We start from the raw sequence: 57671 nt of genomic DNA, 5'->3' as shown, positions 1-57671 counted from the left end.
AGTCGATGTCGAGGTCTTTAACGAAGGGGTGCTAGTAGGAAAGGCTATGATGATGTGCCAGCTTATTGATAGAAATTAACACGGGTCAGACCCCTCCAATGCAGTATATAGAGGGAGTCAGACCTTTATGATTCAGCCCTTTTAATTTTATTTGTTTGAAAGCTTCTCAGCTTCTTTGACAGCGTGCGGAAGATAAAATTTATATGCTTTTATGCCGCCCCAGACACTTAATCCTCCGACAATGATAAATAGAGCGGCAACAATATAGGTGACTGTTGTATGATAAAGGAACAGTTGATTTAAGCCGAACAACCCAACAAATAAACCGAGGGCGGTCCTCGATTTGGCTGAGATCCATTGCTTTTCAGCATGGCGGGTGGACCTAAAGTATTTAATTTTATAAAATACATAGAAAGAAAGAGACATAATGATTAAAATGACTAATACAGGCATGATTTCAATTCCTCCATTTTCGACAATCTTCTATTATTTTAACGATTTTGGAAGGGAAATGCTACACAGGAAGCTGCCCTTTTTACGCGTGAAACATTTTAGTGTATTAACGCGTTAAATCGTTGAGGGCCAGACCCGCGTCACGTTAATGCGTTAAAGTGTTGGAATAATTGATTATTAAATTATTAAGGAGCAAAATTATGAAAGAGAAAATTTTAGAAGCTATTGAGCAATATGAAACGATTATTGTCCATCGCCATGTGCGTCCTGATCCGGATGCCTACGGTTCTCAGGGAGGATTGGTAGAAATTCTGAAAGCATCTTATCCTGAGAAAAAAGTCTACGCAGTTGGAAAGGAAGAGCCCACCCTTCACTATTTAAACAGACTTGATACGATATCAGATGAAACTTACAAAGGTGCGCTCGTTATTATTTGCGACACTGCAAATACAGAGAGGATTTGTGATAGCCGCTATCATCTTGGTGAAAAATTGATAAAAATTGACCATCATCCGAATGAAGACCCGTACGGGGATTTAATTTGGGTTGATACGGATGCAAGTTCTGTAAGTGAAATGATTTATGAGTTTTATTTATTTGGCAAAGAGAAAGGTCTTAAAATGACAGATGAAGCAGCAAGGCTTTTGTATGCGGGAATTGTCGGCGACACCGGAAGGTTTCTTTATCCGAGTACGACCGAAAAAACGTTCGGCTATGCTGGCGAACTGATCCGCTACGGTTTTTCCCGTACGGAATTGTATGATAAGATGTATGAACTTAAGCCGAATGTCGTGAAATTGCACGGGCATATTTTACAAAACTTTGATATTCGGCCGAGCGGAGTCGCATCAATGGTTTTATCAAAAGAACTGCTTGATGAATATAAGGTGAGACCAGCTGAAGCTTCTCTCTTGGTCGGTTCGCTTAGAAATATTGAAGGAGTTCTGGCATGGGCCTTTTTTATTGAAGAAGAGGATCAAATACGCGTTAGGCTGCGCTCAAAAGGCCCGGTTATTAACAGTGTTGCCAGAAAATATAAAGGAGGCGGCCATCCGCTTGCTGCCGGAGCTTCCATTTACTCATGGGATGAAAAAGAAGCAGTGTTAAAAGATATGGATCAGGCGTGCATGCACTATTAAGAAAGACCTCCACTTATCCGTTTCACATCTTGAAGTATAGACTCCTGGGGGCTTTGTTAAAGGAACTGGCCCCCACCGAAAAAGAAAATATTGAATGGTTTATTAGTATTATTATATGTTGTATGGAGGGGCTGCCCCATTGCTTATGAGTCAGTCCCGGAATTATATCAGCCGTCCAGAATTAACTGAAGCTGAATTTGCAACGTCGTATAGATGATCATTTCTTTCACTTGCAGTTTGTATCTTTTTTCGTTTAATATAAACACTTTATTTTCAATGACTTTTTGGATTAAGTCCCTGTTATTATAAACGGATTCGAGGTCTTTAGCCATGACCAAATCGATATCCTCTTTTATTCCTTCTTCAATTTCAGAAACACTTAACATATCCAATTTATATTTTTCGAAATTTGTAATTTTAACTTTAATACTTTGAACAGTTAACTGCTCTTGGTTTTTTTCATTCAGCTTATTAAAATCTTCTTGCCAGATTTTCACTGCTTTCTTTAGATCCGCAATTTCATCTTTCTGCCGCTCTATCTCCTTGCTTTGAATCTCCTGCCATGAACCGAAAATATATAAAAAAATAGTCCAGCTGATAAATCCACCGATTGCCATACCTGCGAGAAATCTTTGCCAGCCCGTTTGCCGATAGTATGGAGGAATTCTCATGAAGAGGTATACTCCTGCGTCAGCCAGTTTATTAGTAAAGCACCGGTTTGCGCTCCGCCAAGTGCGGAAAGAATCAACAAGAACTGTTTAAAAATATCTTTTGTTTCTCCATCAAACAAACCCCGCTCAAAGCTGTACACGGTATCAAACGTCCCGCCAATCGCTGCAATAATGGCCCATATCCGTATAGAAGCGGCAATACGGTAGATTTCTGTCAACAGGGGCTTCCCCGTTAAAAATGCAGCCATCCCGCCGATTAAAGCACCGCCGAGCAAAACTCCGAGAGCAATAAAATAAGTTTCAATTAGACCAATAAAAAAAGGTTCTTGTTTCATAGATTAATCCATCCCTATCTCCTTTTTGGAATGACCCTTGTAATTCATTATATGGACAAACCATTATGAATATGTTTCTTACATTTCAACTCCCAGGAATCAGGAATCTCTTTATTGATCGCTTTAAGAATTTATAGCCCGGTTTCCGTGGCTTAATGGCGCTTTTTGAATATATCGTAATTCCCTTTATTTACTAACATCTTGCAAAAATGAGAACATATTTTCTTTTTTAGAAATGAAGTTCTATAATTAGATATAGAAGAAGCAGTAAGGGTGTGAAAATCGTGTCATTTATTCACCTTCATGTATATAGTTCATACAGTCTTCTCACCAGCACAATTACGATCGAACAATTAGTCAGCGAAGCAAAAAACAAACGGTTTCCGGCAGTTGCGTTAACTGACCGCAATGTCATGTATGCTGCTGTTGCTTTTTATAAAGAGTGCATAAAGAATTCGATTAAGCCTATTTTAGGGCTGACAGTGGATGTTTTAAGCGAATTAACTGAATCAAGCTCTTTTCCGCTTGTGCTATTGGCAAAAAATCAAACCGGATTTAAAAATCTACTAAAAATTACAAGTGTCGTCCAAACGAAATCTCCCCAAGGAATTCCGATTAAGTGGCTCAGGCATTATTCTCAAGGGTTATTTGCCTTAACACCGGGGATGGAAGGTGAAATTGAGCATTATTTACTAAATAATGAGACGGAAAAAGCAAAGCGAGCCGTGCAATTTCTTGCAAGTATATTTGAAAAAAATTCCTTTTTTATCAGTCTGCAAAACCATGGAATAAAAGAGGAACAGCATTTAATTTCTGAATTGGCAAAGCTTGCGGAAGAAACCGGGATTGGGACTGCAGCCACAAACCGGGTTCACTATTTAGAGCAAAAAGATTCATTTGCCCACGAATGTCTGCTGGCAATCAAAAATGGTGAAAAACTGCAGGATGAGGGCCGTGAACGTCTTGGGAGCGATCAATTTTATTTCAAAACAGCAGAGGAAATGACAGAGTTATTCTATGAATATCCCGATGCACTGGAAAATACGATTTATATTGCTGAACAATGCAATGTTTTTATGGAAATGGATAAACAATTTCTGCCGAAGTATCCGGTGCCGGAAGGCGAAACGGCAGACAGTTATCTTGAAAAGCTTTGTTTGCAAGGTTTGAACGAGAGATATAAGAACAAAGCACAAGAGCATATAGAACGCTTAATGTATGAGCTCGGCGTAATAAAGAGAATGAAATTCAGTGATTATTTTCTGATCGTTTGGGATTTTATGAAGTTTGCCCGCAACCGGGGAATTTTAACAGGGCCTGGCCGGGGATCTGCAGCTGGCTCCATCGTGGCTTATGTTCTCTGCATAACAGATGTTGATCCGATTAAGCATCAGCTGCTTTTTGAACGGTTTTTGAATCCCGAACGGATTTCCATGCCTGATATCGATATTGATTTTCCTGACAACCGCCGCGATGAAGTAATCGAATATGTCGTGGATAAATACGGAGAGCTTCATGTTGCGCAAATTATTACATTTGGAACAATGGCGGCAAAGGCGGCGATCAGAGATGTAGGCAGGGTATTTGGCCTTAATACAAAAGAACTTGACAAGCTTTCAAAAATGATCCCATCAAGGCTTGGAGTCAGTTTGAAAGATGCATACAAGGAATCTGAACAGCTTCGTATGTTTGTGAGTGAATCGAACTATAATCGAAAACTGTTTGAAACTGCCTTAGAGCTTGAAGGCTTGCCAAGACATACATCAACCCATGCGGCCGGAGTTGTGATAAGCGAAGAGCCGCTCATAAATGTCATCCCGATCCAGAGCGGCCATGAAAAAGTTTATTTAACTCAGTATTCAATGGAACATCTTGAAGATATCGGGTTATTAAAAATGGATTTCCTTGGTTTAAGAAATTTATCGTTGATCGAAGCAATTATTGGTTCCATTCAAAGAAAATCAGGAACAAAGGTGAATATTCACGACCTTCCTTTAGATGACCCTAAAACCTTTGCGTTATTAAGCAAGGGAGATACGACAGGAATTTTTCAGCTTGAATCAGAGGGAATGCGCAAAGTTTTGACACGCTTAATGCCGACGAACTTTGAGGATATTGTTGCGGTTAATGCCCTTTACCGCCCGGGCCCAATGGAAAATATCCCGATTTATATCGATCGGAAGCACGGACGTCAAAAGATAGATTATCCGCATCCGGATCTTGAGCCAATTTTAAAAAATACGTACGGTGTTATTGTTTATCAGGAGCAGATTATGCAAATTGCTTCAAAAATGGCAGGGTTTTCTCTCGGGGAAGCGGATCTCCTTCGGCGCGCTGTCGGAAAAAAACAGCGCGACGTCCTGGATAAAGAACGGAATCATTTTGTGAAAGGTGCAATAAGTAAAGGCTACAGCGAACAAACGGCTCATCAAATTTATGATTTGATTGTTAAATTTGCCAATTACGGATTTAACCGGAGCCATGCAGTGGCATACAGCATTATCGCTTATCAACTTGCCTATTTAAAGGCACATTATCCGCTTTATTTTATGGCGGCCCTTCTTACATCTGTTTCCGGAAACGAAACAAAAATCGTGCAATATGTTCGCGAACTGAAGCAAATGGGTTTGAAGATTCTCCCTCCTTCAATAAACAAAAGCGGTTATTCCTTTCAAGTTGAAAACGGGGCAATCCGCTACAGCCTTTCAAGCATTAAAGGAGTGGGAATAGCGGCATTAAAGGAAATCTTTCGGGCCCGAAGGACAAAACGGTTTGATGATTTATTTGATTTTTGTTTGCGGGTATCTTCAAAGGCAGTCAATCGAAAGACTCTTGAAGCCCTAATTCATTCGGGAAGTTTTGATGAGTTTGGGCAAGACCGGGCCGTTTTGCTTGCCACAATTGATATTGCACTGGAACATGCACATCTCGTAAAACCTGATGACACAAACCAATATGATTTATTTTCTGAGGAAGAGTTTTTTCTTAAGCCAAAATATATGCAGGTGGATCCGATCAACAACGAAGACAAACTTGCATTTGAAAAAGAAGTACTAGGTTTTTACTTATCAAAACACCCGGTTTCTGTATACGAAGATCTGCTGAAAAGGGCAGGAATAAATCAGCTGGAAGAATTGGCTCCCGGCAGCAGGTCCATGCATATTGCCGCATATATTACAGAACTAAAAAAGATTAGAACAAAAAAAGGAGAAGTGATGGCGTTTTTGACGATAAGTGATCCGAGCGGGGAAATTGAAGGTGTTGTTTTTCCGGCTTCTTTTAAAAAAATCGGCGGGCTTTTAAAACAAGGGAGCATTTTACTGTTTGAAGGAAAGCTTGAAGAGCGCGGGGGAAACAAGCAGTTCATTATTCAAAATGCAAAGGATATCCGCCAAATTGAAGACCGGTTGAAAAAAGAAGGTCCTACTTTATATTTAAGAATCGAAACAGAAAAGCAGTCACCTGAACAGCTGCAAGTTTTAAAATCTATCATACAGAAATATAAAGGTAAAACAAGGATTGTTCTTTATTACGAGCGGGTTGAAAAAACCGTATTGCTGTCTGGCGAAGACAGAATCGATCCGTCGGAAGAGTGTCTGATTGAACTGAAGGATTTTTTGGGCAAGAGCAATGTTATCTTTAGGAAATAATCTTTACAGCTTATAAAGTTGTGATATAAGATAAAGAGGCTAATGTGGTCTGACCACTTCGAACTGAAGTAAGATCATAAACATGGGGCACAAATTATTTTTTCCATAACAATCGAAGGTGTGATAATATTTGACATTACGTGAAGAAGCTTTGCACATGCATCGCGCTAATAAAGGAAAATTAGAATCGAAATCAAAAGTTCAAGTAAGGAATACAAAAGAGCTTAGCCTTGCATACTCTCCTGGAGTGGCTGAGCCTTGTAAAATGATTTATGATAAGCCGGAAACTGTCTACGACTACACAATGAAAGGAAACATGGTTGCAGTTGTTTCCGATGGAACTGCTGTTCTAGGTTTGGGAAATATTGGACCTGAAGCAGCCTTGCCCGTAATGGAAGGAAAAGCGGTACTTTTTAAAAGTTTTGCTGGTGTCGATGCGTTTCCAATATGTTTAAATACAACAGATGTTGAAAAAATTGTTGAGACAGTAAAGCTTCTTGAACCGACTTTTGGCGGGGTTAATCTTGAAGACATTGCCGCACCGAACTGCTTTCTGATTGAAGAACGGTTGAAAAAAGAAACAAATATCCCGATTTTTCATGATGACCAGCACGGTACTGCCATTGTTACAGTTGCAGGTCTTGTAAATGCATTAAAATTGGTCGGAAAGGAAATGAATGAGATTAAAATAGTTGCGAATGGAGCCGGGGCAGCCGGAATTGCGATTATTAAACTTTTATACAGCTATGGTATTCGCGATATCATCATGTGCGATACAAAAGGTGCCATATACGAAGGCCGCCAGCAAGGAATGAACGCGATTAAGGATGAAGTTGCGAAATTCACAAACAGGGAATGTTTGAAGGGAAGCCTTGCAGAAGTAATTAAAGGTGCTGATGTTTTTATCGGTGTTTCTGCTGCGGGAGCCCTCACTGCGGAAATGATCCAATCAATGAATTCTGATCCAATTATTTTTGCAATGGCAAACCCTGATCCGGAAATTATGCCGGAAGAAGCAAAAGCCGCAGGAGCGAAAGTCGTGGGAACGGGCAGATCCGACTATCCAAATCAAGTCAACAATGTTCTTGCATTTCCTGGTATATTCCGCGGAGCTCTTGATGTTAGGGCAACTCAAATAAATGAAGTAATGAAAGTTGCGGCGGTTGAGGCGATTGCAGGGTTAATTCGAGAAGATGAATTGCATCCTGATTACGTCATTCCAGGACCGTTCGATCCAAGAGTAGCCCCTGAAGTAGCAGCTGCCGTTGCGAAAGCAGCCATGGAAACCGGCGTTGCCAGGATCAAGGTTGATCCTGAGGAGGTTAAAGAAAAAACACGTTTGCTTACTACTATTGGAAAAAGTGAGTGATCGGGTAACGTGATTCAAACTCGGGGGAAATCTAAAGTTTATATAGAGATTGTAAAGCAGATCAGAGCCATGATTGAATCCAACGGTTTAAAGCCAGGAGATAAAATCCTTTCCGAACGTGAGCTTTCTGAGCGCCTGAATGTTGGGCGCTCCTCCGTAAGGGAGGCTCTGCGCGCTTTAGAACTATTAGGGCTAATCGAGACTAGACGCGGAGAAGGCACATTCATCCGCGATTTCAGGGGACATCAATTAGTTGAACTGTTAAGCACGTTTATTTTACAAGACGAGAGAGCAAAACGCGATGTGTCAGAAACGAAATATTTGATTGAAATAGATTGTTTGCGCCTCATTTTATTAAAGTTTGATCAAGAAAAGCTAAGCAATTTTTCTAATTGGGCAAAGTCCTCTAAATTCAACGATGACGATTTTTTTTTGAAAATTGTTCAGCTCGCACAAAACTACTTATTTATTAGAATTTGGATGATCCTTAAAGATTATTATAACTCTCTTGGTTTGAACAAATACGATGCAAAAAAAAATGATTACCTGTCATTAATTGATGCGATATTCTCAAGAAATCAAGATGAAATTTTGCAAGCATACCGAAAGCTTAGAAAGTTGTCGAATCCATAACGACAAGATATTACAGTAATTGTATGGTTATTCCTCTATATTGTAAGACAGGCTGTTATATGAGATAAAGGATGGAGCGCGTTATTTTCACACTAGTGGTCTGACCACCAAGTAGACTTCCATAGATGTGTTGAAATACTGGATTCCGGCTTGTCTATTTGCTACCTATGAGGGAGGTTTCACCTTGCTTAAAGACATTTTTACAAAATCAAAAAAGAAAAAATATGCCACCATTCCATCTGAAGCTGCAAAACAAGATGTTCCAGAAGGAATTATGACAAAATGCCCTAAATGTAAAAAAATCATGTATACAAAAGAAGTCTCTAAAAATCTTAAAGTTTGTATTAACTGCGGTTACCATTATCAGATGAATGCAGCAGAACGTTTGCAAAGCTTTTTAGATGAAGGCAGTTTCGAAGAGTGGAATGGTGGAATGGTTTCAAAAAACCCGCTTAATTTTCCTGATTATTTTGAGAAGCTGGAAAAAGACCGGGAAAAAACAAAAATGAATGAAGCGGTTGTTACTGGTACTGGAACAGTAAATGGCTTCCAAGTGGCTATTGCAGTAATGGATGCTAATTTCCGTATGGGAAGCATGGGTTCCGTTGTTGGCGAGAAAATTACCCGGGCGATTGAAAAAGCGGACGAACTTTCCATCCCGTTTATAATCTTTACTGCATCCGGCGGAGCGCGCATGCAGGAAGGTGTTTTAAGTTTAATGCAAATGGCAAAAACGAGCGCCGCCTTAAAACGCTTCAGTGATAACGGAGGATTAACGATTTCTATTATGACGCACCCGACAACAGGCGGGGTATCCGCAAGTTTTGCTTCCTTGGGAGACTATAATTTTGCCGAACCCGGAGCTCTTATTGGTTTTGCCGGAAGAAGAATTATCGAGCAAACGATTCGCGAAGAATTGCCAGAAGACTTCCAAACAGCAGAATTTCTATTAAAACATGGCCAGCTTGATGCTGTGATCTCGCGGCTTGATTTAAAAGAAAAAATCACCACGATACTTGACGTTCATGCAGGAGGTGAAGTGAAATGGTTGGAGAATTAGAATTTGAACGACCTGTCATTGAGTTGAAGAAAAAAATATCTGAACTGAAAGAGTTTACGAAAAGCACGGACGTGGACCTCTCTTCAGAAATTGAAAAGTTGGAAGAGCGGCTGGAAAAATTAGAAAAAGAAATTTATGAAAATATAAAACCGTGGAACCGGGTCCAAATTGCCCGCCATCCGGACCGTCCTACTACTTTGGAATATATTTCGCATCTTTTCACAGATTTTTTTGAATGCCACGGCGACCGCAACTTTGGAGATGATGAGGCGATCGTAGGAGGTATTGCAAAATTTCATGGTCTGCCGGTGACGGTAATAGGACATCAACGAGGCAAAGATACGAAAGAAAATATCCGCCGTAATTTTGGTATGCCCCATCCTGAAGGATATCGAAAAGCATTGCGGTTAATGAGGCAAGCTGAAAAATTTAAAAGACCAATAATATGCTTTATAGATACGAAAGGTGCATATCCCGGAAAGGCAGCAGAAGAGCGGGGACAAAGTGAAGCAATTGCCCGGAATCTTTTTGAAATGGCCGGTTTAAGAGTGCCTGTCATTTGCATTGTTATTGGAGAAGGCGGAAGCGGCGGGGCTTTGGCGCTTGGAGTTGGCAATCATATTCATATGCTCGAAAACTCCACGTATTCGGTTATTTCTCCTGAAGGTGCAGCCGCGCTTTTATGGAAAGATGCTTCACAAGCGAAGAGGGCTGCAGAAACAATGAAAATCACTGCTCCTGATCTTAAAGAACTCGGTATTATTGATGAAATTATCCCTGAAGTAAAAGGCGGGGCACATAAAGATGTTAAAAAACAATCTGAATATATTGACCAAATTTTAATGAAATCTTTAAAAGAACTGGTTAAAATTTCGGATGAAGAACTTGTTGTCCACCGTTATTGGAAATATAAAGCGATCGGGGAATATTCATTTGCTGCTGAATATGTAAAGGTAAATTAGAAATGTACACTTTTATCAGCACGCTTTTTATTAGAAATCGTTTGCATTATCCCGATAATTCTGTCTATATGAATAATTTAAGGAATTTGTTGTGAGACAAAGTTCTTCGTGTTATTTTAGAAATATTACAGGGTATTTTACTGATAATTAAGAAAGCAATTCTTTCAGTCCAAACACTTTAAAGCTTTTTATTCTATTAAACATACTTTATGAAATAACTAGAGGTGATGCATTATGAAAAGAATAGGTGTTCTAACGAGCGGCGGAGATTCACCAGGAATGAATGCTGCAATCCGCGCTGTTGTACGCAAAGCAATTTATCACAACCTGGAAGTTTATGGAGTGTATGGCGGTTATCTTGGTTTAATTAACGGAAATATCAAAAAACTTGAGCTCGGTTCTGTTGGTGATATTATTCACCGCGGAGGAACAATGCTTTATTCTGCCCGTTGTGAAGAATTTAAAACTAAAGAAGGGCAGCAAAAAGGTGTTGAACAATTAAAGAAACACGGAATCGACGGACTCGTTGTTATCGGAGGGGACGGTTCTTACAGAGGAGCAAAGGCTCTGACAGAACTTGGTTTTCCGTGTGTAGGCGTTCCGGGTACAATTGATAATGATATTCCGGGGACAGAGCAAACGATCGGATTTGATACAGCTTTAAATACTGTTATCGATGCGATTGACAAAATTCGTGATACAGCTTCTTCCCATGAAAGGACGTTTGTAGTTGAAGTAATGGGCCGAAATGCCGGGGACATTGCATTATGGGCAGGCCTTGCCGGCGGTGCTGAAGCGATTGTTATTCCGGAAGAAAATTACGACATGAATGAAATTGCTGACCGTTTAAAGAGAAGTCATGAACGCGGCAAAAGGCACAGTATAATAATTGTAGCCGAAGGGGTTTGCAGCGGCGAAGAGCTTAGCAAACAAATTACAGAAGCAACCGGTTTTGATACTTGGGTTACTGTTCTTGGACATGTTCAGCGCGGGGGATCGCCGAGTGCATTTGACCGCGTGCTTGCAAGCCGTCTTGGAGCACATGCGGTTGAGCTTCTCATTGAAGGAAAAGGCGGACGTGCAGTAGGAATCAGAAAAAACGAGGTCGTAGATTATGATTTTAATGAAGTATTTTCCCAGGAACATATGCTCGACCTAGAATTGTGCAAGCTATCCAAGGAGCTCTCTATATAATAAGTCCTTCATTATTTACAGGAGGTATAAATAAAAAATGCGCAGAACGAAAATCGTTTGTACGATTGGCCCCGCAAGTGAAAGCTTGGAGAAGCTTACACAATTAATAGAAGCGGGAATGAATGTTGCACGTCTCAATTTTTCGCATGGGAACCACGAAGAACATGCCCAGAGGATAAAAAACATTCGGGAAGCAGCAGAAAGAACCGGCAAAAATATTGCGATCCTCCTTGACACAAAAGGCCCGGAAATACGCACGCATGATATGGAAAACGGTGCAATCGAATTAATAGCCGGACAGGAAATAATCATTTCTATGAATGAAGTCTTGGGAACGCCTGAAAAATTTTCTGTTACATATCAAGGTTTAATTAACGACGTTCATAAAGGCTCAAAAATTTTGCTTGATGACGGGTTAATCGGGCTTGAAGTAACAAAAATTGATCATGAAAATAATGAAATTCAGGCAAAAATTTTAAACAGCGGCATTTTAAAAAACAAAAAGGGCGTTAATGTTCCTGGAGTATCTGTCAAACTTCCGGGAATTACAGAAAAAGATGCAAGCGACATTATTTTTGGCATTGAACAAGGTATAGACTTTATCGCGGCCTCATTTGTCAGAAGAGCAAAAGATGTGCTTGAAATCCGCCAATTGCTTGAAGAACGAAATGCGACTAATATTCATATTATCCCGAAGATTGAAAATCAAGAAGGGGTAGACAATATTGATGAAATTTTGGAAGTATCAGACGGTTTAATGGTAGCAAGGGGTGATCTCGGAGTTGAACTTCCGGCTGAAGAAGTTCCTTTAGTCCAAAAAAAGCTGATCAAAAAATGCAATGCCCTTGGAAAACCGGTTATTACTGCAACGCAAATGCTTGATTCCATGCAGAGAAATCCAAGGCCGACACGAGCGGAAGCAAGTGATGTAGCAAATGCCATCTTTGACGGAACAGATGCCATTATGCTTTCAGGTGAAACTGCTGCTGGACAATATCCTGTAGAGGCTGTCCAGACAATGCATAATATTGCATCACGAGCTGAATCTGCATTAAATCACAAGGAAATATTATCGAAACGCAGCAAAGACAATGAGCACAATATTACAGATGCCATCGGCCAATCTGTTGCGCATACTGCATTAAATCTTGATGTAAATGCGATTATAACACCGACTGAAAGCGGCCATACAGCCAGGATGATTTCGAAATATCGGCCAAAGGTGCCGATTGTAGCGGTTACATCAAACGACTTTGTCCGCCGCCGTCTAGCTTTAGTTTGGGGAGTTTATCCGTTGCTTGGAAAAGAAGCTACAACAACAGATGAAATGCTTGAAATTGCTGTTCAGGAAAGTCTGAATAGTGGTATTGTTGCCAATGGCGATTTAGTTGTTATCACTGCAGGCGTTCCAGTTGGAGAGAGCGGAACGACCAACCTTATGAAAATTCATGTAGTAGGCGATTCTTTGATAAAGGGGCAGGGGATCGGCAGAAAATCAGCGTATGGAAAAGTCGTGATCGCCCGCGATGCAAAAGAAGCATTAAGTAAAGTGAAGGAAGGTTCTATTCTGGTTACGCTCGGTACCGACCGGGAAATGTTACCTGCAATTGAAAAATGCAGCGCCCTTATTACCGAAGAAGGCGGATTGACAAGCCATGGCGCAGTTGTAGGCTTAAATATCGGCATTCCTGTAATTGTCGGTGCTGAAAATGCAACAAAAATTTTAAAAGATGGGCAAGAAATTACTGTTGACGCAGCACGAGGAATCATTTACAACGGTCATGCAAGTGTTTTATAATATTTGATTTCAGGAGAGATGGGGTTAAGCTTCATCTCTTTTTGTTTTCTTTTATTTGATGTTATTGTTTAAAGAGGCATATAATAATTTGGACAAAATATTATGTCCGTGGAGGTGCCGCATGCGTTATTTCCTATTATTTCTTATTATCGTACCTGCTTTAGAAATAGCGATTCTTTTATTATCCGGCAAAACGATTGGGGTGCTGCCGACAATATTTCTACTCATTTTTACAGGAGTGCTCGGGGCATACTTAGCAAAACGGCAAGGGCTTGAGACGATTCGAAAAGTACAGGAACAGCTCCGATACGGGCAAATACCCGGAGATGCCTTATTGGATGGTATTTGTATTCTAATAGGAGGCACACTGCTTTTGACACCCGGATTTATCACTGATACGGCAGGGTTTCTATTACTTGCTCCTCCAATGAGAAAGTTTTTTAAGAAGCTGTTAATAAAAGCATTTAAAAGATGGATCGATAAAGGAAATTTAATGATTATCCGGTAAGTAATTAAAGGGGCTGTCTCAAAGCCTAAGGGTCAGACCCCATAACACAATATATAGGACATAATGTTGGATAAATGTGCTATATATTGATTAATCCACATGGGGTCAGACCCTTATGAGACAGCCTCTTTTAGATGTTTATTTTAGGATGCTTTTTCTTCGCCTTTAATAAACGACCATATATCTCTGAACACATTTGCACGATGCAAAGTGCTGATAATGACGAGGGTTACCGGGCCAGCAATCAATCCCAGGAATCCGAGCAGTTTAAACCCGACAAACAAGGCAATTAAAGTGGCAAGCGGGTCTAGTCCAATACTTGAAGAAAGAATTTTAGGTTCCATAATTTGCCTTTGGACAATAACTACAATATATAAGACTCCAAGGCCAATTGCCAGGCTCATTTCTCCGGCAATAATCTCATAAATAATCCATGGAACGAAAATGGCGCCTGTTCCAAGGTAGGGGATAATATCAACAATTCCGGCAATTAAGGAAATAGTTATCGCATAATCGACACGCAGGATCAGCAAGCCGATTAATATAATAACAGTGGTAATGGAGACCAGAGTTGCTTGTGCTTTTATAAATCCAAACAAAGCTTTGTTTAAATCTGCAAATACTGTTTTTCCGCTCGATTTTGCCCGCTTTGGAAGGAGCCTGCCGATGAGTGATGAAAGTTTGTGCCAATCTTTGCTGATAAAAAAAGTTGCTAACAGAGAAAATATGAACACTGTAGCTGCGTTTGGAAACCATGATAAGATATTTGGAATTTTTTCAAAAAAGTTCTGGATAAACGCACCGACAGTTGTCCCGAATTTTTTTCCGACACTTTGAATATTCGTGAGAAGGGTATCTTGCTGGCCGGCATCCAGATTTTTAAACATACTTGACAACTGGTTATAAAGAGGAATAATTTGAGCAGCAAAAAATTGTTCAATATAATTAATCACTGTATCTAAATGTGTTGGAACTACTCTTGCTAAATATTCAGTACCAGATACAATTTCGGCGACAAGCAGCGTTATTAAACCGGCAAAAACGGCAAAAATAAGAATTAGAACTATAAAAACAGCCAGAGCTCTCGGCATTCGGGCCTTTTTTTCAAAAAAACCAACAAGCGGGTTAATAAGAAAGGCAATTGCCAGCGCAATAAGAAAAGGATATACGACAGTTGATATGTAATAAACCGCTGCCGAACTTAAGATTATTATTCCAATTACAAATAAAAACCGGATCGTTCGATGTATGTAAACCTGATTCAATTAAGTACCCCCTTATTTCCGTATGTATTTAACAATATTTTATCATCTGAATCGGAAAACCGCATCTTCTCTAATTTCTACGACTAAAACCATTGAAAGGATTCACCAAATAAAAAAATGTTGCTGATTTTTATATCATATGTTTAATTAAAGGAACTGCCGGGTCTTATTGTAAGATAAACATGTCGGAAGGATGAATAAATTTGACACTCGAACCATATCTATTTTTACTTTTATTGTTTGGAATAGGTTTAATAGCAAAAAATAATTCACTATTAATCGCTTTGGCAGTTTTGCTTTTATTAAGATTGCTTCCTTTTGGTATGAAAGCTTTTTCAATTCTTCAATCAAAAGGGATAAACTGGGGTGTAACCATCATAACGCTCGCTGTTCTTTCTCCTATAGCAAGCGGAGAAATCGGCTTCAAGGATTTGTCCGGGGCTTTCAAATCACCTTATGCATGGATTGCGCTAATATCGGGAATTGCAGTGGCACTGCTTGCAAAAGGCGGGGTTTTTTTATTGGCAGAAGATCCTCATATCACGACTGCTCTTGTTTTAGGAACGATCATTGCCGTATCTCTATTTAAAGGAGTGGCGGTAGGACCGCTGATCGGTGCCGGTATCGCATACATGGCAATGAAAGTTTTTGATCTTCTGAAATAATTGGCCATAGGATGGGTCTGACTCCCTCCGGAAATGATAATATATAGAATTGTTTTTTCAGAGTTTGTCTATATTTTTTATTGGAGGTCTGACCCTTCAGCCTCAGCCTCATTTTAGTTCCATATTTTTTAAGTGTTATTTTTTGAAATAGTAATATTTTCAACCTCAAGTATACAAATGATTTACATATCAGCTTTCCTAAAAAAATAATAATTTTTTCACATTTTATATTCTTTTCGTTCACAAAAGTCTGATAATTGTTTATAATAGGAATAGTAAGCGCCTCTTTAACAAATGTGAAATATGTAAAAATGTAAATTAGAATAATAATACGTCGCCAGTTGCTATTTAGAAGAAAAATGTAAGCACTTTCTTTTTTGATATTTTTCTGAGCAAGCGCTCGGAGTCATGGAAAGAAATAAGAACCGCTTAAAGACTTGATTTGCAGACACACATGTTTATCCTCTAAATGGTCTTTTGATCCAGCAACTTTTAGGCACCTTTTTTTACCCCATAGGTAGACGAAAACTATTTCTGTAAAACTGAAAATGGATTATTTCGTTGAATATAGTATGCAGACAATGGGTTAATGGGGAGACTATTTAAGTAAAGGAGAGATTCGGTATGACAGTAACTCGTGGACTTGAAGGGGTTGTAGCAACAACTTCTTCTATAAGTTCAATAATCGATGATACGCTGACATATGTTGGCTATAATATTGATGATTTAGCGGATAATGCTAGTTTTGAAGAAGTAATTTTTCTTTTATGGCACCGTAAACTTCCTGCTAAATCTGAATTGGAAGAACTAAAAATCCATCTGACTGAAAACGCAGAACTTCCAAAAGAGGTTTTGGATCATTTCAAAATGTATCCGATTGATAAGGTTCATCCAATGGCTGCTCTTCGTTCAGCTGTATCACTGTTGGGTTTATACGATGAAGAAGCTGATCTTATGGATGATGAGGCTAACTATAGAAAAGCAATCCGCCTTCAGGCGAAGATACCTGCGATTGTCGCTGCATTTGCCCGTGTACGCAAAGGGCTTGAACCCGTCGCACCAAGGAAGGATTTAAGCTTTGCAGCTAACTTTTTGTATATGCTAAATGGAAAAGAACCCGAAGATATTGCTGTTGAAGCATTCAATAAGGTTCTTGTTCTTCATGCCGATCATGAGTTAAATGCATCCACCTTTACTGCAAGGGTATGTGTTGCAACTTTATCTGATGTTTATTCCGGTGTTACTGCAGCAATAGGAGCGCTGAAAGGCCCATTGCACGGAGGCGCAAACGAAGCGGTAATGAAAATGCTGACAGAAATCGGTTCATTGGAAAATGTTGAACCATATATTCGTGAAAAGCTTGCAAAGAAAGAAAAAATTATGGGCTTTGGGCATCGTGTCTATCGAAAAGGAGATCCGCGTGCAAAGCACTTAAGAGAAATGTCTAAAAAGTTAACAGAGCTTACTGGTGAATCTCATTTGTATGAAATGTCCACTAAGATTGAAGCAATTGTGACAGGGGAGAAAGGTCTTCCTCCAAATGTCGATTTTTATTCAGCGTCTATATATCACAGCTTAGGAATTGACCATGATTTATTTACACCTATTTTTGCTGTAAGCCGTATATCCGGCTGGCTCGCCCATATTTTAGAACAATATGAAAACAACCGCTTAATTCGCCCGCGTGCTGACTATACAGGTCCTGGAATGCAAAAATTTATCCCAATCGAGCAAAGAGGATAAAAAGATTTTTTTATTGCAAATTTTACTTTTTCGAGAAAAATTGATGTAATAAAATAGAATGGAAAAAAGGGGCTGTCTCATAAGGGTCTGACCCCATGTGCATTATCAATATATAGCATATTTATCCAACATTATGTCCTTTATATTATGATGTGGGGTCTGACCCTTAGGCTTTGAGACAGCCCCTTTTTCTGATTTTTTAACCGCATTGCTCCGGGCTTCCCTAAAGTAGACTGCATTGGGGCCAGACCCTTTCGGCATACATATAAAAAGAAATATATAATAACGGGATTGTCTTGGGGCACTATGCTCTTATAGAAGGGAGAATAAATCATGCAAGGTGAAAAAATCAAGGTAACAAATGGTGTATTAAACGTACCAAACAATCCGATCATTCCGTTTATTGAGGGAGATGGAACAGGTCCGGATATTTGGGCTGCTGCACAAAGAGTATTAGACGCAGCAGTTGAGAAAGCTTATAATGGCGAACGGAAAATTGTATGGAAAGAAGTGCTTGCCGGAGAAAAAGCTTTTAATCAAACAGGAGAATGGCTTCCTGCTGAAACGCTGAAAACAATCAATGAATACTTTATTGCCATCAAAGGACCCTTAACAACGCCTGTCGGGGGCGGAATCCGTTCTCTGAACGTCGCTCTTCGCCAGGAATTAGATTTGTTTGTGTGCTTGCGTCCTGTACGCTGGTTTGAAGGAGTGCCTTCACCAGTAAAACGACCGCAAGATACAGACATGGTTATTTTCCGAGAAAATACTGAAGATATTTATGCCGGAATTGAATATGCAAAAGGTACTGACGAAGTTAAGAAACTAATTAATTTTCTTCAAAATGAATTGGGCGTCAATAAAGTCCGCTTCCCTGAAACTTCAGGCATAGGCATTAAGCCTGTTTCACAGGAAGGGACAACCCGCCTTGTGCGAGCAGCCATCAATTATGCGATTAAAGAAGGCCGCAAGTCTGTAACTCTTGTACATAAAGGGAACATTATGAAGTTCACTGAAGGCGCGTTTAAAAACTGGGGTTACGAGCTTGCTGAAAAAGAATTTGGCGATAAAGTATTTACATGGGCACAGTACGACCGCATTAAAGAAGAGCAGGGGATAGAAGCTGCAAACAAAGCACAAGCAGACACAGAAGCTGCAGGAAAGATCATTGTAAAAGATGCAATAGCTGATATTTTTCTTCAACAAATTCTTACTCGTCCGCGCGAGTTTGATGTTGTTGCAACGATGAACTTAAATGGAGACTACATATCCGACGCGCTTGCTGCTCAAGTCGGAGGCATTGGAATTGCTCCCGGAGCAAACATCAATTATGAATCCGGCCATGCTATTTTTGAAGCAACACATGGCACAGCACCTAAATATGCAGGATTAGATAAAGTGAATCCATCATCTGTCATCCTTTCCGGAGTATTAATGTTTGAGCATTTAGGATGGAATGAAGCAGCAAATCTAATCATTAAATCAATGGAGAAAACAATTGCTTCCAAAGTTGTAACGTATGATTTTGCGCGGTTAATGGAAGGTGCAATTGAAGTAAAAACTTCAGAATTTGGAAATGAGTTAATTAAAAATATGGGATAATCATTTTTTGGGCTGTTCATTTGGAAGAGCAGCCTTTACATATAGTGCTCTTTCCTGTTCAAGGATAAAATGTATAAGTATGGAATCAATCTATTTTTTTAATGCGGTAAGGGGGAACACATCATGTCAATGAAACGCAAAAAAATTTCTGTGATCGGCGGAGGATTTACCGGTGCTACTACAGCTTTCCTTTTAGCTCAAAAAGAACTTGGGGATATTGTTTTAGTTGATATCCCGCAAATGGAAAACCCTACTAAAGGGAAAGCGTTAGATATGCTTGAGGCCAGCCCGGTTCAAGGATTCGACGCTAATATTATCGGAACTTCCAATTATGAAGATACAAAAGATTCCGATATCGTTGTAATTACTGCGGGAATTGCACGGAAACCGGGAATGGGCCGTGATGATTTAGTCCAAACAAACCAGAAAGTGATGAAAAGTGTAACTAAGGAAATTGTCAAATATTCTCCAAACTGCTACATCGTTGTTTTGACAAATCCGGTTGATGCTATGACTTATACAGTGTTTAAAGAATCAGGCTTTCCTAAAAACCGAGTTATCGGTCAATCAGGTGTACTTGATACTGCCCGTTTCCGAACTTTCGTTGCTCAGGAATTGAACATTTCAGTTAAAGATATTACAGGTTTTGTACTGGGCGGTCACGGAGACGATATGGTCCCCCTTGTTCGCTATTCTTACGCAGGCGGAATTCCTCTTGAAACTCTGATTCCAAAGGATCGTATTGAGAAAATCGTTGAACGCACACGCAAAGGCGGCGGTGAAATCGTAAACCTTCTTGGGAACGGAAGCGCTTATTATGCTCCTGCAGCTTCTCTTGTTGAAATGTGTGAAGCAATTCTAAAAGACCAGCGCAGAATTCTTCCGGCTATTGCATACCTTGAGGGAGAATACGGCTATGAAGGAATTTACCTGGGAGTTCCGACAATTTTGGGTGCTAACGGTATTGAAAAAGTGATCGAACTTGAATTGACAGAGGAAGAAAAGGCTGCTTTGGATAAATCAGCACAATCTGTCCGCAATGTAATGGCTGTATTAGTTTAATTTGAAACATTAAAAATTCGGGGGATTTCCTCCGAATTTTTTTACATTTATGTAATGTGTTTTCTCATTTTGGCTACTTTTGCAGGAAGAAAAATATATTATAATAAAATCAGGAACTTGGATAATAGATAGGGGTTAATACGAAAACCGGAGGCTTGTATGAAGAAAACAGTGCTAGTCGTCGACGATGAACAATCAATTGTAACATTGCTGCAGTATAATTTGGAGCAGGCAGGCTTTGATGTTATAACCGCCATGGATGGTGAAGATGGAAAAGATTTGGCTCTTAATGAAAATCCAGATTTGATTATATTGGACTTGATGCTTCCTAAACTTGATGGAATTGAAGTTTGCAAACAATTAAGACAGCAAAAAATGATGACACCCATCTTGATGTTAACGGCAAAAGATGATGAGTTTGACAAAGTTCTCGGTCTTGAACTCGGTGCTGATGATTATATGACAAAGCCATTTAGTCCACGTGAAGTGATAGCAAGAGTAAAGGCAATTTTGCGGAGATCTCAATATCAGCCCGAGGTAAAAGAAAATGAATTTATAGAGAATGGTTATATTAAGATTGCTGACCTGAAAATTTATCCTGATCAATATGAAGCATTTTTTGCGGAAGAACTTCTTGAATTGACACCTAAAGAGTTTGAACTGCTTTTATATTTGGCTAAACATAAGGGAAGAGTTTTAACAAGGGACCAATTGCTAAGTGCAGTATGGAACTATGATTTTGCGGGGGATACCCGGATTGTTGATGTACATATCAGCCATTTACGCGAGAAAATTGAGCAAAACACAAAAAAACCCGTCTACATTAAAACAATCCGCGGTTTAGGGTATAAATTAGAGGAGCCGAAAGGGGAATGACAAAATTCCGTACAAGACTCCTCATTTCTATTATCACCCTTATTGTTGCCGTTTTAATTGGCCTTGGCTTGTTGCTGGGGCAGCTTTTTAAAAGCTATTATTTAAAATCGTTTAATGAAAGACTGAAAATTGAAAGCGGTCTGTTAACTTCGTATATTGAGGACAACGGGGGAATTGACAGTTTTGACGGACAAAAAGTTGATTCTATTAGCAGTATGCTTGAATCAAGAATAACTATTGTTGACCTCGAAGGAACCATTCTTTATGACAGCGGTGAACGATCAAATGCAAAAATTAAGCATGCGGAAATTATCCGTGAAATTATAAAGAAACATTCTGGGACTAAAGACGGTTATGAAGTAGATGGAGGATATGATTTACGGTATTACTGGAGTCCGATTTATAAAGATGGAAAAAAAGAAGGATATGTATTTCTTAGCACGCAAATAGAAGAACTAAAAAAAATATACCGGCAAATTTGGATGCTCTTAACCGCCAGTCTCGGAATGGCTCTCATTGTAATCATTTTGTTAGTGTCACGGATCACGACCCGTTATACGAAACCTATTGAATCTGCTACAAATGTTGCGATGGAACTGGCGAAAGGAAACTATCTTGCCAGAACTTACGAGGATCATATGGACGAAACGGGAATGTTAAGCGCGTCGATAAACGTTCTAGCCCGCAACCTTCAGGAACTGATGAAGACTCAAGAAATGCAGCAGGACCGATTGACTACTCTTATCGAGAATATGGGCAGCGGCCTTATTTTAATTGACAGCACAGGGTATATTAATTTAATTAACAGGGCATATAAAGAGATTTTCAATGTAAATCCGAGCGATTATTTATACAGACTCTATTATGAAGTTATAGAGCATCAAGAAATTTCGAAATTAATTGAAGAAATATTTATGACTGAACAAAAAATTAAGAGGCAAATGCTCATTCCGCTTGCAATTGAAAGGCGGCATTTTGAAGTCTACGGAGCACCTATTATCGGCACAAATGATGTGTGGAAGGGAATATTGCTTGTCTTTCACGATATTACGGAATTAAAAAGGCTTGAGCAGATGAGAAAAGACTTTGTTGCCAATGTCTCCCACGAACTTAAAACGCCGATTACCTCTATTAAAGGATTCACAGAAACTCTTTTAGATGGAGCGATGAATGATAAAAATACTCTTGAAGCTTTTCTCAATATCATTTTACAAGAAAGCGGCCGCCTACAGACGCTTATTCAAGATCTACTGGATTTATCAAAAATTGAACAGCAAGGGTTTAAATTGAATATCCAGTCTGTTGATCTTGTTATGTTGTTAAATGAAGTTATTACGATTCTCGAAAGCAAGGCGAATGAAAAAGGCATTTCTTTAATGCTGGAAACTTCCGGAGAACATATTACAGTTGAGGGAGATCTTTATCGCCTAAAGCAAATTTTTATTAATCTTATTAATAATGCCATTACTTATACTCCTAATGGCGGAATGGTTACAGTGAAAATAATCGAAAATAAAGAGACAGTAACTGTTAAAGTAAAGGATACCGGGATTGGAATTAATAAAGATGAAATCCCGAGAATATTTGAGCGGTTTTACCGGGTGGATAAAGCAAGAAGCCGGAATTCCGGAGGAACCGGTTTAGGGCTTGCGATTGTCAAACATCTGGTGGAAGCGCATCGAGGCAATATTTCTGTTCAAAGCCAATTTGGCAAAGGGACGGAATTTACAATTAAATTTCATAAAACCTTACAATTATAAAAGGCTCTTTGAATTTTTTAAAAATTTTACAGTTCTTTAACATCTGGTTTATTTTTGCTTAACATAGACTTGTTAAACTTTTTTCTGAAAACCCCTTCATCCAAGGAGCCAACGAAAAGACGAAAGCAGACCCCGCTTTCGTCTTTTCGTTTTTATCGGAAAATTTGAATATTGTAAAAATGTTGAAACTCTTTTTACATGTTTTCGTATAAAAAGAAACAATATCTTTTGAAAAGAAAGGGAGAGGCATGATTAGCTTAAAGAGGATTAATACAATTGTCGGCCTTGTTTTTCTTGTTGTCATTTTATGTATCATTGCTTTTTCAACCTGGTATACAGTAGATGAGTCTGAGCAGGCTGTCATTTTAACATTTGGTAAAGTTGAAGAAGGGCTGACTGAGCCCGGGCTTCATTTTAAATTGCCATGGCCGATTCAAAGTGTAGAAAAACTTTCAAAAGAAACGTTCAGTCTCCAATTTGGCTATGAAGAAAAGGACGGGAAAATAAAAGAGTTTCCGGAAGAGACAAAAATGATTACCGGAGATGAAAACATCGTTCTTGCCGATTTGGTCGTCCAATGGAAAATTACTAATCCTGAAAAATATTTATATAACTCTGACGATCCGAAAGAAATATTATATGATGCCACATCTGCTTCGTTAAGAAGCATTATCGGCAGTTCTAAAATTGATGACGCATTAACTTCAGGAAAAGCAGAAATTGAAGCCGAAGTCCGCGATTTGCTTTCCACTCTCGTTAATAAGTATGATATTGGCATTTCCGTCCTTGCCGTAAAGCTTCAGGATGTGGAGCTCCCAAATGATGAAGTCCGGAAAGCTTTTACAAATGTAACTGACGCACGGGAGACGATGAATACAAAGATTAACGAAGCAAAGAAATATGAGAACAAACGGAAAAACGAAGCGCAAGGGGAAAAGGATGCACTTATTTCAACTGCAGAAGGCGACAAGGCTGCCAGGATTGAACGGGCCCGAGGGGATGTAGCTATATTTAACAAGCTTTATGAACAGTATAGGAAAAACCCTGATATAACAAGGCAGCGCCTCGTACTTGAAACGATCGAACAAGTGCTGCCAAATACTGAAATCTATATCATGAATGATGACGGCAATACATTAAAGTATTTCCCTATTCGTCCTCTGGAAAAAGAAAAGCCGAAAGCAAATGAGGAAGGAAGTGAAAACAATGAGTGATAAAAAAATAGTGAATATGAATGAACGGACCGGAAATGGATTCGAGTGGAGAAATTATTTTAGAATTGGAATCTTTTTGGCCGTTCTTTTAACTGTTCTCATTCTTGTTTTCACGAATCTGTTTATTGTAAAAGAAGGGGAATATAAAGTTATTCGTCAATTTGGCGAAGTTGTAAGAATAGAAAAAGAACCCGGATTAAGCTATAAAATTCCGTTCGTCCAAAGCGTCACGACTCTTCCAAAGTACCAGATGACGTATGATGTATCGGAAGCAGAAATCAATACAAAAGACAAAAAACGGATGTTGATTGATAACTATGCGATTTGGAGAATTGCAGATCCAAAAAAAATGATTACAAATGCCAGAACGGTTGAGAATGCAGAAACGCGTATGGAAGAGTTTATTTATTCAGTCGTCCGTGCTGAGCTGGGACAATTAAATTATGATGAGATTATCAATGATGAAAAGTCGTCAAGAGGATCATTAAATGATCGAGTTACAGAAAAAGTAAATGATTTGTTATCAAAAGATAACTATGGAATTGTTGTGACAGATGTAAGAATGAAGCGGACGGATCTCCCTGAAGAAAATGAACAATCTGTATATACGAGAATGATTTCGGAACGTGAATCGAAAGCGCAGGAATACCTTTCCATGGGGGACGCAGAAAAAAACCGGATTATAGCGGAAACAGACCGTGAAGTAAAGGAAATTCTGGCGAAAGCCCAGGCTGACGCAGAGTTGATCCGTGCTGAAGGTGAAGCAGAAGCAGCCAAAATATACAACAAAGCTTTTTCGAAAGATCCTGACTTTTATTCTATGTTCCGTACGCTTGAATCATATAAAAAAACAATCAACGGAGAGACGGTCATTGTTCTTCCTTCCGATTCCCCATATGCACGCTTGCTAATGGGATATACAAAATAACAACAATCATGAAGCCGGCCGTTATTTTCCTTTCTAATTCTTCTCGTGATAGAATAAAGAAGGGAAAATAACGGTTTTTTTGTTCAGTCATAGATTTATCTTTGAAGGAGGATTTTGGGTGGAGAAGAAACTCGTATTAATAGACGGCAACAGTATTGCATACCGGGCATTCTTTGCGCTTCCATTATTAAATAATGAAAAAGGCGTCCATACGAATGCAGTTTACGGTTTTACAATGATGCTGATGAAAATAATTGAAGATGAGAAGCCGACCCATATACTTGTTGCTTTTGATGCCGGAAAAACAACTTTTCGCCATGAAACGTACAGCGAATACAAAGGAGGAAGACAGAAAACACCTCCGGAGTTATCGGAGCAATTTCCTTTTATTCGTGAATTGCTGGATGCTTTCGGGATTCGCCAGTATGAACTGGAAAATTATGAGGCGGACGACATTATCGGTACACTTTCAAAACGTGCAGAAAAAGAAGGGTATCAAGTAAAAGTCATTTCCGGAGATAAAGATTTAACCCAGCTTTGTTCCGAGAAAACGACGGTCGGTATTACTCGCAAAGGAATAACCGATATTGAAGAATACACACCTGACCATATAAAAGAAAAATATGGGCTGACACCTGAACAAATTATTGATATGAAAGGATTAATGGGAGATGCTTCAGATAATATCCCCGGTGTTCCGGGCGTAGGAGAAAAAACAGCGGTCAGGCTGCTTGCTGAATTTAAAACGGTTGAAAACTTGTTGAACTCGATCGATCAAGTAACCGGCAAAAAATTGAAAGAAAAGCTGGAGGAATTCAAAGACCAGGCGCTTTTGAGCAAAAAGTTGGCCACGATTACGACAGAAGCCCCGGTAGACCTTGAACTGAAAGAGATTAAATACGAGGGTATCCAAAAGGACAAGGTCATTAAGCTTTTTAAGGACCTGTCATTTAATTCTTTATTAGACAAGTTTGGCGGAGAATCTGAGACTGAAGAAACAGAGCAGATGGAAGAAATTGAATTTGAAATTGTGTCCAGTGTTCAATCAGACATGTTTACTGATAATAATATCTTTTATGTTGAAGTGCTCGAAGATAATTACCATTATGCAGATATTATCGGATTTTCAGTCGTTAATGAAAAAGGAAGATTTTTTATTTCTGCTGAAATCGCCTTAAAATCAGAGGCTTTCAAAGAGTGGGCAGAAGATGAAACGAAAAAGAAAACCGTTTATGATGCAAAACGTTCTGAAGTTGCTCTAAGGCACCATCAAATTCATTTAAAAGGCGTGGAATTTGACTTTTTGCTTGCATCCTACATAATTAACCCGTCGGAATCCATTGATGATATTGCTTCAATTGCTAAAAGGAATAAATTTGCAAGTGTTCAATCAGATGAAGCTTTTTACGGGAAAGGGGCAAAACGGAAAATTCCTGAAGAAGAAAAACTGGCAGAACACCTCGTCCGCAAAGCGGCTGCAATGGATGCATTAAAGGAAAAACTTGAATTAGAGTTAAAGGAAAACAAGCAATATGAATTATTTAATGAACTTGAAATGCCTTTGTCGCTCATTCTTGCAGATATGGAATATCAGGGGGTTAAGATCGATATAAACCGCCTTCGTGATATGGGCCATGAAATCAATGAGCAGCTAAAGGAAATTGAAAATAAAATATATGATTTAGCCGGTGAAAAGTTCAATATCAACTCTCCGAAACAGCTTGGAGTTATTTTATTTGAGAAGCTTGGACTTCCGGTGATGAAAAAAACAAAAACCGGTTATTCGACTTCAGCCGATGTATTGGAAAAGCTTGAACAGGAGCATGAGATTGTAAGGGAAATCCTTCATTACCGCCAGCTCGGGAAACTGCAGTCTACGTATATTGAAGGTCTTCTGAAGGTAGTTGATCCGAAAACAGATAAAGTCCACACAAGGTTTAACCAAGCGTTGACACAGACAGGACGGTTAAGCTCTACAGACCCGAATTTACAGAACATCCCGATTCGGCTAGAAGAAGGACGGAAAATACGTCAAGCATTTATCCCTTCTGAAAAAGACTGGGTCATTTTTGCCGCAGATTATTCGCAAATTGAATTAAGGGTGCTCGCTCATATTGCCAATGATGAAAAATTGATCCAGGCTTTTAAAGAGGATTTGGATATCCATACAAAAACAGCGATGGAAGTCTTTCATGTCGAAAAAGATGAAGTGACTTCCAATATGCGCCGCCATGCGAAAGCCGTCAATTTTGGCATTGTATACGGTATCAGTGATTACGGCTTATCCCAAAGCCTCGGCATTACGAGAAAGGAAGCGGCGAAGTTTATTGAGAGGTATCTTGAAAGCTATCCCGGTGTAAAAGAATATATGGAAGAGATCGTGAAAGAAGCTAAGCAAATAGGATATGTCTCAACGATTCTTCATCGGCGCCGCTATTTGCCGGAAATTACGAGCCGCAATTATAACGTTCGAAGCTTTGCAGAAAGAACAGCAATGAATACGCCTATTCAAGGAAGTGCTGCGGATATTATTAAAAAAGCAATGATTGATATGGCAGAACGGCTGAAAGCTGAAGGTTTGAAAACTCGTCTTCTCCTGCAGGTGCATGACGAATTAATATTTGAAGCTCCAAAAGATGAGATTGAAAAACTAACAGAAATTGTACCGGATGTCATGGAGAATGCTGTTGAATTAAAAGTGCCGTTAAAAGTGGATTATTCTTTCGGCCCTACCTGGTTCGACGCGAAATAAATAAAAGGAGGGACAAGTGTGCCGGAACTTCCGGAAGTAGAAACAATAAGAAGGACATTAATAAAGCTTGTTCTTCATAAACAGATTGATCATGTATCTGTTTTTTGGCCGAAAATGATTAAACACCCTGAAGAAGTTGAGCAGTTTAAGGATGCTCTAATTGGCCAAACGATTGTACAGATCGAGAGAAGAGGGAAATTATTAATTTTTTATACGAATGATTATGCTCTTGTATCCCATTTACGGATGGAAGGGCGGTACACTTTGTTTTCAAAGAATGACCCAATCGAAAAACATACACATATCATTTTTCATTTTTCAGACGGGACAGAGCTGCGATATAAAGACGTTCGTAAATTTGGAACGATGCATTTATACAAGAAGGGAACTGAATTTCATTTTTCTCCGTTGAATCAGCTTGGACCGGAACCTTTTTCTGATTCTTTCACGATCAGTGCGCTTGCCGAAAAACTCGGCAAAACAAACAGGAAAGTGAAAACAGCGCTATTAGATCAAAAAATCGTTGTCGGGCTTGGAAATATATATGTTGATGAAGCTTTGTTTCGGGCAAAAATCCATCCGGAACGCGCAGCCAATTCATTGACACGGGAGGAAATCGAGCGTCTTCACAGGGAAATTATCGCAACTTTATCTGAAGCGGTTTCCAAAGGAGGAAGTACAATTCGGTCGTATGTCAATTCCCAGGGACAGATAGGCATGTTTCAATTAGAACATTTTGTGTACGGCCGGGAAGGAGAGGATTGCAAGATTTGCGGCTCACCGCTTGAGAAGTCAGTTGTAGGCGGCAGGGGCACACATTACTGCGCAAACTGCCAAAAATGAAATAAGGAACGAAAGGCGGTGCTTCTATTTTTTGGAAAAGATCCTATTACAATGTTTGGGTTGGGAGTAAAAATTCTTGAATATTTTTGAATCAATTGCACATTAAATGGGCTTCTTTCATATACTGTGCTTAGCGATTGACAGGAAGGAGCTCATAAGATGGCGCAGTTGATTTCACTTCTGTTACTAGCTTTTGCTGTCAGTCTTGACAGTTTTAGTGTTGGCTTTACTTACGGATTAAAGAAAATGAAAATCCCATTAAAATCGATTGCCGTTTTAGCATGCTGTTCAGCTGTGACACTGTTGGCTGCTATGGGAATCGGCCATTTTTTTGAAAACCTTATTAAACCGGACGTTTCAGAAAGTATAGGGGGCATCATTTTGATTTTTCTTGGCGGCTGGGTCTTGTTTCAATTTTTTCGGCCGGAAAAATTGAAGGATGTTCTTCCCGGTGAAAAAACAATAGCTAATTTTGAAATTAAATCATTAGGTATTGTGATAAACATTCTTCGTAAACCTATGTCTGCTGACTTTGACCGGTCTGGAACAATTACCGGCATCGAAGCATTTATGCTGGGGCTCGCTTTATCATTAGATGCTTTTGGAGCCGGGGTCGGTGCTGCGATGCTTGGGTATTCTCCGGTTTTTTTAGCAGTGACAGTTGCAGTTATGAGTTCCTTATTTGTGTACGTTGGGATGAAAACCGGTGCGTTGTTTTCAAACAGCACATGGCTGCAAAAGTTCACTTTTATACCTGGTGTCTTACTAATTTTCATAGGAATTAGTAAAATGTAGTATAAGAGAGGAATAGGATATGGCTTTAGTCGTAGGATTAACAGGTGGCATTGCTAGTGGAAAAAGCACAGTTTCAAATATGATAAAAGATCTTGGAATTACGGTTATTGATGCTGATGTTGAAGCCCGCCTCGCTGTTGAAAAAGGTAAAAAGGCATATCATGAAATCGTTTCGCATTTTGGCCCGGAAATCTTACAAAGCGATGGCACGATTGACCGGGCTAAACTTGGATCGATTGTTTTTCATAACAGTGAAAAGCGGATGCTTTTAAACACGATTGTCCATCCAGCTGTCCGTGAGCAAATGCTTTCCAAAAAAATAGACGCAGAAGCTCGTGGAGAAAAAATGATTGTTATGGATATTCCCCTTTTGTTTGAAAGCAAGCTGACATATATGGTCGATAAAACCTTGCTCGTATATGTAGATGAAGAGACACAGCTAAAAAGGCTCATGAAGCGCAACCATTTTACGGAGCAGGAAGCGGAAGCGAGAATTAATTCACAGATGCCTTTAAAGGAAAAAATAATATTAGCGGATGCAGTGATCGATAACAACGGATCGATTGAAGAAACACGAAAACAGCTTATGCGGATTTTGCTTGAATGGGGATATACAGAATGACAGAAAGGGAGGGATTGTATTCCTCTCTTTTTATTTTTAAAAGGTTTTTTCGATCTGCCTTTGTATGTCCTTAATTAAAAATGACATACTAAAAACAGATAAACAACATCATAATACAAATATTTCGGATAGTAAAATATTTATAAATTCCGTATTTTATATAACACATACAAGGATTAATATGTTATACTAATTACAAAATTGTTTTTGAAAAGTATAACATTAATGCGGAAGGAGTCGTAAAATGAAGGCAAGAATAGCGATTAACGGTTTTGGAAGAATTGGACGAATGGTGTTCAGAAAAGCCATCCATGAAAATAACCTTGATATTGTGGCCATTAATGCAAGCTATCCTCCTGAAACGCTGGCCCATTTAATAAAATATGACTCAACACACGGTAAATTTGACGGAGAAGTCATTCCAGATGATCATGCGTTGATTGTAAATGGAAAACGAGTCCAACTTTTAAATAATCGAAATCCGCAAGAACTTCCATGGAAAGAATTAAATATCGATATTGTGATTGAAGCAACAGGCAAGTTTAATTCACGTGACAAAGCGAGCCTTCATCTTGATGCAGGTGCAAAGAAAGTAATTCTGACGGCCCCTGGGAAAGACGAAGATGTAACTATTGTTATGGGAGTAAATGAAAACGTTTTAAATATTGATAAACATAATATTATCTCAAATGCATCATGTACGACCAACTGTTTGGCACCGGTGGCAAAAGTCCTTGATGAAAAATTTGGTATCATAAACGGATTTATGACGACTGTCCATGCATACACAAATGATCAAAAGAATCTTGATAATCCGCACAAGGACTTGCGCCGTGCAAGAGCATGCGGGCAATCAATCATACCAACGAGCACCGGTGCAGCGAAAGCTTTGTCATTAGTGTTGCCGCAGCTTAAAGGCAAACTGCATGGCATAGCTCTTCGCGTACCAACACCAAATGTTTCTCTCGTTGATTTGGTTGTTGATTTGAAACGCGAAGTTACTGTCGATGAAATAAATGACGCATTTGTTGCAGCCTCCAAGGATTCATTGAACGGAATTCTTGATATTACTTATGATCCGCTTGTTTCGATCGATTTCAATACAAATGAACATTCAGCTATCATTGACGGTCTTTCAACGATGGTGATCGGCGCTAATAAAGTGAAGGTGTTAGCATGGTATGACAACGAGTGGGGTTATTCTTGCCGCGTTGTTGATCTTGCAAAACTTGTTGCAAAGGAAATGTTCACCAGTTCTGCAATAAAAGTAGGCTAATCAAACTTTTTATTTAACTTCCCCAATTACCTATTTGCTTACCGGATACCGGTAAGTTTTTTTTTCGAAAAGTTGAGGAAATGCGACTCAATTCATTATTAACAATAATTCTCATAAAAAAAATTTATTCATGTGTTGCAAAAAAAAATTAAACAAAGTATACTAATCATCGTGAACTTCTTGAAATAAGGTAACGATAGCTACTTAAAGGGTTAGGACCTCTTTGGACTAACTTTCCCCCGTGGTAGTTTGGATACCAGTTTCGAATCGAAATTTCAGGAAATTAGAAAAAAAGTTAAAGGGGGAGCTTTAATTATGGAAACAATGGGTCGTCACGTTATTTCAGAATTGTGGGGTTGCGATTTTGAAAAGTTAAATGACATGGAGCAAATTGAAAAAATCTTTGTTGAAGCTGCATTAAAATCTGGTGCAGAAATCCGTGAGGTAGTATTCCACAAATTTGCACCGCAGGGTGTAAGCGGAGTTGTTATTATTTCCGAGTCTCATTTGACAATTCACAGTTTTCCTGAACACGGATACGCAAGCATAGATGTTTATACATGCGGCGATTTAGATCCTAACATTGCTGCTGATTATATTGCAGAAGCGTTAGGAGCCCAAACACGCGAGAATATCGAAATCCCGCGCGGAATGGGTCCTGTTAAAGTTAAACAAACGCAAGCACAAGCTTTGTAATATTTTGAAAATGAATGATAAGAGGTGTATTCAATACACCTCTTTTTAGTTACTAAAAAATGTGGGGCTGACTAAAAATAAAGGGTCAAATCCCTCACTAATAAAAACCATTCTCTATATATTGTTAAAGTTGGAGGGAGTCACACCCTTATGAATCAGCCCCGATGGTGAAATTACATATTTGGGATCAGCGAAAAACGCTAAAAAATCGAGTCCTACTTGTACTAACTTTTTCTTTTTTATAAGATATTAGTAAATGATAGTTTACTTAATAAATCCTTTGCTGGAGCTGATTATATGAAATGCCCTTCATGTCAAAATAGCAGTACTCGTGTTTTAGATTCCCGGCCTGTTGATGAGGGGCGGTCCATTCGCAGAAGACGGGAATGTGAAAATTGCGGGTACCGTTTTACAACGTTTGAAAAAGTAGAAGAAATTCCTCTTATTGTCGTTAAAAAAGAAGGAACACGCGAAGAATTCAGCCGGGAAAAAATATTAAGAGGCCTAATAAAAGCATGTGAAAAACGGCCTGTTGCACTTAATCAATTAGAAGATATTACCCAAGAAGTAGAAAAAGAACTTCGGTGCCAAGGTGTGTCGGAAATAAAAAGTGAGACGATCGGTGAAATGGTGATGGACAGGCTTGCCAAAATTGATGAAGTGGCATATGTGCGATTTGCCTCTGTTTATCGTCAATTTAAGGATATTAATGTCTTCATTGAAGAATTAAAAGAACTGATTAAGAATAATAGTCATAACGGAGCTGAAGATAATCTTTAGCTCTTTTTTTCAATGATGGATTTTTTACTGAAAGGTTTGAATAACGATGGCGCAGCACTGGCAAGAAATTTTACCTGTTGACCGATATATCGTTTCGGCGAACGGGCTTCTTCACGAATATGACCGCAAAGTATTGACTTTATTATATCAGCCGTTAATTGGACATGTATGTTTTAGTTTATACATGACATTATGGGCTGAATTGGAAGAAAACCGGCTTTGGTCCGAATCTTCTTCCCATCACAGTTTAATGACTTTGATGGGTATAAACCTTAAAGAGATTTATATGGCCCGTTTGAAGCTTGAAGGAATCGGATTAATGAAATGCTATGTCCGTAATGATGATGATTTCCGATCGTTTATATATGAACTACTGCCTCCATTGACACCTGAACAGTTTTTTTTAGATGGGATGCTGAATATATATTTATACCGTAAAATCGGAAAAAATCAATTCAATCGCTTAAAGCGTTTTTTTAGTGACCAAAAAATTCCTGAACGGAATGATTATAAAGAAATTACAAAGCCATTTCAGGATGTTTTTGCTTCTGCTCCTCCTTCTGCTTTTCAATTGAACAAGGATGCATCCAATGATAATTTTCCTGCTGATGGTCATGTTTTTATTGGAAGGAAAGAACAGGAAGGAATACAAATTGATGAATCAACATTTAACTTTGAACTTTTGCAAGCAGGCTTGCAGGAATCCATCGTTCCGAAAAAAGCTTTGAACAGAAAAGTAAAAGAAGCAATCAGCAATTTAGCTTTTCTTTACGGAATCGATGCGATTCAAATGAAAAATATTGTCATTAGTGCTGTCACAGCAGATAATGAAATTGATATCGAAGAACTAAGAAAAGCAGCAAGAGATTGGTATCAATTTGAACATAACGATCAGCTCCCTGCGCTTGTAGACCGGGTGCAACCGGTAATTTACCATTCAGGCAGTTCTGAACCGAAATCGAAGGAAGAAGAGCTAATCCTCTATTTCGAAACAACATCACCAAGGCAGCTCTTAAAAGACCTTTCAGGCGGAGCAGAGGCTTCAAATGCCGATTTAAAAATTATTGAAGAAATTATGTTTAATCAAAAGCTTCTCCCGGGAGTTGTGAATGTGCTTATTCAATATGTTATGCTAAAGACAGATATGAAGCTTACAAAAGGTTACGTGGAAAAAATAGCCAGTCATTGGGCGCGAAAAAAAATAAAAACGGTCAAAGACGCTATGGAACTTGCCAAAAATGAGCACAAACAATATCTGGAATGGGCTCAAGGAAAGAAAAATGCCGGTTCTCAATCGAAAAAGAAATCTGTTCGAACGGAAATGCTGCCGGATTGGTTCCTTCAAAAACAATCGGTTGAACAGAAAAATCATGAAGAAGATGATTTTGATTTCGAATCCGAAAAGCGTAAATTGGAAGAGGAGCTTAAAAAGTATAAGTGAGGGGGGTGAGTCTTTACATGCAAAATATTAATGATACAATAAAAAAACTTGCAAATAATGTAGATTTTCAAAAAAGATATGAATTAATGAAACAAGAAATTTACAAAGATCCATATGTAAAAGCATTTTTGGCTGAAAATCGAGGTTCCATTACACCGGAGATGCTTGAAAAAAGCTTAACAAAGCTTTATGAATACAGTACTCAAAGCAAAGAATGCAAAGAGTGTCCTAGCCTTGAAGGTTGCAAAAATATTATGAAAGGCTACCACCCTCACTTAGTGCTGACCGGCAGTTCAATCGATATCAATTATGACCGCTGTCCGCGAAAACGGTTATACGACAAACGAAGAAAAGAAGAACGGTTAATCCAGAGCATATATGTGCCGAAAGAGATTCTTAAATCTTCTCTCGGTGAGCTTGAGCTGGATAAAGGAAGGCTTAAAGCAATCAAGCTGGCAAAAGATTTTGTTGAAACATACCGTCCCGGAGAAAAACAGAAAGGACTTTATTTGTTTGGGCCATTTGGAACGGGAAAAACGTATTTATTAGGTGCCATCGCCAATGAACTGGCTAAAAAACAGATAAGCTCATTGATTGTTTATGTTCCAGAATTTTTCCGTGAAATGAAGAATTCGATTGGCGATCAAACGGTAAACGAGAAACTTGAAATTATGAAAAAGACTCCGATCTTAATGCTGGATGATATTGGGGCAGAAACGATGAGCAGCTGGGCAAGAGATGAGATTTTGGGAACCATTCTTCAATTTCGGATGATGGAGAATTTACCAACTTTCTTTACCTCAAATTTTAACATGACAGAACTGCAGCACCATCTTGCCTATAGCCAGCGCGGTGAAGAAGAGCAGATAAAAGCTGCAAGAATAATGGAACGGATCAAATATCTTGCGGAGCCCGTTAAAGTTGATGGCCCAAACCGCAGAGAATAATTTTCCAGGCTCCCTTTATGGCGGCCTTTTTCTTTTTCTGTGGAAAAGGGGCGGTGCTACACAAACAAATATAGAAATGCCTACTTATTTTTAGCAAGATATTTGTTTAGCTTTGTAAATATTTAGAGCTTTGCTTCGCTCACACCGCCTTATTATGTTGGTTCTGTTTTATAATGAAAGCTATTTCCATGTTAGGGTTGGGAGTTTAAAACTCATGCACGTTTTTTGAAAGATTTTCCCTTTGTAAGACTTCTATTTTGACCAAGTCCTCCATATACATTAAATCAAAGATTTGTTTCTCCACGTTATAAGGGGGGATTTGGTGTTGATTGAAATCATCTTCCAAAACAATGAGGACGCTTCAAACTTGCACAAGGCATTACAGCTCCATTTATCCTCTGAAGCTAAAAAAAAGATTCTTCTTTTTGAAGATCGACATATAGTAAAAGTTTCAATAAATTCGCATTCGAATGATACTTTGCGAGCTATCAAAACAGCTTTTTATGAATTTATTACTTATACGAAACGTGATGAATGGCTGCGAACGATTATTGCAGAGCATTACTATTTTGAGGATCCCGAAGAGCAGCAGCAAATCCTTGACATTATCCATTCAATTTTTGAAGGAAAACGAGAGGAATTGGATTTCTTTTTTAAAGATACTGATCTGGATACTATGTTAATTCATGCAATGGACCAAGTTTTTCGTGAAAATCTCTCTTTTTCGTTTGATTCATTTGTTAAGTTTCGGCTAAGGCCATTTTTAGAAATACTTGAGAAATATGTGCAAGTGTCGATTGATGAATACAAAATGGAGCAGGAATACCAGATATTTATTCATACATTAAGGGAATATTTAGAAATGAAAAGGTCGAAAATTTCTCATCTTCATTTATTAATCGATGATGGAATTACCTTTTTTGATGAAAAATATGATGAGATTAAGCGAGGAGATCTTGCGAGAATGATAGACAGAAAACTGCTATTTAATCACCCTGTTTATGTTGATTCTGCTACGATTGCTCCACTGTTGTCGATTGCACCTGCTACGATCTTTCTTTATACAGAAGAACCGGACCAACCGCTAATCCGGACAATTGTGAATATATTTGAAGAACGTGTATCAATTAAACCTGTTTCCGCATTGTATGGACAAATTAGCATTATTCCATATACAGCTGAAGAGAATTGAAAGCAGCTCTTGCTTTTTCGAAAACTTCGCACTATAATAACGTACATAATAATTAATAAACTTATTTGTTAAAGGTAATGATGAGGACAAGGGTATTCTTTCACGGTTTACAGAGAGGGAAAGCAAGGCTGAAACTTTCCTAATACGGATGGAATGCTTACCACCTCTAAACTTCACATTGAACGTGAACGAAAAAAGTATCAATCACTAGTAAGTGCTGACGGCTGCAGACCGTTATTCTGTATCAAAGCCATCGAGCCTGATATTCAATTTGGCCGGTGGGAATTTGGGTGGAACCACGGGTAATCGCTCGTCCCTTTTTACAGGGACGGGTTTTTTTATTTATTAAAAAAGGGAGGTAAAATTATGTCAGACGGTGTAAAAATTACGTTTCCTGATGGGGCAGTGAAGGAGTTTCCTAAAGGAACGACAACGGAAGATATTGCAGCTTCAATTAGTCCGGGACTAAAGAAAAAAGCCATTGCCGGTAAATTAAACGGCCAAATGTATGATCTTCGCCGTCCGATCGAAGAAGACGGAGAAATAGAAATTATTACTCCTGACCGTGACGAGGCATTGGAAGTGCTTCGCCACAGCACTGCACATTTAATGGCTCAGGCAATAAAGCGTTTGTACAAAAATGTAAAACTTGGCGTTGGGCCTGTCATTGAAGGCGGTTTTTACTATGATATCGATCTTGAGGATTCTCTGACGCCGGAAGATTTGCCGCGAATCGAAAAGGAAATGGCAAAAATCGTTAATGAGAATTTTGAAATTGTACGGAAAGAAGTGAGCCGTGAAGAAGCAGTGCAGCTTTATAAAGAAATTGGCGATGAATACAAGCTTGAATTGATTGAATCTATTCCAGCTGACGAGAAGGTAACCATTTACGAGCAGGGTGAATTTTTCGATCTTTGCCGTGGTGTTCATGTACCTTCAACCGGAAAAATTAAAGAATTTAAGCTGCTCAGCATTGCTGGAGCTTATTGGCGCGGGGACAGCAAAAACAAAATGCTTCAGCGCATTTACGGCACAGCTTTCTTTAAAAAGGAAGATCTAGAGGAACACTTGCGCCTGCTGGAAGAAGCGAAAGAGCGTGATCACCGCAAGCTTGGAAAAGAACTAAACTTATTTTCAAACTCACAAAAAGTCGGCCAGGGACTGCCGCTCTGGCTGCCAAAAGGTGCGACAATCCGCCGTGTGATCGAGCGGTACATCGTTGATAAAGAAATTTGTCTTGGCTATGACCATGTATATACTCCAATCATGGGAAGTGTAGAATTATATAAAACTTCCGGCCACTGGGATCATTATCAGGAAAATATGTTCCCGGTCATGGAAATGGACAATGAACAGCTTGTTCTGCGTCCGATGAACTGCCCTCATCATATGATGATCTATAAAAACAGCATGCACAGCTACCGCGAATTGCCGATCCGGATTGCGGAGCTTGGCACAATGCACCGTTATGAAATGTCAGGCGCGCTTTCCGGACTGCAGCGTGTGCGCGGAATGACATTAAATGATGCACATATCTTTGTCCGCCCTGACCAAATTAAAGACGAATTTAAGCGTGTTGTTCGACTTGTATTAGAAGTTTATAAAGATTTTAATATAAAAGACTATTCTTTCCGCCTTTCTTACCGTGATCCGGCAGACAAAGAAAAATATTATGACGATGATCAAATGTGGGAAAAAGCCCAGAGCATGTTAAAAGAGGCAATGGACGAACTTGGCCTTGAGTATTTTGAAGCAGAGGGAGAAGCGGCCTTCTACGGTCCTAAGCTTGATGTTCAAGTTAAAACAGCATTAGGCAAGGAAGAAACTTTATCAACCGTTCAATTGGATTTCTTGCTTCCGGACCGTTTTGATTTAACGTATATTGGTGAAGACGGTAAACCGCATCGTCCAGTTGTTATCCACCGCGGCGTTGTTTCCACAATGGAGCGCTTTGTTGCCTACTTAATTGAAGAATATAAGGGCGCCTTCCCGACATGGCTTGCACCGGTTCAAGTACAAGTGATTCCTGTTTCGCCTGATGCTCACTATGATTATGCCAAACAGATACAGGAAAAACTGAAGGCTGAAGGATTCCGCGCCGAACTGGATGACCGTGATGAAAAGATCGGCTACAAAATCCGCGAAGCGCAAATGCAAAAAATTCCTTACATGCTTGTAGTCGGCGATAAGGAAGTGGAAGACAATGCGGTTAACGTCCGGAAATACGGTGAACAAAAATCGGAAACTGTTTCGTTTGCAGACTTTGTTTCATCCTTGAAAGAAGAAGTGAAGCTTTCATAATGAAAAAACGGAGGGCTTTCGATTCCGAAAAGACTGAATGAAAAGAGGAGAAAACGTTTTTTTAGGCCAACGTACAAAAGGAATAACAAAAAAGTTATTGCATTACGTGAAGCCTTCTGTTAAAATACAATTCGTTGTGATTAAAAAGGGTTTGATTGACATTTATTCATGGTTTGTGATATAGTAAATTAAGTGAATTGAATACAAGTTTGTGGAAAAGAAGAAGCACCCGCTTCTCACCTGATTGACGCTAGAGGCTGTTGGCTGTTGACAGGTTTTGCGCAAAATTTAAAGGCTGGTTGTGTCTTTCGCAGTGCGGGTGTTTTCATCCGCACTTTTTTATTTTTCATCATTCTTTTTCCAAACGCTGTATTCGCTAAACAAACCATGGAGGTGTCTAATTATTAGCAAAGACATGATCTTAAATGAGGGTATCCGTGCCCGTGAAGTCCGCCTTATTGACCAAAATGGCGAGCAATTAGGAATTAAATCCAAAAACGAAGCACTTGAAATTGCTGCACGCGTAAATCTTGATCTCGTATTAGTTGCGCCGAATGCAAAGCCTCCGGTAGCCCGCATTATGGACTATGGAAAATATAAATTTGAGCAGCAAAAAAAGGAAAGAGAAGCGCGTAAAAATCAGAAAATCATCAACGTTAAAGAAGTTCGTCTTAGTCCTACAATTGAAGAACATGATTTTAACACAAAGCTTCGGAATGCGATTAAATTCTTGGAAAAAGGCGATAAGGTGAAAGCATCGATCCGTTTTAAAGGTCGTGCGATTACACATAAAGAAATAGGCCAACGTGTTTTAGTGCGTTTTGCGGAAGCTTGCAAAGATATTGCAACAGTCGAGTCACATCCAAAAATGGACGGCCGAAGCATGTTTATGGTCCTGGCACCAAAAAACGACAAGTAACAAGGAGGAATACCAAATGCCAAAAATGAAAACTCACCGCGGCGCTGCCAAGCGTTTCAAGAAAACTGGATCCGGTAAACTAAAACGTTCTCACGCATTCACAAGCCATTTATTTGCTAATAAATCGACTAAACAAAAACGCAAACTTCGTAAAGCAACGCTTGTTTCTAAAGGCGATTTCAAACGCATTCGTCACTTATTAGACAATATCAAGTAATCTTGAAAGATTTATCTAGGAGGGAAATAACATGCCACGTGTAAAAGGCGGTACAGTTACTCGCAAACGTCGTAAAAAAGTTCTAAAATTAGCTAAAGGTTATTACGGTTCTAAACATACATTATATAGAGTTGCTAACCAGCAAGTAATGAAGTCTTTAATGTATGCATATCGCGACCGTCGCCAGAAAAAACGCGACTTCCGCAAACTTTGGATCACCCGTATCAACGCGGCTGCCCGTATGAACGGCCTTTCTTACAGCCGTTTAATGCATGGCTTAAAGCTTGCAGGAATTGAAGTGAACCGCAAAATGCTTGCAGATTTAGCCGTCTCTGACGAAAAAGCGTTTACTGAATTAGCAAATGTTGCGAAACAACAATTTAGCAAATAATTATGTCGAAAACGGCCATTCTCAAAGGAGGATGGCTTTTTAAATATTAATTGGAATACTTATGCCGTTGTTTCTGTCATATAAGCTATAGAAAAATCAAGTAGTTATTTAGGATATTCAGGATCGTTTTTTTCCAAAAATTCTTTTATAGGACTTTTCCAGTCAATCTTTGCACTGGAATAATGTTCACGTATCTTGCTTTCGATGAAAAGAAAATCTTCCTTAACCAAACCCTTTAGTTCAGAAACGCTACGCGGCCATATAAAGATGGACACAACCTCAAAGGCATTTTCCGTCGTTCCCAAGTATTTTTCTCCTTCAAATAATACACCTTTATAGGTAAGCAAAAAATTTTTATGGACATTATTCTCGTCATCAAAAAAATAAAAGCGCTTTTGCTCATGAGCGAGTTCCAGCTTTCGCTTCGGGTTTAATAAATATTTAGTCAAGCTGTAAACGGCAAAAATGATAAGTGCAAACAATAGGAAGCGCAGCATCCACATCATTACATGCTCCTCCAATAATTTTTTTTTAATTACGAATTAAACTTTAAAAAGTTTCATCATTTTTGTAATTTGATATAATTTTTTTATACAAAAATAATCTTGAAAGGGTTTCAAAGGATGGATTTCCAAAAACTATTTGAAATGCAAAAAGCTTTAGATCGGCATATTGAAACTAAGCATCAATTATTGGATGAGAATTTATTTGACAGGAAGGTCCTTGCTCTTCTTGTTGAATTGGGAGAATTGGCAAATGAGACCCGCTGTTTTAAATTTTGGAGTGTAAAGCCTCCGTCTCCTCACAAAGTTGTTTTAGAAGAGTTTGTAGACGGAATCCATTTTATCCTGTCTCTCGGGATCGAATTCGGTTTTGAACTTGAAAAAATGGAGTTCCCGCATTCAAAAACAACAACCTCTTTAAATGAACAGTTTTTACGAGTTTATCAATTAATTGTAAATTTTAAACAATTTCGTACCTACCATCATTATCAATTAATGTTTCGAGGTTATTTAGAACTTGCAAGTCTTCTTGGTTTTACACCGGCGCAAATCGAACAGGCATATATTGAAAAAAATGAAGTAAATTATGAAAGACAGCGACAAGGATATTAGCAGAATTTTTTGATCTTTTTTAAAAGCTTCTTGTATAATGATTTGAAAAACATATAAGGGGAGTCGAAATAATGGCTAATTTGGATGAAACGTTAACAATGCTGAAAGATTTAACCGATGCAAAAGGAATTCCCGGCAACGAACGCGAAGTGCGTGAAGTGATGAAAAAATACATAGCTCCTTATGCAGATGAAGTAACAACCGACGGCCTGGGAAGTTTAATTGCCAAGAAGGTTGGAAAAGACGGCGGACCTAAGATTATGGTTGCAGGCCATTTAGATGAAGTCGGTTTCATGATCACCCACATTGATGACAAAGGATTTTTGCGCTTTCAAACTGTCGGGGGCTGGTGGTCTCAAGTAATGCTTGCCCAACGGGTGACAATTGTGACCCGTAAAGGAGACATAACCGGTGTAATCGGTTCAAAGCCTCCCCATATCCTTCCGGCGGAAGCGAGAAAAAAACCTGTAGAAATAAAAGACATGTTTATTGATATTGGAGCTTCAAGCCGTGATGAAGCAATGGAATGGGGCGTACGCCCCGGGGACATGGCCGTTCCATATTTTGAGTTTACTGTTATGAATAATGAGAAGATGCTTCTTGCCAAAGCATGGGATAACCGCATCGGCTGTGCGATTGCGATTGATGTACTGAAACAATTAAAAGGCGAGGATCATCCAAACGTGGTTTATGGTATTGGAACGGTTCAGGAAGAAGTCGGTTTACGCGGTGCCCGTACTTCTGCTCAAAAGATCGAACCGGACATTGCTTTTGGAGTGGATGTTGGGATTGCCGGAGACACTCCGGGCATTTCGGAAAAAGAATCATTAAGCAAATTGGGGAAAGGCCCGCAAATTATTTTATATGATGCAAGCATCGTCTCGCATAAAGGACTTCGCGACATTGTAACCGACACTGCTGATAAACTAAACATTCCTTATCAATTTGATGTGATGGCCGGCGGCGGTACCGATTCGGGTGCAATCCATCTCACTCATAAGGGCGTACCGTCAATATCGATTACAATTCCAACCCGTTACATCCATTCTCATGCTGCAATCCTTCATCGCGGCGACTATGAAAATGCGGTTCGCTTGATCGTTGAAGTAATCAAACGGCTTGATAAAGAGACGGTTGAAAAAATTACATTTGAATAAAAAGACAGAGAGGCTGTCTCATAAGGGTCTGACCCTTAGGCTTTTGAAACAGCCTCTTACTGTTTGTTCAGTTAAATAATGAGTTTTATTTTTTTATTTTAAGCCGCTTTCCAACGTTTGAAGCATTTCCTGGCGGTCTTGTTCAGAGGAATTTTTCCAGATTACTTCAAAAAGTACGCCGAGACCCGGCAGCATTTTTTCTTCTCCGGTATTGATGGCGTCAACAATTGTTTCTCTTAATTCGTCTTGTGAGTTTCCGGAAACATTTTGGATAATGGCTTTCCGTAAATTTAAATTCATTTTTAACCGCTCCTTTCAATTTTCCTATCGATATTATCATTTCTAATTTTGAATTTAATATGTAAAGCAGTTAAGTTATAATAAGGGAACTGATTACGAAAAAAGGAGAGACAGTGTTTGAAACACATTCACTCTGTTCAAAATCCGCAAGTGAAGCAATGGAAAAAGCTTTTAACAAAAAAAGAGCGGGACAAGACAGGAACATTTCTCGTCGAAGGCTTCCATCTCGTTGAAGAGGCCTTAAAAGCCGGAAGCGTACTAAATTTAATTATTAACGAAAAGCCGGAATGGCCGTCACGCTTCAATTACGGTTCGATTCCAGTCACGATGGTGACAGATGAGATTTTCAACACCTTGTCGGAAACGGAAACTCCTCAAGGTGTCTTAGCCGTGTGCCGGCAGGCTAAAATCGGCCAAGATCAAATAAAAGGGAAAAGGTTTCTGTTAATAGATGCCGTCCAAGATCCAGGAAATTTAGGAACCATGATCCGAACAGCGGATGCTGCAGGAGTAGACACAGTCATTGTCGGCAACGGCAGTGTCGATATTTATAATTCTAAAGTTCTTCGTTCCGCACAGGGGAGCCATTTCCATCTTCCTGTTGTAAGAGGGGATTTGTTTGAGTGGATGGAAAGGCTTCAACAAGAGAATATCCCTGTCTATGGAACAGCCCTCGACAATGCCAGAATCTACACGGAAGCCAAACCGGAAGGATCGTTTGGATTAATTGTCGGAAACGAAGGAAGCGGTGTAAATAAAGAATTATTAGCAAAAACAGACGAAAATCTTTTTATCCCGATCCATGGAAAAAGCGAATCATTAAACGTTGCTGTTGCAACGGGAATATTGCTGTATTATTTGTTAGGTTAAAAATGGGCACACTATTTTTCAAAACCGTTTGAAAGAAGAATAAGAATTTACTATAATAGACACCAAAAATGCATACATAAAAACGATGATGGAGAAAAGTAGCTTTTTCACACCATTCAGGGAGAAAATGCCGTAGACTGGAAGCATTTTTATGGGAAGAAAAAGTGAAGTTCACCTCCTGAGTTGGCATCAGGACCATTCCTAAAAGGAATGTAAAGATGCACCGGCATATGCCGTTATCTGAATGAAGCGAACCCGCTTTAGCTGTTATTTTGCTAAGCGTGTTAAGAAGGGTGGTACCGCGAATCCTAAACCTCGTCCCTTTATTGGGAGCGAGGTTTTTTTATTTGGGGTAAAAGCGAAAGAAAATCGCGGTTATATTGAAAAAAATTGCAGTAAATTCCAAAAAAATTGCGATTATTTATCCCGATTTTCACGAAAAAGTACTCATTCAATAAAGAACAGTAAAAAGGAGGAAATTTTTGATGCAAGAGCGGTTAAAAGAATTGCAGGCAGAAGCACTTGCGAAAGTCGAGCAAGCTTCTGACCTGAAAGAGTTAAATGAAATTCGTGTGTCTTATTTAGGAAAAAAAGGCCCTATCACGGAAGTTCTTAAAGGAATGGGCAAATTATCATCCGAAGAGCGGCCGTTGATGGGGGCTCTCGCTAATGAGGTGCGTGATGCGATCAGTTCCGCGATTGAAAGGAAGCACAATTCCCTTGAAGAAGCGGCGATCCAGCAAAAGCTTGCTTCTGAATCGATAGATGTTACACTTCCCGGCCGGCCTGTTAAAACCGGCAACCATCATCCGTTAACAAGGATTGTTGAGGAGATCGAAGATTTATTTATCGGCATGGGCTATGCCGTTGCAGAAGGTCCTGAAGTGGAAAAAGACTACTATAACTTTGAAGCTTTGAATCTCCCGAAAGGGCACCCGGCTCGTGATATGCAAGATTCCTTCTATATTACTGAAGAAGTTTTGCTCAGGACCCACACATCACCAGTTCAGGCCCGGACACTGGAAAAACATCAAGGCAAAGGACCGGTAAAAATTATTTGTCCAGGTAAAGTGTACCGGAGGGATAATGACGATGCTACCCACTCCCACCAATTTATGCAGATCGAAGGGCTAGTCGTCGATGAAAACATCAGAATGAGCGATTTAAAAGGAACGCTTGAAGTATTCGCGAAAAAGATGTTTGGCGAAGACCGCGAAATCCGTTTGCGTCCAAGTTTCTTTCCTTTTACGGAACCTTCTGTAGAAATGGATATCACTTGTAAAATATGCGGCGGCAAAGGCTGCAGCGTTTGTAAAGGAACAGGCTGGATAGAAATTCTTGGAGCAGGAATGGTTCATCCGAATGTTCTTGAAATGGCCGGGTTTGATTCGAAAAAATATACCGGATTTGCATTTGGAATGGGACCTGAACGAATTGCGATGCTCAAATACGGCATTGATGATATTCGCCATTTTTACACGAATGATATTCGTTTCTTAAAGCAATTTTCAGTTACTGAATAATTTTGGACAGGAGGACAAGACATGTTCGTATCATATAAATGGCTGCAGGAATATGTGGATTTATCGGGGATTACAGCGGAAGAGCTGGCTGAGAAAATCACAAAAAGCGGCATTGAAGTTGAAGGTGTTGAAACGCTGAACGAAGGCATAAAAGGTGTAGTTGTCGGTCATGTATTGGAGCGGGAACAGCATCCGAATGCTGACAAATTAAGTAAATGTTTAGTGGATATCGGTGAAGGGGATCCGGTTCAAATTATTTGTGGAGCGCCAAATGTTGAAAAAGGCCAAAAAGTGGCTGTTGCCAAAGTTGGCGCCGTGCTTCCGGGCAATTTTAAAATTAAGCGGGCAAAGCTGCGCGGAGAAGAATCAAATGGCATGATCTGTTCCCTTCAAGAGCTTGGAATCGAAAGTAAACTTGTTGCAAAGGAATATGCTGAAGGAATTTTCGTTTTTCCGAACGATGCTCAAGTAGGTGAGGATGCAATAGCTCTTCTTCATCGAGACGACAAAGTGCTTGAGCTCGGGCTTACACCAAACCGTTCGGACTGTTTAAGCATGCTGGGTGTTGCTTATGAAGTGGCGGCTATTTTAGGAAGAGAGGTAAAGCTTCCTGCCATTAAAATTCAATCTTCATCCGAGAAAGCTTTCGATTGTATTAAAGTAAGTGTGGAGGCTCCAGAAGATAATCCCCTGTACGTCGCAAAAGTCATCAAAAATGTAAAAATCGGCCCGTCTCCGTTATGGATGCAAGGAAGGTTAATGGCAGCAGGAATCCGCCCTCATAACAATGTTGTCGATATAACCAATTACGTTTTGCTTGAGTACGGCCAGCCTCTTCATGCGTTCGATTATGACCGCCTCGGTTCGAAAGAAATCGTTGTGCGCCGTGCGAAAGACGGGGAAATCATTGAAACGCTTGATGATGTAAAACGCGAATTAATATCTGATCATCTAGTGATTACAAACGGAACAACGCCGATTGCGCTTGCAGGAGTTATGGGGGGCGCAAATTCGGAAGTGCAGGCTGATACAACAACGGTTCTCTTGGAGTCCGCCTATTTCAATGGAGCAGCGGTTAGAAAAGCTTCCAAGGATCACGGATTGCGAAGCGAAGCAAGCACTCGGTTTGAAAAAGGGGTCGATCCTAACCGAGTAAGGGAGGCAGCAGAGAGAGCTGCTGATTTAATGGTAAAATACGCCGGCGGCGAAGTGCTGAAAGGATCAGTTGAAGCAGACCATCTGCATATAAAGCCGGCTGTCGTTTCGGTTTCATTGGAGAAAATCAACCGAGTACTTGGCACCGATTTAACGATGGAACAGGTTGAAGACATTTTTGCCCGCCTGCAATTTGAAACGACTAGTGATAATGAGTATATTACAGTTCCGGTTCCGACCCGCCGAGGAGATATTACGATTGAGGAAGACTTGATCGAAGAAGTTGCACGATTATACGGATACGATAACTTGCCAAAAACTTTGCCAATAGGCGCTTCTGCTCCGGGCAAGCTTACGGATTATCAAAAGAAACGCCGGATCGTCCGCCGTTACTTGGAAGGCGCCGGTCTTTACCAGGCTGTGACCTATTCGTTGACAAGTGAAGAAAAAGCAGGTCAATATGCGCTGGAAAAACGTGATCCAATAAAGCTTGCAATGCCGATGAGTGAAGATAGAAGCAGGCTTCGGCTAAGCATTGTGCCGCAGCTGCTTGAAGTATTAAAATATAATCTCGCCCGCCAGATAGACAGTGTCGCTGTATATGAAATCGGTTCTGTATTTTTAGCGAACGGTTCAGACGAATTGCCGGAAGAACGGGAGCATGCCGCAGCTGCTGTAACTGGATTGTGGCATGTTCATCCATGGCAAGGGGAAAAGAAACCGGTTGACTTCTTTGTTTTGAAAGGAATTCTTGAAGGATTATTTGCTCTCCTTGGTCTTGAAAACGACATTGAGTTCTGCAAAGCGAACGTAGAAGGCATGCATCCGGGAAGAACGGCAGAAGTATACTTAAAAGGCAAAAGAGCAGGATTTATTGGACAGATTCATCCGAGTATTCAAAAGGAAATGGACTTAAAAGAAACGTATGTATTTGAATTGTCATTAAAAATGATTTTAGAAGCCGATACTGCTCCGCTGCATTATGAACCGATTCCACGATTCCCGTCGATTACAAGAGATATTGCGCTTGTGGTTGAAAAAGAGAAAACAGCTGGAGAGATTAAAAGAATTATTAAGGAATCGGGCGGAAATTTGCTGAAAGAAGTTCAAGTGTTTGACCTATATGAAGGCGAGCATATGGAGCCCGGCAAGAAATCAATTGCATTCTCTCTAAAATATTACGATCCGGAACGCACGTTGACAGATGAAGAAGTCAGCATGGCACATAAAAAAGTATTACAAGCAGTGAAAGAACAGGCAGGAGCCGTATTGCGCGGATAAATAATAATGAAAAGAGGAAAGAGGCAGCCACTTAAAGCTGCCTCTTTTCATATTTGCTTTAAAGCATTAACGCATTGAGGGCCAGTCCCGCACTCCTTTAAAGCGTTAATGCGTTGATGCGTTGAGGGCCAGACCCGCGCTGCGTTAAAGCGTTAATGTGTTGAGGGTCTGACCCGCGTTGCTTTAAAGTGTTAAAGCTAAATTTTTTTCGATAGTTGGATTGCCTTTTCTGTATTGGCAAAGTGAAGTTTCACAAATTTTGGAAGCGATTCCCGGCCTTTTTCTTTGATTAGCTTTGCTGCCGCTTCGTCAACTTGTTGGCCTGCCCCTTTCGGGAGTGTAAACCCTGCCGCTTCGCTTAATTTTTCAAAGTGCCGGATAAAGGCGTAGCGTGCGATAATGGAAGCTGCTGCGACAGAGACATGAATTCCCTCTGCCTTTGTGCTGAAATAAACTCGGTCTTTCTGTATGGCCGGCTCGTTCTTAATATGCTCAAAATAAATTTCTTCCTTGACGAATTGGTCAATGAGAACGGCTTCCGGCTTTTCAGGGGCAATTTTATTCAAAACATGGCCGATCGCCTGATTATGAAGCAATGCTTTCATTTTCACTTGCGTCATCCCGGATTGCTGCAATTGATTATATTTTTCATTATGTAAAGTCAACAGGCTGTGAGGAACAATGTTGATTAACTGTTTAGCAATAACAATGATTTTCTCATCTGTTAAATGTTTCGAATCCTTTACACCCAAGTCTTTCAGAAGTGGAATATCTTCTTTTTTTACATAAGCTGCAGCCACTGTAACCGGACCAAAATAATCCCCGGTGCCTACCTCATCGGAGCCTAAAACAGACATAGAACTTAATTCAGAAACGGGTTGCTCCAATTCCCCCCATTTTCTCGCTTCCGTTTCTGCACCATTCCCTTGAAACAGTATTTTTCCGGATTTATAGGCTGTAATGGTACAGTTTTCGGTCTTTGCCGAAAACAGCCCTCCATGAGGGACTTTTTCTAATAAATAATTTTCATAATATTTTTTTATTTGCTCAAGTTCTATGCTGTTTTTTTTCAATACAACATTACTCAAAATAAACACTCCTTCAAATTTATAAGATGTAATTTCACAAAATTATCCATTTTGTTTGCACATGATAGAAAACGAATGAGGGCAAAATTTATTTCATTAGTCTTCTATGAAAAACCGGAATTTTCTTCAAACGCTTTGGCTTTCCACGATTTTCGGTTCATGTTATAGTATAGATTAGGATTCTTACGAAGGGGGCATTCGTGTTGTCAGATGCACAAAAAAATCGTATTACAGTTGAAATATACGGGCAACAATATGTCATTGTAGGCTATGAAAGCACAAGTCATATTCGCCTTGTTGCCTCTATTGTTGACGATAAAATGCGTGAAATCAGCTCCAAGAATCCTTCACTCGATACTAGCAAATTAGCCGTATTAACTGCAGTCAATGCGGTAAATGATTATTTAAAAATAAAAGATCGGCTGGAACGGCTGGAAAACGAATTAAAAAGAGTAAAGGACTGAAAAGCCATGCTGGATTTCGCTATATTCATTATCTTGGTCTTCGGTTTTTTAGTAGGTTTAAAGAGAGGCTTTATACTTCAATTAATTCACCTTACCGGCTTCATTATAGCCTTTATTGCCGCAAGGATGTATTACGAAGAACTTGCTCCCAAGCTGACCTTGTGGATTCCATATCCAGCTCTGGACAGCGACTCTTCTTTAAAGATGCTGTTAGAAAATAAGAATTTGGAAGATGCATTTTATCGGGCGATTGCGTTTGCCGCGGTCTTTTTTGCTGTAAAAATTTTGCTCCAAATCATCGGTTCAATGCTCGATTTTGTTACTCATTTGCCTGTTTTAAGACAGTTGAATATTTTTGCAGGAGGATTTCTTGGTTTTGCGGAAGTTTATCTTATTATGTTCATTTTATTATATATAGCTGCCCTGTTGCCAATCGAAGCAATCCAGGAGACGCTCGCCAATTCTTTTTTTGCGAAAAATATAGTTGAAAATACTCCCCTTCTTTCGCAGCAAATAAAAGAACTCTGGATTGAATATGTTTCGGCATAACTTCTCTTTTGCAGAGAAGTTTTTCTTTTCATGATAAAAATAGAGTGTAGAGGACAAAAGGCGGTGTGCACGAATGAGTGTTAATAAAAAAGATGTCATTCGTTTATTGGAATCAATTGCTATTTATATGGAATTAAAAGGAGAAAATCCATTTAAAGTTTCGGCGTTCAGAAAGGCAGCTGCCGCATTGGAAGCTGATGAAAGGAGCTTAACAAAAATTAAAGATTTTACATCGCTTCAAGGCATCGGAAAAAGTACGGCGGCAGTTATTGAAGAGTATATACAAGAAGGAAAATCCTCTGTCTTGATGGAGCTTCAAGAAGAAGTCCCGAAAGGATTAATTCCGCTTTTGCAAATCCAAGGTCTTGGAGGCAAAAAAATTGCCAAACTTTATCGAGAACTTGGAATTGAAAGCGCCGAAGATTTGGAAGCGGCATGCCGCGAAGGAAAAGTGAAAGAATTGGCTGGTTTTGGTAAAAAAACTGAGGAAAAAATCCTTGCGGAATTACAAAAATCAGGGTCAAAACCCGAAAGGCTGCCGGTTGCTTTTATACTTCCGATCGCTGAATCGATTGAAAAAGAGCTCAAGAACTTCCCGGAAATTGAAAAATTCTCAAGGGCCGGAAGCTTGCGAAGAATGAGAGAAACTGTGAAAGATCTGGATTTTATTATCGCAACAAATGAACCGGTTTTTGTTAAAGAAAAGTTGCTGAAGCTTCCTAACATTAAAGAAACAATTGCGGGAGGAGACACAAAGGTTTCACTTATTTTGGATTATAATTACGAAGTTTCTGTTGATTTCCGGCTTGTGAAACCTGCACAATTTGCGACTGCCCTCCATCATTTTACAGGCTCTAAGGAACATAATGTGCGAATGAGGCAGCTGGCAAAAGAACGGGGCGAAAAAATAAGCGAATATGGTGTGGAAAATACGAAAACGGGGGATATTCTTACCTTTCCTTCTGAAGAAAAATTCTACCATCATTTCGGTCTGCCTTTGATCCCGCCGGAAATTAGGGAAGATGGCCGGGAAGTTGATGAATTTACAACAGATATGCAATTCATTTCCCTTGATGATATGAAAGGGGACCTCCATTTGCACACGACATGGAGCGATGGGGCCCACTCGATTGAGGAAATGGTGGAAGCCTGCCGAAGAAGAGGCTATCAATATTTAGCTATAACAGATCATTCCCGGTATTTAAAAGTAGCCAATGGGCTAACACCTGAAAGGCTGAGGAAACAAAAAGAGGAAATAAAAAAACTGAACGAAAAGTATGATGATATCACGATCCTTTCCGGTGTGGAAATGGATATATTGCCTGACGGTACGCTCGATTATGAGGATGAATTGCTTGAAGAAATAGATCTTGTCATCGCTTCGATCCATTCGTCTTTTTCACAGCCGAAAGAAAAAATTATGTCACGGCTCAAAACAGCTCTCTTAAATGCCCACGTCGATATCATTGCCCATCCAACGGGAAGGTTGATCGGACGTCGTGAAGGCTATCAAGTCGATATCGATATGCTGATTGAACTGGCGAAGGAAACAAATACGGCGCTCGAACTTAATGCAAACCCGAATCGTCTCGACCTTTCTGCAGTGCATTTGAAAAATGCTCAAGAAAAAGGTGTAATGATCGCTATCAATACGGATGCGCATAATATGGACACTCTTTCCTATATGGAAATCGGAGTGTCGGCTGCAAGAAAAGGATGGATTCAAAAAAGCTCTGTGCTGAATGCTTTAGAAATAAATAAATTGCTTGATTTTCTGCACCGCCGGAATGAAAAGCAACAATGAGATAAAAGGAGGAACAATCTCCATGCATCAACGGGTTTTAAAGGTTTTAGAATTTGATAAAGTGAAAGAACAGCTCCTTGAACATGCGTCATCCTCATTAGGAAGAGAAAAAGTGAATCAGTTGGTGCCGTCTACTTATTTTCACGAAGTTGTGCAACTTCAAGAAGAGACAGACGAGGCAGTTAAGGTGCTCCGTTTAAAGGGCAATGTACCTCTCGGAGGAATCTTCGATATTCGCCCCCATACGAAGAGGGCGGCAATTGGCGGGTCTTTGAGCCCTCACGAATTAATTCAAGTTGCGAGTACCGTTCATGCCAGCAGGCAATTAAAAAGATTCATTGAAGATTTGAATGAAGAAACAAATGATCTACCGATTTTAGCAAAATATGTTGAACGAATCATCGTGCTGGCAGAACTGGAAGAAGCAATCAAACATGCGATCGATGAAAGCGGTGAAGTCCTTGATGGTGCCAGTGAAACATTAAGGTCTTTAAGACAGCAGCTGCGAACAAAGGAAGCCCGTGTCCGTGAACGGCTGGAAAGCATGATCCGGTCTTCAAATGCGCAGAAAATGCTTTCTGATGCCATTGTAACGATTCGAAATGACCGCTTCGTTATTCCGGTAAAACAGGAGTACCGCACGTATTACGGCGGGATCATCCATGACCAGAGCTCATCTGGACAAACATTGTTTATTGAGCCGCAGGCAATTGTTCAATTGAATAATGACCTTCAAGCTACCCGTGTGAAAGAACAGCAGGAAATCGAACGCATTTTGCATGAACTTTCCCAAAAAGTCGGTGAATATAGCGGTGAGCTGGAAACAATTGTTCTTGTTTTGGCAGAATTGGACTTTATGTTTGCAAAAGCAAGATACAGCAGCAAAATTAAAGCGTCAAAGCCTCTGATGAATAATGAAGGAAGGATTTCTTTAATTAAAGCGCGCCATCCTTTAATCCCAATCGATGAAGTGGTACCGAATGATATTTCATTAGGAAAAGATTTTTCTACAATCGTTATTACCGGACCAAATACAGGCGGAAAAACGGTCACATTAAAAACTGTCGGCCTTTGCACGCTCATGGCTCAGTCGGGGCTGCAAATTCCGGCCTTAGACGGATCGGAAATGGCTGTTTTCGGATCCGTCTATGCGGATATCGGTGATGAGCAGTCAATCGAACAAAGTTTGAGTACATTTTCTTCCCATATGGTAAATATTGTTGATATTTTAAATAAGGTCGATTTTAACAGCCTCGTCCTTTTCGATGAACTTGGAGCAGGAACCGATCCGCAGGAAGGTGCCGCGCTGGCAATATCTATATTGGACGAAGTTTATAAACGCGGTGCAAAAGTAATTGCAACAACCCACTATCCTGAATTAAAGGTATACGGATACAATCGGGAAGGAGTCATAAATGCAAGCGTCGAATTTGATATTGAAACATTAAGTCCGACTTATAAGCTCTTGATTGGGGTTCCTGGGCGAAGCAATGCGTTTGAAATATCAAAGCGGCTCGGCCTTGATGAAAAAGTGATTAATAATGCCCGCTCTTACGTAGGCGCTGACAGCAGCCAAGTTGAAAAAATGATCGCTTCTCTCGAATCAAGCAGACGCCAAACCGAAGCTGATCTTGAAGAAGCTAATGATTTGTTAAAGCAAGCCGAAAAGCTCCATAAAGATCTACAAAAGCAAATGATCGCTTTTTATGAATATAAGGACTCTTTATATGAAAAAGCGGAAGAAGAAGCCCGGGCCATTGCGGAAAAAGCTAAAAAAGAAGCGGAAGAGATCATCAGAGAATTAAGAAAAATGCGCATTGAAAAACATGCCGAAGTGAAAGAACATGAGCTTATTGAAGCAAAGAGAAGACTGGAAGAAGCCGCGCCTGAAAAAAGAGCAAGCAGCAGCGGGAATAAATTCAAGGATAAAAAACACGTCTTCAGGCCTGGGGATGAGGTAAAGGTTTTAAGTTTCAACCAAAAAGGTCATCTTGTTGAGAGAATTTCTGACTCGGAGTGGCTGGTGCAAATTGGAATTTTAAAGATGAAAGTAGAAGAATCGGACATGGAATTCATCAACAGTCCTAAACCGGCAGATACAAAACCAATTGCAACTGTAAAAGGGAAGGACTTCCATGTAAGCCTTGAACTTGATCTGCGGGGAGAACGATATGAAGATGCATTGTTAAAAGTTGAAAAATACATCGATAATGCTTTATTGGCAGGATATCCCCGGGTATCCATCATTCACGGCAAAGGAACCGGTGCATTAAGGCAAGGAGTTCAGGAATATTTAAATAATCACCGTGCCGTAAAAAAAATCCGCTTTGGCGAGGCGGGAGAAGGCGGAACAGGAGTAACAGTTGTTGAATTTAAATAATGGCGGTGAGCAACGAAAATGAACGGATTTTGGGAGAATGAATATGTGCAAATAGCCGCTTATTACAGCGTTGTTATTTTATGTTCGATTGTATTTTTAACTGTTTTTGAGCTTGTTACAAAGTATAAAAATTGGGAGGAAATCAAAAACGGGAACTTGTCTGTTGCAATGGCAACCGGAGGCAAAATATTTGGCATAGCAAATATATTCCGCCATTCTATTATTCAGCATGACAGTCTTTTTTCGATGATCGGCTGGGGAGTGTTCGGGTTTGCTCTGTTGCTGGCAGGGTACTTTATCTATGAGTTTTTAACTCCTAAATTTAGAATAGATGATGAAATTCAAAACGATAACCGGGCAGTCGGCTTTATTTCAATGGTTATATCAATAGGGCTGTCTTACGTTATCGGTGCGGGAATATAAGAAGGGAGTTTGCGAGTTGGAGAAGTTAGCAAAAGTGCTGCTCGTTCTGTGTGCTGCATTTGCCGCAATCGGGGTAATTTATTTAATGTTTTTTGCATAATATCTTATACTAATTGCTTTTTTAAAAGGGGCTGAATCATAAGGGTCTGACTCCCTCCGGAAATGATAATATATAGAATTGATTTTCAAAGTTTGTCTATATATTGTATTGGGGGGATCTGACCCTTTTTCTAATCTCAGTAAAGTTGCGGAATCACAGTGATATAGGATTTTGGTATTGGTTATTCTAATTGTAATGGAATGACCGTTATATTATAATTAAGCAGAAACAGTTAGAATATTCTAAAAATTATTAAAAAAGGAGGGAATTGTATGCCAGAGAACAGGCCTTGGTTAAAAAGTTATCCGGAAGAAATCCCTTCATCATTAACCTACGATCGTATACCATTGCATCAATATTTAATAAATGCCGCTGAAGATTTTCCCGAAAAATGCGCAATCCATTTTATGGGGAAAGAAATCACTTATAAAAAACTTTTAGAATTTGCAGTTAAATTTGCAGGATATTTACAGGAACTCGGCATAAAAAAAGGTGACAGGGTTGCAATTATGCTTCCAAATACAATACAATCTGTATTCGCTTATTACGGTATTTTAATGGCCGGTGGCATCGTAGTTCAAACAAACCCATTGTATATGGAACGGGAACTTCAATATCAAATGAAGGATTCCGGCGCCAAAGCCATTATCACCCTGGATATTTTATTTCCAAAGGTATCTAAAGTAATGCCTCATACGGATTTAAAACACATAATTGTAACCGCTATCAAAGACTTTTTGCCTTTTCCAAAAAACCTTATTTATCCATTAATTCAAAAAAAGCAGTACGGTATTGTTGTTGATGTCAAACATGAAGGCAATCATCATTTATTAATGGAAATTTTAAAACAGCCGTCAAAACGGGTAAAAGAGTATAAATTAAATTTCGAAGAAGACCTTGCACTCCTCCAATATACGGGCGGAACGACAGGTTTTCCGAAAGGTGTTATGCTTACACATAAAAATCTCGCAGCTAACGCTGTAATGTGCCAGGCATGGCTATATAAATGCAAGCGCGGGGAAGAAGTCGTCCTTGGAATCCTTCCATTTTTTCATGTGTATGGAATGACAACTGTTCTAATTCTCTCTGTCATGCAGGCATATAAAATGGTTCTATTACCAAAATTTGATGCTGAAACAACATTAAAGACGATACAAAAACAACGGCCTACATTATTTCCGGGAGCTCCGACTATTTATATCGGATTGTTAAATCATCCTGAGCTTAAAAAATATGATCTTTCATCGATCGATTCCTGCCTTAGCGGGTCGGCTCCGTTGCCGGTAGAAGTACAGCAAAAATTTGAGGAAGTGACAGGAGGAAAGCTTGTTGAAGGCTATGGTTTGACCGAATCATCCCCTGTAACACATTCAAACTTTCTTTGGGACAGTCCAAGAGTAAGAGGCAGTATCGGTGTTCCGTGGCCGGATACAGAGGCATGCATATTTTCGATTGAAACAGGTGAACAGCTGTCTACGGGGGAAATTGGAGAAATCGCAGTCAGAGGGCCTCAGATTATGAAAGGCTATTGGAACAAGCCGGAGGAAACAGCCCAAGTGCTGCGTGACGGATGGCTGTTAACCGGAGACCTCGGATATATGGATGAGCATGGATACTTTTACGTTGTTGACCGGAAAAAGGATATGATTATTGCCGGAGGATTTAACATCTATCCGCGCGAGGTTGAGGAAGTTCTTTATGAACATCCGGATGTTCAGGAGGTTGTAGTGGCTGGAATTCCTGACCCTTACAGAGGAGAAACAGTTAAAGCGTACATCGTATTGCGGGAAGGAGCTTCAATTACAACTGAAGAAATGGATAAATTTGCGCGAAAACACCTCGCAGCCTATAAAGTTCCGAGAGCGTATGAATTTAGGAATGAACTTCCAAAAACAGCTGTCGGCAAAATTTTGCGAAGAGTTTTAGTAGATGAAGAGAAAAAGAAGATGGAAGAAGAACAAAAGAAACAGGCTTAAGCTTTTGAAGCGCTTATCGGCATTTTTTTTTGATAATTAGTACTTGTCTCACTATCAGGGAGTATACCAGAATAAATGTATATTATCATATTGACACATTAAAATGACAGAATTATTATAAAAATATGAATGATTATTCATTCATTTTATAGCAAATGAAATGTATAGAAGAAGGTTTAAACCGTGGCACCAAGTAGGGGGAAGAGTTGAAAGTGTTGAAGAAAAATAAACCGAAATACAGGCAAATTATTGATGCTGCAGTGATCGTTATAGCCGAAAATGGCTATCATCAAGCCCAAGTATCGAAAATTGCCAAACAAGCCGGAGTAGCGGATGGAACAATCTACTTATATTTCAAAAACAAAGAGGACATTCTTATTTCTCTTTTTCAAGATAAAATGGGTTTGTTTGTAGAAATAATTGAAAAAGAAATTGCAGGAAAAGAGACAGCTGCAGAGAAGTTATTAACGTTGATTGAAAATCATTTTAAGATGCTTGCCGATGATCCGCATCTTGCTATTGTTACCCAGCTGGAGCTCAGACAATCGAATAAAGACCTTCGACTTAAGATTAACGAAGTGCTGAAAGGATACTTAAGAGTAGTCGATAAAATCTTAATCGAAGGAATAGAAAACGGAGAATTTTCCAGTGCTTTAGACATTCGGCTAGCAAGGCAAATGATATTTGGAACTATAGATGAAACTGTCACAACATGGGTTATGAATGATCAAAAATATGATTTGACCGCTCTTTCTGAAAAAGTCCACGAATTGCTGATCCACGGATGCAGAGGTTTCAGAACAAAGGGGTAGGCTTTCGCAATTAAGGAGGGGATAAAAGTGGAAAACTTAAGCTGGTCTCATTCAGATATGGTGGTAACCATTACAATTAAGAGGCCGCCGGCAAACGCTCTTTCTTCAAGCCTGTTGAAACAATTATCAGCCGTATTGGACGAAGTAGAATCAAATGATCATATTAGAGTCATATTGATTCATGGGGAGGGAAAGTTTTTCTCTGCCGGAGCTGATATTAAGGAATTTACTTCGATTCAGACGGGACACGACTTCGCCAATCTGGCTGAATATGGACAGAACTTGTTTGAACGATTGGAGAATTTCAGCAAGCCAATTATTGCAGCCATACATGGTGCTGCTCTTGGCGGAGGGCTTGAGCTTGCGATGGCGTGCCATTTCCGCCTTGTGAGCGAAGACGCCAAGCTTGGATTACCAGAATTGCAGCTTGGCTTAATTCCAGGCTTTGCAGGCACACAGCGCCTTCCTCGCTATGTCGGAATTGCGAGAGCAGCGGAAATGATGTTTACGAGTGAGCCGATCACCGGAATAGAAGCAGTCCAATATGGGCTTGCCAATCATGCATATCCGGAAAGCGAGCTGTTAGACAATGCATACCGGATTGCGAAAAAAATT

52 protein-coding genes and 2 other annotated features (2 of these 54 only partly in view) are annotated in these 57671 nt (G+C 39.6%); of the genes, 45 read left to right on the top strand and 7 right to left on the bottom strand.

Annotated features, from left to right (window positions below):
- A protein-coding gene (locus tag PB1_RS15745; protein ID WP_004438859.1) for a CBS domain-containing protein crosses the window boundary here: on the top strand, window positions 1–79 show its 3' end. It extends 1241 nt beyond the left edge of the window; only the last 79 of its 1320 coding nucleotides appear in the window; its start codon lies beyond the left edge, outside the window; the stop codon is at window positions 77–79.
- 68 nt (window positions 80–147) lie between these two features.
- On the opposite strand, the gene PB1_RS15740 is transcribed toward PB1_RS15745, so the two are convergent.
- Window positions 148–453, bottom strand: a complete 306-nt coding sequence (locus tag PB1_RS15740) for a YtpI family protein (protein WP_004438857.1) — start codon at window positions 451–453, stop codon at window positions 148–150.
- Between the two features lie 200 nt (window positions 454–653).
- Between PB1_RS15740 and PB1_RS15735 the strand changes: the two genes are divergently transcribed.
- Entirely contained in the window at window positions 654–1592 is a 939-nt protein-coding gene (locus tag PB1_RS15735; RefSeq protein ID WP_004438855.1) for a DHH family phosphoesterase, read from the top strand.
- A 167-nt stretch (window positions 1593–1759) separates the two neighbouring features.
- Here the strand turns inward: PB1_RS15735 and ytrI are convergent, their stop codons facing one another.
- Both ytrI and ytrH read right to left on the bottom strand, forming a co-directional pair.
- Entirely contained in the window at window positions 1760–2263 is a 504-nt protein-coding gene (ytrI, locus tag PB1_RS15730) for a sporulation membrane protein YtrI (protein ID WP_004438852.1), read from the bottom strand.
- Complete coding sequence (ytrH, locus tag PB1_RS15725) at window positions 2260–2598, bottom strand: sporulation membrane protein YtrH (RefSeq protein ID WP_004438849.1); 339 nt, start codon at window positions 2596–2598, stop codon at window positions 2260–2262. The genes ytrI and ytrH overlap by 4 nt, the downstream gene beginning before the upstream one ends.
- Window positions 2599–2882: 284 nt before the next feature.
- On the opposite strand from ytrH, the gene dnaE reads away from it, so the two are divergent.
- The 8 genes from dnaE to PB1_RS15685 all read left to right on the top strand — a co-directional run bounded on the left by dnaE (window position 2883) and on the right by PB1_RS15685 (window position 13772).
- On the top strand, window positions 2883–6248 hold the full coding sequence (dnaE, locus tag PB1_RS15720; RefSeq protein WP_004438847.1) for a DNA polymerase III subunit alpha: 3366 nt from the start codon (window positions 2883–2885) through the stop codon (window positions 6246–6248).
- A 130-nt stretch (window positions 6249–6378) separates the two neighbouring features.
- Window positions 6379–7617: an NADP-dependent malic enzyme gene (ystJ, locus tag PB1_RS15715; RefSeq protein WP_004438844.1), complete on the top strand. Its 1239-nt coding sequence runs from the start codon at window positions 6379–6381 to the stop codon at window positions 7615–7617.
- 69 nt (window positions 7618–7686) lie between these two features.
- Window positions 7687–8250, top strand: a complete 564-nt coding sequence (locus PB1_RS15710; RefSeq protein ID WP_004438841.1) for a FadR/GntR family transcriptional regulator — start codon at window positions 7687–7689, stop codon at window positions 8248–8250.
- A gap of 184 nt (window positions 8251–8434) precedes the next feature.
- Window positions 8435–9310 carry an acetyl-CoA carboxylase, carboxyltransferase subunit beta gene (gene accD, locus PB1_RS15705; RefSeq protein ID WP_004438838.1) on the top strand — a complete coding sequence of 292 codons (876 nt, stop codon included), beginning with the start codon at window positions 8435–8437 and terminating at the stop codon, window positions 9308–9310.
- Window positions 9295–10272 (top strand): acetyl-CoA carboxylase carboxyl transferase subunit alpha, encoded by a 978-nt coding sequence (gene accA, locus PB1_RS15700; RefSeq protein WP_004438835.1) that lies wholly within the window; start codon window positions 9295–9297, stop codon window positions 10270–10272. The genes accD and accA overlap by 16 nt, the downstream gene beginning before the upstream one ends.
- A gap of 234 nt (window positions 10273–10506) precedes the next feature.
- Entirely contained in the window at window positions 10507–11466 is a 960-nt protein-coding gene (pfkA, locus tag PB1_RS15695) for a 6-phosphofructokinase (RefSeq protein ID WP_004438832.1), read from the top strand.
- A gap of 37 nt (window positions 11467–11503) precedes the next feature.
- A complete protein-coding gene (gene pyk, locus PB1_RS15690; RefSeq protein ID WP_004438831.1) occupies window positions 11504–13264 on the top strand; it encodes a pyruvate kinase in 1761 nt (586 codons plus the stop codon).
- A 121-nt stretch (window positions 13265–13385) separates the two neighbouring features.
- Window positions 13386–13772 carry an FxsA family protein gene (locus tag PB1_RS15685; RefSeq protein WP_004438829.1) on the top strand — a complete coding sequence of 129 codons (387 nt, stop codon included), beginning with the start codon at window positions 13386–13388 and terminating at the stop codon, window positions 13770–13772.
- Between the two features lie 143 nt (window positions 13773–13915).
- Here PB1_RS15685 and ytvI read toward each other — a convergent pair whose 3' ends face one another.
- Window positions 13916–15037, bottom strand: coding sequence for a sporulation integral membrane protein YtvI (gene ytvI / locus PB1_RS15680; RefSeq protein WP_004438827.1), 1122 nt, complete (start codon window positions 15035–15037; stop codon window positions 13916–13918).
- Between the two features lie 203 nt (window positions 15038–15240).
- Between ytvI and PB1_RS15675 the strand changes: the two genes are divergently transcribed.
- The 22 genes from PB1_RS15675 to rplT all read left to right on the top strand — a co-directional run bounded on the left by PB1_RS15675 (window position 15241) and on the right by rplT (window position 40059).
- Window positions 15241–15702: a DUF441 domain-containing protein gene (locus PB1_RS15675; RefSeq protein ID WP_004438826.1), complete on the top strand. Its 462-nt coding sequence runs from the start codon at window positions 15241–15243 to the stop codon at window positions 15700–15702.
- Between the two features lie 624 nt (window positions 15703–16326).
- Entirely contained in the window at window positions 16327–17445 is a 1119-nt protein-coding gene (gene citZ / locus PB1_RS15670) for a citrate synthase (protein ID WP_004438821.1), read from the top strand.
- A gap of 330 nt (window positions 17446–17775) precedes the next feature.
- Entirely contained in the window at window positions 17776–19047 is a 1272-nt protein-coding gene (gene icd / locus PB1_RS15665; protein ID WP_174269872.1) for an NADP-dependent isocitrate dehydrogenase, read from the top strand.
- Between the two features lie 123 nt (window positions 19048–19170).
- A complete protein-coding gene (gene mdh, locus PB1_RS15660) occupies window positions 19171–20109 on the top strand; it encodes a malate dehydrogenase (RefSeq protein ID WP_004438816.1) in 939 nt (312 codons plus the stop codon).
- A 159-nt stretch (window positions 20110–20268) separates the two neighbouring features.
- Entirely contained in the window at window positions 20269–20985 is a 717-nt protein-coding gene (locus PB1_RS15655; protein WP_004438813.1) for a response regulator transcription factor, read from the top strand.
- A complete protein-coding gene (pnpS, locus tag PB1_RS15650) occupies window positions 20982–22745 on the top strand; it encodes a two-component system histidine kinase PnpS (RefSeq protein ID WP_004438812.1) in 1764 nt (587 codons plus the stop codon). Before PB1_RS15655 ends, pnpS begins: the two co-directional genes overlap by 4 nt.
- Before the next feature lie 248 nt (window positions 22746–22993).
- A complete protein-coding gene (gene hflK / locus PB1_RS15645; protein WP_004438809.1) occupies window positions 22994–23959 on the top strand; it encodes an FtsH protease activity modulator HflK in 966 nt (321 codons plus the stop codon).
- On the top strand, window positions 23952–24887 hold the full coding sequence (gene hflC / locus PB1_RS15640; protein ID WP_004438807.1) for a protease modulator HflC: 936 nt from the start codon (window positions 23952–23954) through the stop codon (window positions 24885–24887). The genes hflK and hflC overlap by 8 nt, the downstream gene beginning before the upstream one ends.
- 118 nt (window positions 24888–25005) lie before the next feature.
- Window positions 25006–27639, top strand: coding sequence for a DNA polymerase I (polA, locus tag PB1_RS15635; RefSeq protein WP_004438805.1), 2634 nt, complete (start codon window positions 25006–25008; stop codon window positions 27637–27639).
- Between the two features lie 18 nt (window positions 27640–27657).
- Window positions 27658–28482, top strand: a complete 825-nt coding sequence (mutM, locus tag PB1_RS15630; protein ID WP_004438802.1) for a DNA-formamidopyrimidine glycosylase — start codon at window positions 27658–27660, stop codon at window positions 28480–28482.
- A gap of 159 nt (window positions 28483–28641) precedes the next feature.
- A complete protein-coding gene (ytaF, locus tag PB1_RS15625) occupies window positions 28642–29277 on the top strand; it encodes a sporulation membrane protein YtaF (RefSeq protein ID WP_004438800.1) in 636 nt (211 codons plus the stop codon).
- 19 nt (window positions 29278–29296) lie between these two features.
- Window positions 29297–29899 (top strand): dephospho-CoA kinase, encoded by a 603-nt coding sequence (coaE, locus tag PB1_RS15620; RefSeq protein WP_004438797.1) that lies wholly within the window; start codon window positions 29297–29299, stop codon window positions 29897–29899.
- A gap of 244 nt (window positions 29900–30143) precedes the next feature.
- Window positions 30144–31175, top strand: coding sequence for a glyceraldehyde-3-phosphate dehydrogenase (locus PB1_RS15615; RefSeq protein ID WP_004438796.1), 1032 nt, complete (start codon window positions 30144–30146; stop codon window positions 31173–31175).
- Between the two features lie 315 nt (window positions 31176–31490).
- Complete coding sequence (gene speD / locus PB1_RS15610) at window positions 31491–31871, top strand: adenosylmethionine decarboxylase (protein ID WP_004438794.1); 381 nt, start codon at window positions 31491–31493, stop codon at window positions 31869–31871.
- A gap of 297 nt (window positions 31872–32168) precedes the next feature.
- Window positions 32169–32651, top strand: coding sequence for a transcriptional regulator NrdR (gene nrdR, locus PB1_RS15605; RefSeq protein WP_004438790.1), 483 nt, complete (start codon window positions 32169–32171; stop codon window positions 32649–32651).
- 46 nt (window positions 32652–32697) lie between these two features.
- A complete protein-coding gene (locus tag PB1_RS15600; RefSeq protein ID WP_004438788.1) occupies window positions 32698–34092 on the top strand; it encodes a replication initiation and membrane attachment family protein in 1395 nt (464 codons plus the stop codon).
- Between the two features lie 17 nt (window positions 34093–34109).
- Window positions 34110–35039 (top strand): primosomal protein DnaI, encoded by a 930-nt coding sequence (gene dnaI, locus PB1_RS15595; RefSeq protein ID WP_004438785.1) that lies wholly within the window; start codon window positions 34110–34112, stop codon window positions 35037–35039.
- Between the two features lie 325 nt (window positions 35040–35364).
- The gene (gene ytxC / locus PB1_RS15590) at window positions 35365–36231 is read left to right on the top strand and encodes a putative sporulation protein YtxC (RefSeq protein WP_004438783.1); all 867 of its coding nucleotides are present in this window, start codon (window positions 35365–35367) and stop codon (window positions 36229–36231) included.
- A 366-nt stretch (window positions 36232–36597) separates the two neighbouring features.
- Window positions 36598–38532 carry a threonine--tRNA ligase gene (gene thrS, locus PB1_RS15585; RefSeq protein WP_004438782.1) on the top strand — a complete coding sequence of 645 codons (1935 nt, stop codon included), beginning with the start codon at window positions 36598–36600 and terminating at the stop codon, window positions 38530–38532.
- Window positions 38533–38743: 211 nt separating this feature from the next.
- Window positions 38744–38879: a sequence feature (ribosomal protein L20 leader region), on the top strand.
- Window positions 38880–38932: 53 nt separating this feature from the next.
- Window positions 38933–39451 carry a translation initiation factor IF-3 gene (gene infC / locus PB1_RS15580; RefSeq protein ID WP_162829158.1) on the top strand — a complete coding sequence of 173 codons (519 nt, stop codon included), beginning with the start codon at window positions 38933–38935 and terminating at the stop codon, window positions 39449–39451.
- 16 nt (window positions 39452–39467) lie between these two features.
- Complete coding sequence (rpmI, locus tag PB1_RS15575) at window positions 39468–39668, top strand: 50S ribosomal protein L35 (RefSeq protein ID WP_004438777.1); 201 nt, start codon at window positions 39468–39470, stop codon at window positions 39666–39668.
- 31 nt (window positions 39669–39699) lie between these two features.
- Entirely contained in the window at window positions 39700–40059 is a 360-nt protein-coding gene (rplT, locus tag PB1_RS15570; protein ID WP_004438774.1) for a 50S ribosomal protein L20, read from the top strand.
- A gap of 104 nt (window positions 40060–40163) precedes the next feature.
- On the opposite strand, the gene PB1_RS15565 is transcribed toward rplT, so the two are convergent.
- A complete protein-coding gene (locus PB1_RS15565; RefSeq protein ID WP_004438771.1) occupies window positions 40164–40565 on the bottom strand; it encodes a hypothetical protein in 402 nt (133 codons plus the stop codon).
- A 117-nt stretch (window positions 40566–40682) separates the two neighbouring features.
- On the opposite strand from PB1_RS15565, the gene PB1_RS15560 reads away from it, so the two are divergent.
- On the top strand, window positions 40683–41174 hold the full coding sequence (locus PB1_RS15560; protein ID WP_004438768.1) for a dUTP diphosphatase: 492 nt from the start codon (window positions 40683–40685) through the stop codon (window positions 41172–41174).
- 71 nt (window positions 41175–41245) lie between these two features.
- Window positions 41246–42331 carry a M42 family metallopeptidase gene (locus PB1_RS15555; RefSeq protein WP_004438765.1) on the top strand — a complete coding sequence of 362 codons (1086 nt, stop codon included), beginning with the start codon at window positions 41246–41248 and terminating at the stop codon, window positions 42329–42331.
- A 93-nt stretch (window positions 42332–42424) separates the two neighbouring features.
- Here the strand turns inward: PB1_RS15555 and sspI are convergent, their stop codons facing one another.
- Window positions 42425–42631 carry a small acid-soluble spore protein SspI gene (gene sspI, locus PB1_RS15550; protein WP_004438763.1) on the bottom strand — a complete coding sequence of 69 codons (207 nt, stop codon included), beginning with the start codon at window positions 42629–42631 and terminating at the stop codon, window positions 42425–42427.
- A gap of 117 nt (window positions 42632–42748) precedes the next feature.
- Between sspI and PB1_RS15545 the strand changes: the two genes are divergently transcribed.
- The 3 genes from PB1_RS15545 (at window position 42749) to pheT (ending at window position 47460) form a co-directional block, all read left to right on the top strand.
- Complete coding sequence (locus tag PB1_RS15545) at window positions 42749–43501, top strand: TrmH family RNA methyltransferase (protein ID WP_004438760.1); 753 nt, start codon at window positions 42749–42751, stop codon at window positions 43499–43501.
- Window positions 43502–43577: 76 nt separating this feature from the next.
- Window positions 43578–43827, top strand: a binding site (T-box leader).
- A gap of 159 nt (window positions 43828–43986) precedes the next feature.
- The gene (pheS, locus tag PB1_RS15540) at window positions 43987–45024 is read left to right on the top strand and encodes a phenylalanine--tRNA ligase subunit alpha (RefSeq protein ID WP_004438757.1); all 1038 of its coding nucleotides are present in this window, start codon (window positions 43987–43989) and stop codon (window positions 45022–45024) included.
- A 21-nt stretch (window positions 45025–45045) separates the two neighbouring features.
- The gene (gene pheT, locus PB1_RS15535) at window positions 45046–47460 is read left to right on the top strand and encodes a phenylalanine--tRNA ligase subunit beta (RefSeq protein ID WP_004438754.1); all 2415 of its coding nucleotides are present in this window, start codon (window positions 45046–45048) and stop codon (window positions 47458–47460) included.
- A gap of 197 nt (window positions 47461–47657) precedes the next feature.
- Here pheT and rnhC read toward each other — a convergent pair whose 3' ends face one another.
- Window positions 47658–48548, bottom strand: coding sequence for a ribonuclease HIII (gene rnhC / locus PB1_RS15530; protein ID WP_004438753.1), 891 nt, complete (start codon window positions 48546–48548; stop codon window positions 47658–47660).
- 203 nt (window positions 48549–48751) lie between these two features.
- On the opposite strand from rnhC, the gene zapA reads away from it, so the two are divergent.
- The 8 genes from zapA to PB1_RS15490 form a co-directional block, all read left to right on the top strand.
- Window positions 48752–49012 carry a cell division protein ZapA gene (zapA, locus tag PB1_RS15525; RefSeq protein ID WP_004438750.1) on the top strand — a complete coding sequence of 87 codons (261 nt, stop codon included), beginning with the start codon at window positions 48752–48754 and terminating at the stop codon, window positions 49010–49012.
- Between the two features lie 6 nt (window positions 49013–49018).
- Entirely contained in the window at window positions 49019–49561 is a 543-nt protein-coding gene (locus PB1_RS15520; RefSeq protein WP_004438748.1) for a CvpA family protein, read from the top strand.
- 73 nt (window positions 49562–49634) lie between these two features.
- Window positions 49635–51365 (top strand): DNA polymerase/3'-5' exonuclease PolX, encoded by a 1731-nt coding sequence (gene polX, locus PB1_RS15515; RefSeq protein WP_004438745.1) that lies wholly within the window; start codon window positions 49635–49637, stop codon window positions 51363–51365.
- Window positions 51366–51387: 22 nt separating this feature from the next.
- Complete coding sequence (locus tag PB1_RS15510) at window positions 51388–53745, top strand: endonuclease MutS2 (protein ID WP_004438743.1); 2358 nt, start codon at window positions 51388–51390, stop codon at window positions 53743–53745.
- 18 nt (window positions 53746–53763) lie between these two features.
- Entirely contained in the window at window positions 53764–54168 is a 405-nt protein-coding gene (locus tag PB1_RS15505) for a DUF350 domain-containing protein (RefSeq protein ID WP_004438741.1), read from the top strand.
- Window positions 54169–54540: 372 nt separating this feature from the next.
- Window positions 54541–56244 carry an AMP-binding protein gene (locus tag PB1_RS15500; RefSeq protein WP_004438737.1) on the top strand — a complete coding sequence of 568 codons (1704 nt, stop codon included), beginning with the start codon at window positions 54541–54543 and terminating at the stop codon, window positions 56242–56244.
- 215 nt (window positions 56245–56459) lie between these two features.
- Window positions 56460–57056, top strand: coding sequence for a TetR/AcrR family transcriptional regulator (locus tag PB1_RS15495; protein ID WP_004438735.1), 597 nt, complete (start codon window positions 56460–56462; stop codon window positions 57054–57056).
- A gap of 27 nt (window positions 57057–57083) precedes the next feature.
- A protein-coding gene (locus PB1_RS15490) for an enoyl-CoA hydratase (protein ID WP_004438732.1) crosses the window boundary here: on the top strand, window positions 57084–57671 show its 5' portion. Its footprint extends 186 nt past the window's final position; the window shows 588 of its 774 coding nt (coding positions 1–588); it begins with the start codon at window positions 57084–57086; the stop codon falls past the right edge of the window.

Origin of the sequence: Bacillus methanolicus PB1 (assembly GCF_000262755.1) — a bacterium.
In the GTDB taxonomy this organism is placed as follows: Bacteria; Bacillota; Bacilli; order Bacillales; family Cytobacillaceae; genus Bacillus_Z; species Bacillus_Z methanolicus.
The sequence above is the reverse complement of the archived record's forward strand: the minus strand, read 5'-3'. Positions and strand labels throughout refer to the sequence as shown.

Excerpts from the sequence above, each read along its gene's own strand:
- PB1_RS15740 (WP_004438857.1), bottom strand. The coding sequence starts at position 453 with ATGCCTGTATTAGTCATTTTAATCATTATGTCTCTTTCTTTCTATGTA.
- PB1_RS15735 (WP_004438855.1), top strand. The coding sequence starts at position 654 with ATGAAAGAGAAAATTTTAGAAGCTATTGAGCAATATGAAACGATTATT.
- ytrI (WP_004438852.1), bottom strand. The coding sequence starts at position 2,263 with ATGAGAATTCCTCCATACTATCGGCAAACGGGCTGGCAAAGATTTCTC.
- ytrH (WP_004438849.1), bottom strand. The coding sequence starts at position 2,598 with ATGAAACAAGAACCTTTTTTTATTGGTCTAATTGAAACTTATTTTATT.
- PB1_RS15710 (WP_004438841.1), top strand. The coding sequence starts at position 7,687 with ATGATTGAATCCAACGGTTTAAAGCCAGGAGATAAAATCCTTTCCGAA.
- accA (WP_004438835.1), top strand. The coding sequence starts at position 9,295 with ATGGTTGGAGAATTAGAATTTGAACGACCTGTCATTGAGTTGAAGAAA.
- pfkA (WP_004438832.1), top strand. The coding sequence starts at position 10,507 with ATGAAAAGAATAGGTGTTCTAACGAGCGGCGGAGATTCACCAGGAATG.
- pyk (WP_004438831.1), top strand. The coding sequence starts at position 11,504 with ATGCGCAGAACGAAAATCGTTTGTACGATTGGCCCCGCAAGTGAAAGC.
- PB1_RS15685 (WP_004438829.1), top strand. The coding sequence starts at position 13,386 with ATGCGTTATTTCCTATTATTTCTTATTATCGTACCTGCTTTAGAAATA.
- citZ (WP_004438821.1), top strand. The coding sequence starts at position 16,327 with ATGACAGTAACTCGTGGACTTGAAGGGGTTGTAGCAACAACTTCTTCT.
- mdh (WP_004438816.1), top strand. The coding sequence starts at position 19,171 with ATGTCAATGAAACGCAAAAAAATTTCTGTGATCGGCGGAGGATTTACC.
- PB1_RS15655 (WP_004438813.1), top strand. The coding sequence starts at position 20,269 with ATGAAGAAAACAGTGCTAGTCGTCGACGATGAACAATCAATTGTAACA.
- pnpS (WP_004438812.1), top strand. The coding sequence starts at position 20,982 with ATGACAAAATTCCGTACAAGACTCCTCATTTCTATTATCACCCTTATT.
- hflK (WP_004438809.1), top strand. The coding sequence starts at position 22,994 with ATGATTAGCTTAAAGAGGATTAATACAATTGTCGGCCTTGTTTTTCTT.
- hflC (WP_004438807.1), top strand. The coding sequence starts at position 23,952 with ATGAGTGATAAAAAAATAGTGAATATGAATGAACGGACCGGAAATGGA.
- ytaF (WP_004438800.1), top strand. The coding sequence starts at position 28,642 with ATGGCGCAGTTGATTTCACTTCTGTTACTAGCTTTTGCTGTCAGTCTT.
- coaE (WP_004438797.1), top strand. The coding sequence starts at position 29,297 with ATGGCTTTAGTCGTAGGATTAACAGGTGGCATTGCTAGTGGAAAAAGC.
- PB1_RS15615 (WP_004438796.1), top strand. The coding sequence starts at position 30,144 with ATGAAGGCAAGAATAGCGATTAACGGTTTTGGAAGAATTGGACGAATG.
- speD (WP_004438794.1), top strand. The coding sequence starts at position 31,491 with ATGGAAACAATGGGTCGTCACGTTATTTCAGAATTGTGGGGTTGCGAT.
- nrdR (WP_004438790.1), top strand. The coding sequence starts at position 32,169 with ATGAAATGCCCTTCATGTCAAAATAGCAGTACTCGTGTTTTAGATTCC.
- PB1_RS15600 (WP_004438788.1), top strand. The coding sequence starts at position 32,698 with ATGGCGCAGCACTGGCAAGAAATTTTACCTGTTGACCGATATATCGTT.
- dnaI (WP_004438785.1), top strand. The coding sequence starts at position 34,110 with ATGCAAAATATTAATGATACAATAAAAAAACTTGCAAATAATGTAGAT.
- thrS (WP_004438782.1), top strand. The coding sequence starts at position 36,598 with ATGTCAGACGGTGTAAAAATTACGTTTCCTGATGGGGCAGTGAAGGAG.
- rpmI (WP_004438777.1), top strand. The coding sequence starts at position 39,468 with ATGCCAAAAATGAAAACTCACCGCGGCGCTGCCAAGCGTTTCAAGAAA.
- rplT (WP_004438774.1), top strand. The coding sequence starts at position 39,700 with ATGCCACGTGTAAAAGGCGGTACAGTTACTCGCAAACGTCGTAAAAAA.
- PB1_RS15565 (WP_004438771.1), bottom strand. The coding sequence starts at position 40,565 with ATGATGTGGATGCTGCGCTTCCTATTGTTTGCACTTATCATTTTTGCC.
- PB1_RS15560 (WP_004438768.1), top strand. The coding sequence starts at position 40,683 with ATGGATTTCCAAAAACTATTTGAAATGCAAAAAGCTTTAGATCGGCAT.
- PB1_RS15555 (WP_004438765.1), top strand. The coding sequence starts at position 41,246 with ATGGCTAATTTGGATGAAACGTTAACAATGCTGAAAGATTTAACCGAT.
- sspI (WP_004438763.1), bottom strand. The coding sequence starts at position 42,631 with ATGAATTTAAATTTACGGAAAGCCATTATCCAAAATGTTTCCGGAAAC.
- pheS (WP_004438757.1), top strand. The coding sequence starts at position 43,987 with ATGCAAGAGCGGTTAAAAGAATTGCAGGCAGAAGCACTTGCGAAAGTC.
- pheT (WP_004438754.1), top strand. The coding sequence starts at position 45,046 with ATGTTCGTATCATATAAATGGCTGCAGGAATATGTGGATTTATCGGGG.
- PB1_RS15520 (WP_004438748.1), top strand. The coding sequence starts at position 49,019 with ATGCTGGATTTCGCTATATTCATTATCTTGGTCTTCGGTTTTTTAGTA.
- polX (WP_004438745.1), top strand. The coding sequence starts at position 49,635 with ATGAGTGTTAATAAAAAAGATGTCATTCGTTTATTGGAATCAATTGCT.
- PB1_RS15510 (WP_004438743.1), top strand. The coding sequence starts at position 51,388 with ATGCATCAACGGGTTTTAAAGGTTTTAGAATTTGATAAAGTGAAAGAA.
- PB1_RS15505 (WP_004438741.1), top strand. The coding sequence starts at position 53,764 with ATGAACGGATTTTGGGAGAATGAATATGTGCAAATAGCCGCTTATTAC.
- PB1_RS15500 (WP_004438737.1), top strand. The coding sequence starts at position 54,541 with ATGCCAGAGAACAGGCCTTGGTTAAAAAGTTATCCGGAAGAAATCCCT.